General features: G+C 41.2%; 57 protein-coding genes, 1 tRNA gene, 1 rRNA gene, 1 pseudogene and 1 riboswitch (2 of these 61 only partly in view). Of the genes and pseudogenes, 33 read left to right on the top strand and 27 right to left on the bottom strand.

The genetic code is table 11. The features are described from left to right. From AC3ISB_RS25400 to AC3ISB_RS25380, 5 genes and pseudogenes are all read right to left on the bottom strand, one after another. On the bottom strand, window positions 1-515 hold the 5' end (the start) of the coding sequence (locus tag AC3ISB_RS25400) for an amino acid permease (protein WP_141992950.1). Its footprint begins 853 nt before the window's first position; only the first 515 of its 1,368 coding nucleotides appear in the window; its start codon is at window positions 513-515; its stop codon lies off the left edge, out of view. Window positions 516-831: 316 nt separating this feature from the next. After that, a pseudogene (locus AC3ISB_RS25395) lies at window positions 832-968 on the bottom strand (endonuclease); the annotation flags it as partial. 237 nt (window positions 969-1,205) lie between these two features. Then, entirely contained in the window at window positions 1,206-1,553 is a 348-nt protein-coding gene (locus AC3ISB_RS25390; protein ID WP_098371410.1) for a phage holin family protein, read from the bottom strand. A gap of 138 nt (window positions 1,554-1,691) precedes the next feature. Next, window positions 1,692-1,892, bottom strand: a complete 201-nt coding sequence (locus AC3ISB_RS25385) for a hypothetical protein (RefSeq protein ID WP_339201058.1) — start codon at window positions 1,890-1,892, stop codon at window positions 1,692-1,694. Between the two features lie 112 nt (window positions 1,893-2,004). Further along, window positions 2,005-2,895, bottom strand: a complete 891-nt coding sequence (locus AC3ISB_RS25380) for a TetR/AcrR family transcriptional regulator (protein WP_098372287.1) — start codon at window positions 2,893-2,895, stop codon at window positions 2,005-2,007. Between the two features lie 604 nt (window positions 2,896-3,499). Between AC3ISB_RS25380 and katA the strand changes: the two genes are divergently transcribed. Next, window positions 3,500-4,954 (top strand): catalase KatA, encoded by a 1,455-nt coding sequence (gene katA, locus AC3ISB_RS25375; protein ID WP_489274872.1) that lies wholly within the window; start codon window positions 3,500-3,502, stop codon window positions 4,952-4,954. Between the two features lie 416 nt (window positions 4,955-5,370). Continuing rightward, complete coding sequence (locus AC3ISB_RS25370) at window positions 5,371-6,564, top strand: M14 family metallopeptidase (RefSeq protein ID WP_098372289.1); 1,194 nt, start codon at window positions 5,371-5,373, stop codon at window positions 6,562-6,564. Window positions 6,565-7,002: 438 nt separating this feature from the next. Here the strand turns inward: AC3ISB_RS25370 and AC3ISB_RS25365 are convergent, their stop codons facing one another. Further along, window positions 7,003-7,329 carry a hypothetical protein gene (locus AC3ISB_RS25365; protein WP_260399879.1) on the bottom strand — a complete coding sequence of 109 codons (327 nt, stop codon included), beginning with the start codon at window positions 7,327-7,329 and terminating at the stop codon, window positions 7,003-7,005. Between the two features lie 269 nt (window positions 7,330-7,598). Here AC3ISB_RS25365 and purT point away from each other — a divergent pair, with 269 nt between their 5' ends. The 10 genes from purT (at window position 7,599) to rpsN (ending at window position 14,976) form a co-directional block, all read left to right on the top strand. Continuing rightward, on the top strand, window positions 7,599-8,753 hold the full coding sequence (purT, locus tag AC3ISB_RS25360) for a phosphoribosylglycinamide formyltransferase 2 (protein WP_377409638.1): 1,155 nt from the start codon (window positions 7,599-7,601) through the stop codon (window positions 8,751-8,753). A gap of 682 nt (window positions 8,754-9,435) precedes the next feature. Continuing rightward, window positions 9,436-10,803 carry an alkaline phosphatase gene (locus AC3ISB_RS25355; protein WP_480339379.1) on the top strand — a complete coding sequence of 456 codons (1,368 nt, stop codon included), beginning with the start codon at window positions 9,436-9,438 and terminating at the stop codon, window positions 10,801-10,803. Between the two features lie 22 nt (window positions 10,804-10,825). After that, entirely contained in the window at window positions 10,826-11,473 is a 648-nt protein-coding gene (locus AC3ISB_RS25350; protein ID WP_489274870.1) for a DUF4352 domain-containing protein, read from the top strand. Between the two features lie 103 nt (window positions 11,474-11,576). Further along, a complete protein-coding gene (locus AC3ISB_RS25345; protein WP_076368068.1) occupies window positions 11,577-11,729 on the top strand; it encodes a YpzG family protein in 153 nt (50 codons plus the stop codon). Window positions 11,730-11,926: 197 nt separating this feature from the next. Next, window positions 11,927-12,307 carry a nucleotide excision repair endonuclease gene (locus tag AC3ISB_RS25340; protein ID WP_170946990.1) on the top strand — a complete coding sequence of 127 codons (381 nt, stop codon included), beginning with the start codon at window positions 11,927-11,929 and terminating at the stop codon, window positions 12,305-12,307. A 165-nt stretch (window positions 12,308-12,472) separates the two neighbouring features. Next, window positions 12,473-12,643, top strand: a complete 171-nt coding sequence (locus AC3ISB_RS25335; RefSeq protein WP_181762212.1) for a hypothetical protein — start codon at window positions 12,473-12,475, stop codon at window positions 12,641-12,643. A 415-nt stretch (window positions 12,644-13,058) separates the two neighbouring features. Continuing rightward, window positions 13,059-14,252: a GTP-binding protein gene (locus tag AC3ISB_RS25330; protein ID WP_286178595.1), complete on the top strand. Its 1,194-nt coding sequence runs from the start codon at window positions 13,059-13,061 to the stop codon at window positions 14,250-14,252. 22 nt (window positions 14,253-14,274) lie between these two features. After that, window positions 14,275-14,424: a 50S ribosomal protein L33 gene (gene rpmG, locus AC3ISB_RS25325; protein ID WP_034310390.1), complete on the top strand. Its 150-nt coding sequence runs from the start codon at window positions 14,275-14,277 to the stop codon at window positions 14,422-14,424. A 103-nt stretch (window positions 14,425-14,527) separates the two neighbouring features. Next, window positions 14,528-14,662: a hypothetical protein gene (locus tag AC3ISB_RS25320; RefSeq protein WP_452452677.1), complete on the top strand. Its 135-nt coding sequence runs from the start codon at window positions 14,528-14,530 to the stop codon at window positions 14,660-14,662. Between the two features lie 44 nt (window positions 14,663-14,706). Continuing rightward, window positions 14,707-14,976 (top strand): 30S ribosomal protein S14, encoded by a 270-nt coding sequence (gene rpsN, locus AC3ISB_RS25315; protein ID WP_489274867.1) that lies wholly within the window; start codon window positions 14,707-14,709, stop codon window positions 14,974-14,976. A gap of 195 nt (window positions 14,977-15,171) precedes the next feature. Here rpsN and AC3ISB_RS25310 read toward each other — a convergent pair whose 3' ends face one another. Then, the gene (locus tag AC3ISB_RS25310; RefSeq protein ID WP_489274866.1) at window positions 15,172-15,576 is read right to left on the bottom strand and encodes a VOC family protein; all 405 of its coding nucleotides are present in this window, start codon (window positions 15,574-15,576) and stop codon (window positions 15,172-15,174) included. A gap of 305 nt (window positions 15,577-15,881) precedes the next feature. Between AC3ISB_RS25310 and AC3ISB_RS25305 the strand changes: the two genes are divergently transcribed. From AC3ISB_RS25305 to AC3ISB_RS25295, 3 genes are all read left to right on the top strand, one after another. Continuing rightward, complete coding sequence (locus AC3ISB_RS25305) at window positions 15,882-16,151, top strand: DUF1292 domain-containing protein (protein ID WP_034310405.1); 270 nt, start codon at window positions 15,882-15,884, stop codon at window positions 16,149-16,151. Window positions 16,152-16,373: 222 nt separating this feature from the next. Then, window positions 16,374-16,802, top strand: a complete 429-nt coding sequence (locus AC3ISB_RS25300) for a cell wall hydrolase (protein WP_141992945.1) — start codon at window positions 16,374-16,376, stop codon at window positions 16,800-16,802. 146 nt (window positions 16,803-16,948) lie between these two features. Continuing rightward, window positions 16,949-18,415 (top strand): PAS domain-containing sensor histidine kinase, encoded by a 1,467-nt coding sequence (locus tag AC3ISB_RS25295; protein WP_230303584.1) that lies wholly within the window; start codon window positions 16,949-16,951, stop codon window positions 18,413-18,415. A gap of 37 nt (window positions 18,416-18,452) precedes the next feature. On the opposite strand, the gene AC3ISB_RS25290 is transcribed toward AC3ISB_RS25295, so the two are convergent. Then, a complete protein-coding gene (locus AC3ISB_RS25290; protein ID WP_098372297.1) occupies window positions 18,453-19,445 on the bottom strand; it encodes an NADPH:quinone oxidoreductase family protein in 993 nt (330 codons plus the stop codon). Window positions 19,446-19,607: 162 nt separating this feature from the next. Between AC3ISB_RS25290 and AC3ISB_RS25285 the strand changes: the two genes are divergently transcribed. Continuing rightward, window positions 19,608-20,048, top strand: a complete 441-nt coding sequence (locus AC3ISB_RS25285) for a peptidylprolyl isomerase (protein WP_141992942.1) — start codon at window positions 19,608-19,610, stop codon at window positions 20,046-20,048. 78 nt (window positions 20,049-20,126) lie between these two features. On the opposite strand, the gene AC3ISB_RS25280 is transcribed toward AC3ISB_RS25285, so the two are convergent. Together AC3ISB_RS25280 and AC3ISB_RS25275 are read right to left on the bottom strand one after the other, a co-directional pair. Then, window positions 20,127-21,065 carry an oxidoreductase gene (locus AC3ISB_RS25280; protein WP_489274863.1) on the bottom strand — a complete coding sequence of 313 codons (939 nt, stop codon included), beginning with the start codon at window positions 21,063-21,065 and terminating at the stop codon, window positions 20,127-20,129. 107 nt (window positions 21,066-21,172) lie between these two features. Next, window positions 21,173-21,943 (bottom strand): sulfite exporter TauE/SafE family protein, encoded by a 771-nt coding sequence (locus AC3ISB_RS25275; protein WP_489274861.1) that lies wholly within the window; start codon window positions 21,941-21,943, stop codon window positions 21,173-21,175. 216 nt (window positions 21,944-22,159) lie between these two features. Here AC3ISB_RS25275 and AC3ISB_RS25270 point away from each other — a divergent pair, with 216 nt between their 5' ends. Then, window positions 22,160-22,942 carry a TrmB family transcriptional regulator gene (locus AC3ISB_RS25270; protein WP_144529748.1) on the top strand — a complete coding sequence of 261 codons (783 nt, stop codon included), beginning with the start codon at window positions 22,160-22,162 and terminating at the stop codon, window positions 22,940-22,942. Between the two features lie 61 nt (window positions 22,943-23,003). Here the strand turns inward: AC3ISB_RS25270 and AC3ISB_RS25265 are convergent, their stop codons facing one another. Next, complete coding sequence (locus AC3ISB_RS25265; protein ID WP_141992938.1) at window positions 23,004-23,357, bottom strand: hypothetical protein; 354 nt, start codon at window positions 23,355-23,357, stop codon at window positions 23,004-23,006. Between the two features lie 183 nt (window positions 23,358-23,540). On the opposite strand from AC3ISB_RS25265, the gene nagZ reads away from it, so the two are divergent. Both nagZ and AC3ISB_RS25255 read left to right on the top strand, forming a co-directional pair. Further along, the gene (gene nagZ / locus AC3ISB_RS25260) at window positions 23,541-24,776 is read left to right on the top strand and encodes a beta-N-acetylhexosaminidase (RefSeq protein ID WP_480339381.1); all 1,236 of its coding nucleotides are present in this window, start codon (window positions 23,541-23,543) and stop codon (window positions 24,774-24,776) included. 91 nt (window positions 24,777-24,867) lie between these two features. After that, window positions 24,868-25,056, top strand: a complete 189-nt coding sequence (locus tag AC3ISB_RS25255; RefSeq protein ID WP_034310424.1) for a hypothetical protein — start codon at window positions 24,868-24,870, stop codon at window positions 25,054-25,056. 435 nt (window positions 25,057-25,491) lie between these two features. Here AC3ISB_RS25255 and AC3ISB_RS25250 read toward each other — a convergent pair whose 3' ends face one another. Both AC3ISB_RS25250 and AC3ISB_RS25245 read right to left on the bottom strand, forming a co-directional pair. After that, window positions 25,492-25,893, bottom strand: coding sequence for an SET domain-containing protein (locus AC3ISB_RS25250; protein WP_034310428.1), 402 nt, complete (start codon window positions 25,891-25,893; stop codon window positions 25,492-25,494). 283 nt (window positions 25,894-26,176) lie between these two features. Next, window positions 26,177-27,802 (bottom strand): M4 family metallopeptidase, encoded by a 1,626-nt coding sequence (locus AC3ISB_RS25245; RefSeq protein ID WP_141992936.1) that lies wholly within the window; start codon window positions 27,800-27,802, stop codon window positions 26,177-26,179. Window positions 27,803-28,244: 442 nt separating this feature from the next. Between AC3ISB_RS25245 and AC3ISB_RS25240 the strand changes: the two genes are divergently transcribed. The 3 genes from AC3ISB_RS25240 to AC3ISB_RS25230 all read left to right on the top strand — a co-directional run bounded on the left by AC3ISB_RS25240 (window position 28,245) and on the right by AC3ISB_RS25230 (window position 31,855). Further along, entirely contained in the window at window positions 28,245-29,729 is a 1,485-nt protein-coding gene (locus tag AC3ISB_RS25240) for an amino acid permease (protein ID WP_480339383.1), read from the top strand. A 243-nt stretch (window positions 29,730-29,972) separates the two neighbouring features. After that, window positions 29,973-31,073, top strand: coding sequence for a CaiB/BaiF CoA transferase family protein (locus tag AC3ISB_RS25235; RefSeq protein ID WP_480339384.1), 1,101 nt, complete (start codon window positions 29,973-29,975; stop codon window positions 31,071-31,073). 257 nt (window positions 31,074-31,330) lie between these two features. Continuing rightward, the gene (locus AC3ISB_RS25230; protein ID WP_098372306.1) at window positions 31,331-31,855 is read left to right on the top strand and encodes a hypothetical protein; all 525 of its coding nucleotides are present in this window, start codon (window positions 31,331-31,333) and stop codon (window positions 31,853-31,855) included. Between the two features lie 101 nt (window positions 31,856-31,956). On the opposite strand, the gene AC3ISB_RS25225 is transcribed toward AC3ISB_RS25230, so the two are convergent. The 3 genes from AC3ISB_RS25225 to AC3ISB_RS25215 all read right to left on the bottom strand — a co-directional run bounded on the left by AC3ISB_RS25225 (window position 31,957) and on the right by AC3ISB_RS25215 (window position 34,905). Then, window positions 31,957-33,132, bottom strand: a complete 1,176-nt coding sequence (locus tag AC3ISB_RS25225; protein WP_480339385.1) for an MFS transporter — start codon at window positions 33,130-33,132, stop codon at window positions 31,957-31,959. A 156-nt stretch (window positions 33,133-33,288) separates the two neighbouring features. Next, window positions 33,289-33,591 carry an ArsR/SmtB family transcription factor gene (locus tag AC3ISB_RS25220; RefSeq protein ID WP_061466270.1) on the bottom strand — a complete coding sequence of 101 codons (303 nt, stop codon included), beginning with the start codon at window positions 33,589-33,591 and terminating at the stop codon, window positions 33,289-33,291. A gap of 210 nt (window positions 33,592-33,801) precedes the next feature. After that, window positions 33,802-34,905: a 5-methyltetrahydropteroyltriglutamate--homocysteine S-methyltransferase gene (locus AC3ISB_RS25215; RefSeq protein WP_098372307.1), complete on the bottom strand. Its 1,104-nt coding sequence runs from the start codon at window positions 34,903-34,905 to the stop codon at window positions 33,802-33,804. 82 nt (window positions 34,906-34,987) lie between these two features. Then, window positions 34,988-35,089, bottom strand: a riboswitch (SAM riboswitch). Between the two features lie 175 nt (window positions 35,090-35,264). Here AC3ISB_RS25215 and AC3ISB_RS25210 point away from each other — a divergent pair. The 5 genes from AC3ISB_RS25210 (at window position 35,265) to AC3ISB_RS25190 (ending at window position 40,898) form a co-directional block, all read left to right on the top strand. Then, a complete protein-coding gene (locus AC3ISB_RS25210; RefSeq protein ID WP_489274854.1) occupies window positions 35,265-35,693 on the top strand; it encodes a hypothetical protein in 429 nt (142 codons plus the stop codon). Window positions 35,694-35,858: 165 nt separating this feature from the next. After that, a complete protein-coding gene (locus AC3ISB_RS25205; RefSeq protein WP_286177135.1) occupies window positions 35,859-36,401 on the top strand; it encodes a glycerol-3-phosphate responsive antiterminator in 543 nt (180 codons plus the stop codon). A 227-nt stretch (window positions 36,402-36,628) separates the two neighbouring features. Next, on the top strand, window positions 36,629-37,453 hold the full coding sequence (locus AC3ISB_RS25200) for an MIP/aquaporin family protein (protein WP_076368047.1): 825 nt from the start codon (window positions 36,629-36,631) through the stop codon (window positions 37,451-37,453). Window positions 37,454-37,474: 21 nt separating this feature from the next. Next, a complete protein-coding gene (gene glpK / locus AC3ISB_RS25195; RefSeq protein WP_141992929.1) occupies window positions 37,475-38,965 on the top strand; it encodes a glycerol kinase GlpK in 1,491 nt (496 codons plus the stop codon). Window positions 38,966-39,245: 280 nt separating this feature from the next. Next, window positions 39,246-40,898 carry a glycerol-3-phosphate dehydrogenase/oxidase gene (locus AC3ISB_RS25190; protein WP_489274851.1) on the top strand — a complete coding sequence of 551 codons (1,653 nt, stop codon included), beginning with the start codon at window positions 39,246-39,248 and terminating at the stop codon, window positions 40,896-40,898. Between the two features lie 337 nt (window positions 40,899-41,235). On the opposite strand, the gene AC3ISB_RS25185 is transcribed toward AC3ISB_RS25190, so the two are convergent. The 4 genes from AC3ISB_RS25185 to AC3ISB_RS25170 all read right to left on the bottom strand — a co-directional run bounded on the left by AC3ISB_RS25185 (window position 41,236) and on the right by AC3ISB_RS25170 (window position 46,739). Next, a complete protein-coding gene (locus tag AC3ISB_RS25185; protein WP_098372311.1) occupies window positions 41,236-42,456 on the bottom strand; it encodes a PucR family transcriptional regulator in 1,221 nt (406 codons plus the stop codon). Between the two features lie 134 nt (window positions 42,457-42,590). After that, window positions 42,591-44,057, bottom strand: a complete 1,467-nt coding sequence (gene putP, locus AC3ISB_RS25180) for a sodium/proline symporter PutP (RefSeq protein ID WP_141992927.1) — start codon at window positions 44,055-44,057, stop codon at window positions 42,591-42,593. Between the two features lie 166 nt (window positions 44,058-44,223). After that, entirely contained in the window at window positions 44,224-45,765 is a 1,542-nt protein-coding gene (pruA, locus tag AC3ISB_RS25175) for an L-glutamate gamma-semialdehyde dehydrogenase (protein WP_098372313.1), read from the bottom strand. A 56-nt stretch (window positions 45,766-45,821) separates the two neighbouring features. After that, a complete protein-coding gene (locus tag AC3ISB_RS25170) occupies window positions 45,822-46,739 on the bottom strand; it encodes a proline dehydrogenase family protein (protein WP_095394596.1) in 918 nt (305 codons plus the stop codon). Window positions 46,740-47,142: 403 nt separating this feature from the next. Between AC3ISB_RS25170 and AC3ISB_RS25165 the strand changes: the two genes are divergently transcribed. Beyond that, the gene (locus AC3ISB_RS25165; RefSeq protein ID WP_179891108.1) at window positions 47,143-47,310 is read left to right on the top strand and encodes a hypothetical protein; all 168 of its coding nucleotides are present in this window, start codon (window positions 47,143-47,145) and stop codon (window positions 47,308-47,310) included. A 567-nt stretch (window positions 47,311-47,877) separates the two neighbouring features. Here AC3ISB_RS25165 and AC3ISB_RS25160 read toward each other — a convergent pair. After that, window positions 47,878-48,108: a helix-turn-helix transcriptional regulator gene (locus AC3ISB_RS25160; RefSeq protein WP_141992925.1), complete on the bottom strand. Its 231-nt coding sequence runs from the start codon at window positions 48,106-48,108 to the stop codon at window positions 47,878-47,880. A 280-nt stretch (window positions 48,109-48,388) separates the two neighbouring features. Between AC3ISB_RS25160 and AC3ISB_RS25155 the strand changes: the two genes are divergently transcribed. The 3 genes from AC3ISB_RS25155 (at window position 48,389) to AC3ISB_RS25145 (ending at window position 50,722) form a co-directional block, all read left to right on the top strand. Then, window positions 48,389-48,784, top strand: coding sequence for a VOC family protein (locus AC3ISB_RS25155; RefSeq protein ID WP_144549561.1), 396 nt, complete (start codon window positions 48,389-48,391; stop codon window positions 48,782-48,784). A 24-nt stretch (window positions 48,785-48,808) separates the two neighbouring features. Next, on the top strand, window positions 48,809-49,180 hold the full coding sequence (locus AC3ISB_RS25150; protein WP_098372318.1) for an MmcQ/YjbR family DNA-binding protein: 372 nt from the start codon (window positions 48,809-48,811) through the stop codon (window positions 49,178-49,180). Window positions 49,181-49,519: 339 nt separating this feature from the next. Beyond that, on the top strand, window positions 49,520-50,722 hold the full coding sequence (locus tag AC3ISB_RS25145; protein ID WP_489277025.1) for an aminotransferase-like domain-containing protein: 1,203 nt from the start codon (window positions 49,520-49,522) through the stop codon (window positions 50,720-50,722). Between the two features lie 417 nt (window positions 50,723-51,139). Here AC3ISB_RS25145 and AC3ISB_RS25140 read toward each other — a convergent pair whose 3' ends face one another. The 5 genes from AC3ISB_RS25140 to AC3ISB_RS25120 form a co-directional block, all read right to left on the bottom strand. Next, window positions 51,140-51,682, bottom strand: a complete 543-nt coding sequence (locus AC3ISB_RS25140; RefSeq protein WP_141992922.1) for a hypothetical protein — start codon at window positions 51,680-51,682, stop codon at window positions 51,140-51,142. A gap of 126 nt (window positions 51,683-51,808) precedes the next feature. Continuing rightward, window positions 51,809-52,048: a hypothetical protein gene (locus AC3ISB_RS25135; protein WP_141992921.1), complete on the bottom strand. Its 240-nt coding sequence runs from the start codon at window positions 52,046-52,048 to the stop codon at window positions 51,809-51,811. A gap of 184 nt (window positions 52,049-52,232) precedes the next feature. Then, window positions 52,233-52,305: transfer RNA gene (locus tag AC3ISB_RS25130), tRNA-Ala, on the bottom strand. 440 nt (window positions 52,306-52,745) lie between these two features. Continuing rightward, window positions 52,746-54,113 (bottom strand): beta-propeller fold lactonase family protein, encoded by a 1,368-nt coding sequence (locus AC3ISB_RS25125; RefSeq protein ID WP_489274845.1) that lies wholly within the window; start codon window positions 54,111-54,113, stop codon window positions 52,746-52,748. A gap of 523 nt (window positions 54,114-54,636) precedes the next feature. Further along, window positions 54,637-55,344: an MgtC/SapB family protein gene (locus AC3ISB_RS25120; RefSeq protein WP_141992919.1), complete on the bottom strand. Its 708-nt coding sequence runs from the start codon at window positions 55,342-55,344 to the stop codon at window positions 54,637-54,639. Between the two features lie 136 nt (window positions 55,345-55,480). On the opposite strand from AC3ISB_RS25120, the gene AC3ISB_RS25115 reads away from it, so the two are divergent. Further along, window positions 55,481-56,380: a DMT family transporter gene (locus AC3ISB_RS25115; protein WP_141992918.1), complete on the top strand. Its 900-nt coding sequence runs from the start codon at window positions 55,481-55,483 to the stop codon at window positions 56,378-56,380. Between the two features lie 32 nt (window positions 56,381-56,412). On the opposite strand, the gene AC3ISB_RS25110 is transcribed toward AC3ISB_RS25115, so the two are convergent. After that, window positions 56,413-56,598 carry a hypothetical protein gene (locus AC3ISB_RS25110; protein ID WP_489274843.1) on the bottom strand — a complete coding sequence of 62 codons (186 nt, stop codon included), beginning with the start codon at window positions 56,596-56,598 and terminating at the stop codon, window positions 56,413-56,415. Between the two features lie 426 nt (window positions 56,599-57,024). On the opposite strand from AC3ISB_RS25110, the gene AC3ISB_RS25105 reads away from it, so the two are divergent. After that, window positions 57,025-57,435, top strand: a 16S ribosomal RNA gene (locus AC3ISB_RS25105) (it continues 1,140 nt past the right edge of the window).

The raw sequence follows: 57,435 nt of genomic DNA, 5'->3' as shown, positions 1-57,435 counted from the left end.
ATTCCGAAGCCAAGGACGATCATAAGGATGATCGTAATGACTTTCACTAAGGCGAACCAAAACTCCAATTCACCATATGCTTTTACAGCAAGAAAGTTAATCGTCGTCATGATGGCAAGAGCGGCTAACGCCCAAGCCCATTGCGGGGTGTCAGGGAACCAAAATTGCATATAGATTCCGACTGCCGTAATTTCAGCCATACAGGTGGCAATCCAAACGAACCAGTAATTCCATCCGGTTATGTATCCGGCAAGAGGACCGACAAATTCGCTAGCATAGCGACTGAAAGAACCTGCGACAGGATTTTTAATCGCCATTTCCCCTAGTGCACGCATGATAAGATAGATCATAAGCCCGCCAATGGCGTAGGAAATGATGATGGCTGGGCCGGCTAATTTAATCGCAGAGGCCGAGCCGAGAAATAAACCGACTCCAATGGCTGCGCCAAGAGACATTAATGCGATATGTCTTTCTTCCAAACCTCTATGCAGTTGAGATTCTTTGGAGTTTTGCATAATTTTCCCCTTTTCTATGTTGGAGTTTAATTTTCTCTATCTAGCATTTTATCACTAGTAGAGGAGAATACATATAATTTATTGATTTTTCACATAATATTACAACTAAATAATATATTTTAATAGGAAGAATGTAAAGTAAAAAATGAAAACGCTTACTACAAAGTGGTTCAATCTGTTTTCCTCGTATATATAATCTTTCAAAAACTATTAGAATGCTATTCAAACAAAATATAATTATGTGATTTTTCTAAAAATTTAGACTTTTTATGATGGAAAAGCTGGCTCCAAAATAAGGAACAGCATGTTCGTTCCATCATTGCCAGATGGCGGAGGCCAATTCAGGATGATCTACGAAAGGGTTGCGATTATGCTGATACTGATTATAAATGACCTCATTTCGGTTAAGCTCGAAGGCATCTACAGGATTTTCTGTTCATACCACTCCAGTAAGAAGCCATTCCATGAATCGTTTGATACTGATTTCCAGAGAAGTCGATTTATATGTAAAGTGAAGCTTTGCGGAATTTAGGGGAATTGCCCGGGAAATAGCGAAGGCTGTTATGGAAATGAAAATGATACGAAAAACCGTCAGCATTCGACTTACTGTTTCAGTATGTAGATCCTAAAAAAAACTGTAGACAAACTCGATTTTCATCGAGTTTGTCTACAGTTTTAACTAACAGCATGCTACTGATGGTTTTTTTTACTCTGTTTTATAAGAAGACTTTGAATGAAACTCAATAACAATGATCCGATTAAAGCTCCCCAAAAAGAATTTATTACAAAGCCACTGACGGCATAGGAAGTGATTTGGAATGTGAAGGCATTGATAATGAAAGAAAACAACCCGAACGTCAGGATGGTGATCGGCAATGTGATAAGTAGGAGAATGGGTCTAACCAGCAAGTTCATGATCGATAATATAAAAACCGCCAGCAAGGCTGTTCCGTAAGATTTAATCGTGATGGAGTCGAGAAGCCAGTCAATAACGAGCAATACCAGCCCGTTGATAAGAAAACGCATTATTATGTTCATGAATAACTCCTCCTGAAGACACTTTACTACAAGTCATTATACTAAAATTTCATGAATTTCAGTTATATGTTTGCAGAATTGTCACAAAAAAAGAGGAATACGATATGTATTCCCCCAGAACCGAAAGGACCTTTTTACTTAAAAAAAGGTCCAGTTGATTTCAGAAATCCGCTCCCTTTCCGCCGACTGTCTGCCAAGCCTCCTCGGCACAAGCGCCTGTGGGGTCTCGGCTAGCCAGTTATTCGGCAGGAGTGTCGCAAATTTCTTCAATCCAATATAGGTTTCATCCAATATAAAAAGTAAACGATGAAGGATAAGCAAGTCTTGTTTTAAAAACACGGTTCGGCTACAGTCTATTCATTTAAAAAGGTCCAGTTGATTTCAGAAATCCGCTCCCTTTCCGCCGAAAGAACCCCCATTTGTCTGCAAAATGGGACCCATTAGGTTCTATTTAGTTGTTGGCAATGATTCTTTCGAATTCACTTAATTCCAATGTGTTTTTCAATTTTGGGTTGGTGTTTAAGGAAAGCAGAGCACTTTCGATGAGAAAGGTTCGCGGTTCAGTGTTTTGTAATAATTCCTCTTGGATAAAGTGAATCAATTTTAAGTTTTTGACCCTTTCCGCTTCATCATCTTGGCATAGCCTTAAGATCATCTTTTTTAGGCCATTTGCAGAGTGCAGGAGTGCTGTATGAAAATCCTGCTGTGTATGAAAGCACTCAGGCAGCCATTGCTTGATGAGATCGGGTTCCAATAGCTGTGCTTTTGACGTGCTGACATCTTCGAAAATCGATTTAATCCTATCAACACAATAACGGATAATTTCAGTAGGGTTGAAATCGGGCTCTTTAGCCAAGGCATTAAAATGAATCGTTTGATGCATCATCCCCGAGTAGAGAATGGCACAGTCCAAAATATAAGGTTTTTTATCAGCACCGAAAATGTCCAGAAACCGTTTTGATAGCCAATGGATATGCTGGAATTTAGCATGAGTTATGAAGTTCTTAAGTTCGGTATCATTTGAAATCATTACTTCTTCATATAAGAAAAAGATTTTATTGTTTTTGTTGGAGTGCATTTGTAATTCGGATTGTTTGATGAATATTTCAATATCTGCAAGGTTTTGCCCAATCAGCAATTCATTCCGCTCTTTTTCGAATTTTTCTTGCGAAGTCAGGAAAACTGCCTTAAGCAATTCGCTTTTAGAAGAAAAATAGTTATAAAATGTTCCTTTTGAAATGCCGCTATAATCTAAAATATCCTGAATGGAAGTGGCTTGATAACCCTTTTCAATAAATAATTGGTGTGCATATTTAACTACCAGTTGTTTGCGCTCATTCATATATATCACCCTTACTCTTATTGGACGGTCATTTTAACGTAATAGTATCTTATTTTCTATACGAACACAAACCAGTATGTTTACAATTTCTCCAGCAAAATAAGGGTGAAGGCCTTTTGTTTCAGTCCGTTTATGAATAGTTCTGCTGAAGATAAGGTTCACAAAAGTCAGTTTCTATGCCTCCTTCTATTCGTCATGTAAATAAAGCCTGATGTAGTGAACAAAGTCACAGGAGATCATTTCGGTTTGTTATAAGATAAATAGAAGGAAATAGGTAAAGTTAGCGCAAAGTATCTATGAATATTCGTTATCATTCTCGATTACTAACCCATTGGTAGGAGAAATGATAAAATCACTTGTCATGAAGGATTATTGGTTATGAGGGTCGTATACCATTATTAGGAATTCTATTATGCCTATAATTTGTTCCGTCAACGTTTATAGATTTTGAATTCTCCATATTACGGTTGGAGGTGAAGTCATATCATCAACGAAAAAATAATGAATTGATTATTATATTAAAATTATTATAAATAAGTATTGATTTTTTTCTAAGAAGCTTTATCATTATATACATAAATATTAATGAAAAGGTGGTTCAATTATGTCGAATAAGAAAAACCTTACTACAAGCTGGGGAGCGCCAGTAGGAGATAATCAAAACTCGATTACTGCCGGCGAACGCGGCCCGGTACTCATTCAGGATGTACACTTATTGGAGAAACTAGCCCACTTCAACCGTGAACGTGTGCCTGAACGTGTAGTTCATGCGAAGGGTGCCGGTGCATTCGGAACTTTCGAAGTAACGAACGACCTTTCTCAGTACACGAAAGCTAAACTTTTCAATGGTGTGGGCAAGAAGACAGATCTTTTTATCCGTTTCTCCACAGTTGCAGGAGAATTGGGTTCTGCTGATACAGTCCGAGACCCGCGTGGATTTGCTGTTAAATTCTACACGGAAGAAGGAAACTACGATATCGTCGGTAATAATACGCCTGTATTCTTTATTCGCGATGCGATTAAATTCCCCGACTTCATCCATACACAAAAAAGAGATCCTAGAACACATTTGAAAAACCCTACGGCTGTTTGGGATTTCTGGTCACATTCACCGGAATCTCTGCACCAAGTGACGATCCTGATGTCCGATCGGGGCATTCCTGCTACACTTCGTCATACACATGGTTTCGGAAGCCACACATTTAAATGGGTGAATGCTGAAGGAAAAGGCGTTTGGGTGAAATACCACTTCAAAACAGAACAGGGCATCAAAAACCTTGATGTGGATCTAGCTGCAAAATTAGCAGGTGAAAACCCTGATTATCATACGGAAGATCTTTTCAATGCCATTGAAAAAGGGGACTTCCCTGCATGGAAATTATATGTTCAGATCATGCCTCTGGAAGATGCGGATACATACCGTTTCGATCCATTCGATGTGACGAAGGTATGGTCTCAAAAAGATTATCCGCTGATTGAGCTTGGTCGCATGGTATTGAACAGAAATCCTGAAAACTACTTTGCTGAAGTAGAGCAAGCCACGTTCTCACCAGGAACATTCGTACCGGGAATTGAAGCTTCCCCAGACAAGATGCTTCAAGGACGCCTATTCGCGTATGGAGATGCACACCGTTACCGTGTGGGCTCGAATCATAACCAGCTTCCGGTGAACCGTCCGAAAGTGGAAGCGAGCAACTATCAGCGTGATGGCTTCATGCGTGCAGATGACAATGGCAAGGGATCTGTTTATTATGAGCCGAATAGTTTTGGAGGCCCTGGCGAAGCAACGGAAAATAAGGTCACTCCTTTCGAGGTGACTGGGCAAGCTGCACAAGTCGGTCATAATAGTGATGATCACTACACTCAAGCAGGTGACTTATACCGTCTATTGAGTGAAGAAGAGAAAAGTCGCCTTGTTGACACGATCGTGGGCGCAATGAAACCTGTGGAATTGGAAGAAATCAAGCTTCGTCAAATCGGTCATTTTTACAAAGCCGATCCAGAATACGGAAAGCGCATAGCTGAAGGTTTAGATTTGCCCGTACCGCAAGAAGCGTAAAATATGGGACTCCCAATCTATTAAATGAAAACAGGCATCCATTCATGAATGGGTGCCTGTTTTGTTTGTTTATGGAGGGCTCCGTTATATAAATGACACCCGACAAGTTCGGTAAGAATATATAGTTATAAATGTTTGTAAGGAAGTCATGCTGTCAGATTAATTGGGGGCCAGTTACTTAAATTATCGGTAAAGGGTGGAATTTATGACTAGTAAAAAGAATCGGGTGTTAGTAGGCAGTCCAATTTACAAGAAATACAGCTCTCACTTAAATGGTTGGATGGGGAGGGAATGGAGCTTGGCATTTTCTTAATTGATGACAAGCAAATTGCTCGAAGATTTCAGTCAGGAGCAGAACAATGTCAAAGCAATAATTAAATCGAATCAGCATACATTTGGTTAAGAGGAGGTGCAGTATGGACGTTTTTGTGCGGCAAAATGATTCCTTGTGGTATTATAGCCAATTATTCAAGGTGAATTACCAACTTATCATTGATTCCAATAGTGGGATTGATCCACTTGCACTTATGATTGGCCAACAAATCAAAATTCCTGGCTTTACGACGACCAGTTATAATATTAAACAAGGTGATTCGTTATGGGCAATTGCCAGGTCACGTAATCTTTCATTGGATGCCCTATTTTTGGTTAATCCCAATCTCAACCCGAATGCCCTGCAAGTTGGTCAGACAATTTCTGTGCCATTAAGGATTACGTGGAGGCTAATTCAAGGAAACCGGGAATATGATTATGAGACGATGATGACCGATGTAAGACGGTTGAAAACTATCTATCCATTTATTAAAACCTCCCCGATCGGAGACTCTGTGCTTGAAAGGGATATCCCTGAAGTGCTGATTGGAAATGGTAACAAACGAGTTCACTATAATGGTTCCTTTCATGCGAATGAGTGGATAACGACGCCTGTGATCATGACCTTTTTAAATGATTATTTACTCGCAATCACGAATCAGGCAGACATCCGCGGTCTATCTCTGTTTCCCTTTTATCAACAGACGATGCTGTCGATCGTCCCAATGGTGAATCCGGACGGAGTGGAGTTGGTTCTTAAAGGCCCTCCTGCAGATGAGTCATTGAGGCGACGGCTCGTGGAATGGAATAATGGAAGCGAAGACTTCTCTGGCTGGAAGGCAAATATTAACGGGGTGGATCTGAATGATCAATTTCCCGCCAAATGGGAACTGGAAAAAGAACGCAATAATGTAACGGAGCCAGGTCCGGCAAATTATTCCGGGGAAGGGCCGCTTACACAGCCAGAGGCCATTGCAATGTCAGAGTTGACAAGAAAACGTGATTTTGGCAAAGTCCTTGCGTTCCATACCCAAGGAGAAGTCATTTATTGGGGGTTTGAAGGTTTGGAACCGCCCGAGTCGGAAACGATAGTCAATGAGTTTGCAAGGGTCAGTGGATATGAGCCTGTCAAATCCGCCAATAGTTACGCAGGGTATAAGGATTGGTTCATTCAGGATTGGCGCAGGCCGGGGTTTACCGTGGAGCTGGGCAAAGGAACGAATCCCCTCCCTATATCACAGTTCGATGAGATTTATCAGAAGTCGCTTGGAATTTTCTTGGCGGGGTTATATATGTGAATTTTGACCAAATGAAAAAGCTCAACTCCGTTACCATGGGGAAGAGCTTTTTAGTCTTATAAACTATTAGACTTGAAACGATGAGGGCTGCTGCAAAAAATAAGTAAAGTCATGCTTTACTTATCGATTGCATGAATGACACGCTTTTTAGCCTGAAATTAACGGACATTCTCCATGTCCCAATAATATTGCAGCCCTTAACAAAAGGAATTCTAAAGTTTTACGGTAAGAAGTTTGACTTCCTTAACGCTAGTATTGGCCCCACCTACGCCAAATACTGTGACGGCCACGCATGCCATCCAACCTAATTTCATTATAATAGAAAGCGCTTACATTTTCAAAAATAATCGTAATGCAAATTTCGACATTCGCATAAGTGTCCCTTACCAGTAGGATGAGAATGGGCGTATTACTGATAAGGGCACTATAAGATTCAGGTTAATCTGCAATGAACTCCTGCAGCTTTTTTGTTAGTCCGCCACTGCCAAATTTAATGAACTTTGTCTTTCCGGCTGCTTGTGCCGGGGGAGCAGCAAATTCCAAAAAGGCTAATAGGTTGATCCTTCGGTAAAGTATATGGTCGATGCCATATTGATAGAACCAATTATCGATTGCATTGTAAACCCCTCTATTCAGGGCATATTGCTGCCGGCACCATTCGAAGAATAATCTGTCAGGCAGATTGATGTACTTCATATCCTCAAAGCGGCCATTTTTCTTCTCATTCAAAATAGGGAAAATGGGCCTTACCAATTCCTTTTGCATAGTGTATTTCCTCCCTTATTGATAAAAACGAAAAGGCTCCCTACTCATGTTGAATAGGGAGCCTCCAGTGAACTGGTCAGCGTATATATTTTCATCTAGCATAATGCTTATTATTCCTATTTGTCAAGTGTGTATTTAAAAAACTTAAATGAAATACGTTTGTTTAATGTTTTTGGTGCATTTTAAATGAAAATACGAATAAATATTTATGTTTATTCATTTATAGTTCGTATATAATGATTTTGAGGATATGGAGGAGGAGAGACTGAATGTATAAATCGAAAAAGATTTTATTATTGGGCTCGGGTGAATTGGGGAAAGAGGTCATAATTGAAGCACAGAGACTTGGTGTGGAGACCGTTGCTGTAGACCGCTATGAACATGCACCTGCCATGCAAGTGGCTCATCGCAGTTATGTGATCGATATGCTGGATGCGGAACAACTAAGGGGAATTGTGGAAAAAGAACAACCCGATTTGATTGTACCGGAAATCGAAGCCATCGCTACATCTGAATTAATCAAATTGGAAGAGGAAGGCTTTCATGTCATTCCGACGGCAAGAGCGGCTAAATTGACTATGGATCGTGAAGGAATCAGGAGGTTGGCTTCTGAAACCCTGGAGATTCCGACCGCAGCCTACAAATTCGCCGATACATATGAAGAATTTGTCCAAGCTGCCAAGGAAGTTGGATTTCCCAATGTCGTAAAACCGCTGATGAGTTCCTCAGGTAAAGGGCAAAGTGTGTGCCGCACGGAAGGTGACCTGGAGGATTGCTGGAGGATCGCGATGGAAGGCGGCCGGGTTCAAAATGGACGGGTGATCATTGAAGAATTTATCCGTTTTGATTCGGAAATCACGCTGCTTACTGTCCGGGCCATAAATGGTACCATGTTTTGTGCCCCAATCGGTCACATTCAGCAGGGCGGGGATTATATTGAATCTTGGCAGCCGCATAATATGACAGAAGCGCAAATCATGGAAGCGAAAAGAATTGCCCATGCTATTACGGATGAACTTGGAGGGTACGGATTATTCGGGGTTGAGCTTTTCCTTTCAGGGGATAAAGTCTATTTCAGTGAAGTTTCCCCACGTCCTCATGATACGGGACTAGTGACTTTAGTGACTCAGAATTTGTCCGAGTTTGCCCTGCATATTCGGGCGATTCTAGGATTTCCCATCCCGGAAATCAAGCTGATCAGCCCAGGTGCCAGCCGTCCATTAAAAGCGCAGGATGAGTTATCGGAATATTCTATAGTCGGTGTTGAACAGGCTTTGGCTTTACCTAATACACAAGTGCGTCTTTTCGGAAAACCTGTTACAAAGGCAGGTAGAAGGGTCGCAGTCGCCCTGTCGACTGCCGATTCAATCGAGTTGGCGAGAGTGAATGCGGCCCGTGCTTTGGAATGTTTAGTTGTAGAATGAAGTAATCGTGCAAAAAGCCCTTTGAATGGAGAGCTTCAGTTTTGTCGACAAAGGGGGGCGGAAAGGGATCGGATTTCTTTAATGTCAACTGAAACGTTGATTCCACTCCAGGCACTCGCTTTCCGCCCTAAAGAAAAATTGTAGGCTGGTCTCATCCCGAACTGTTTAAGACTAGTTTATTCCATGGTTTTTTACTCTTTTATAAAGCTCCTATTAAATTGAAGAAATTTGTGACACTTCTGGCGAATAGCTAGCTAGCCGAGACTCCAAACGCGCTTGCTTTGATGAGGTTTGGCAGACAGCCGGGGGAAAGGGAGCGGATTTCTGGAAAAACTGTAGGGATAGGCAGTCTGACTCTGAAGCACCCTGATAGGGTGCTTTATTTTCTTTTGTCCATTAATTTTTTAGCACTTTCAAATCACCCTGATTTGAAGAAGTTAAATGAAAGATCACTTACCCACGCTGGTGTTAACTCCGCTAAACCCTGTAACATGCCCCACTACTGGTGATTATTCTCCAACAACCAACATCCCTCATAAAAGTGGCATGCAATTCCGTGACATGTCTCCTTTACTTTGTCTTAACAATTATCCTGCTGCATTTTTACATTGCCTTGACATTGAGTTCATCTTCTTCACCTATAGTTTAATTAAATAGAAAACATTAAAGGGAGGCTATTCATTTGAATCGCACATGGAGTAAAAAGGTATTGCCCATCACACTGGCTTCTGCATTAGCATTTGGAGGTTTATCATGGTCCGCTGCGGATCGTGTTTCGGCAAAGGATAAGACAAAAAAAGAACCGGAAATCAAGAACGTGATTTTCCTGATCGGTGACGGCATGGGTGTTTCCTATACCTCCGCTTACCGGTATTTAAAAGATAACCCTGGTACGAAGGTGGCAGAACGGACAGAGTTTGATAAATACTTGGTTGGCCAGCAGATGACTTACCCAGAAGACTCTGCACAAAATATAACGGATTCAGCTTCAGCTGCAACGGCAATGTCTGCCGGAGTGAAGACTTATAACGCTGCGATTGCAGTGGATAACGATAAATCTGAAGTCAAAACCGTATTGGAAGCAGCAAAGGAAAAAGGAAAAGCGACGGGATTGGTTGCCACTTCAGAAATCACTCATGCTACACCTGCATCTTTTGGCGCCCATGATGAAAATCGGAAAAACATGAATTCAATCGCAGACGATTATTATAATGACTTAATCAAGGGAAAACATAAAATTGACGTCCTATTGGGCGGTGGGAAGTCCAATTTTGTCCGGCCTGATGTCAATTTGGCGAAAGCCTTCGAAAAAGACGGTTACAGTTATGTGACTGATAAAAATCAAATGCTTAAGGACAAAAATGAACAGGTCCTTGGTTTATTCGCTTCTGAAGGACTTCCGAAAATGATTGACCGCCCAAGTGAAACGCCTTCTTTGTCAGACATGACAAGTTCGGCGATCCAGCGCTTGAATAAAGACAAAGATGGATTCTTCCTTATGGTCGAGGGAAGCCAGGTCGATTGGGCCGGACATGATAATGATATCGTAGGTGCAATGAGTGAAATGGAAGACTTTGAAAAAGCATACAAAGAGGCCATTGAATTTGCGAAGAAAGACAAACATACCTTAGTGGTGGCTACTGCGGATCACTCTACAGGAGGATTCTCGATCGGGGCAAAAGGAATATATAACTGGTATGGTGAACCGATCAAGGCAGCCAAACGCACCCCTGACTTCATGGCGGATGCCATCGTCAAAGGGGCCGATGTTGAAAAGACGTTAAAGCAATATATTGATCAAAATGAAGTGAAGCTAACTGACGGTGAAATCAAAACGGTAACAGAAGCTGCCAAATCAAAGAATGTGACGAACGTCGATAATGCCATCGAAGCCATATTCGATAATCGGACCAATACTGCATGGACTACCGGGGGACATACAGGTGAAGATGTTCCGGTCTACGCATATGGACCATATAAAGAACGGTTTGCAGGACAGGTCGATAACACGGATCATGCCAAAATCATCTTTGATCTATTAAAGAAGTAAAAAAACTTCAGGGAGGGATTCAATGAACAGACTGATGATTGGTGCCCTGTTATTAACTGCATTTGGTGCTCTTAATACACAACCAGCTTACAAAGAAGAAACGACAGCTAAAGAAAAAACAGAGGAAGTTGCACGACCACTGGTAAAAAAGGATGTCTATGTTCCGAATCCACAGCTTCCTGATGATATAAAATTGAACCAGATCGGTCAGAACGTTTCCGATGCAAAAGGCGAATTAACTTTGAAGGCCTATAAAAAAGTGAATGAAACAGTGAATGTTGGCCCGATCGAGGTTAAGGTCAAAGAGATGAAAGTGATGCATGCCACTCCGGATTACAGCATGATTGATTTCTTCCACGGCTATACGCATGATGAAGATTTCGATATCGTAAAAATGAACGTGGAAATAAAAAACAATACGGATAAAAAAATTAATTTTTCCCCAGTTGCTTTCCTTGAAACGGACAGAGGAGAACATCTGACATGGGAAGATGATATCTACTTAGAAGAACTTGCTGGTGAAATAGAAGGAAACGGTTCAAAAAGCGGAAACATTGGTTTCATTCTAAATGATGGAAACATAAAGGGCATATCCGTCATGACAAGTGATGCGGTGGATGAAGAAGGGGAAGTCCTTGCAAAAGGCAAGTCAGCTGAATTCGCTTTTTAAAGAATATGTATAAATGCCTTGGAAAAATAAAATACTAGAACAAGTGATGGAGATTACTATCACTGAACGGAATATCCAAATCCTAATGATGAGGTGACACAGAATGAGCTATAAAGATCAATTAGATCCACATTCTCAAAAGTTTCACCATAATTGGACAAGACCTAAGCGTTCAAATTCTCAAGTTAATGGCCACACGCAAGAATCACAAACAAACATTATACTAAGAAGCAATGCAAAGGCTCACAGGTGGTAACGGATATTTCAGACAAAGAAGGAGGCTCCCAGCGAGTCTTCTTCTTTATATTTAATCCAAAACCGATCAAGGCATACATGGCTTTTCACTCATAATTATGATACCATTTACCTTTAAGATTGAAGTGATAAGCTTGGCGTGAAACCGGAGTTTCGATTCCGATTGAAAGTTTCACTTTATACAAATAGAGGACGTGAATTGTAATGATTAAAATTGAAATCCCTGCAGCGGATATAAGCATCAAACAAAGAAAGCAAGTTATAGAAGGAGACGAAGCTGTCATTCCTGAAATTTACGGGTTTATCGATTTTCATTTGATTCCCCGTGATAAAGGCGGCATCATCTTGTTTTACAATGAGAATGATGAACTGATTTTTGTCGGTAAGGCCCGTAAATTAAGACCAAGGGTCAAGAAGCATTTCGAGGATAATGTTTCTCCGATTAAAGAGCATCGTAATGAAGTCAAGAAAATTGACATTCTTTTAGTCGAAGACGCTATGGAACGTGAAATCTATGAAACGTACATGATCAATAAGCTTCATGCTAAATACAACGTCGACAAAGTGTTTTATAAATAAGATGTACCTATGAAAAGCTGACTGCTTATGCACTCAGCTTTTTTGTGTGCAAACTTAAGTTTACATATGTCAAAAATAATTTCGTACATTTACAGCTGCTCCATGCTAGGTTAACAATGTTGGTTTATATTTAGAGTATTCCAATACATTCTCAGGAGGAAGCTATTGAAGAAAATACTTTGTAAAAAGGTGTTAGTTATCTCGATCGGGACAGTGATTGCTTTTGGGAATTTAACGTGGTCCGTGTCACAAGCTTCTAAACTGGCGAAACAGAGAGAAATTGAAACTTTTGAACAAAAGACAGTAAAATCTTCAGGGTGGGAAATGGCGGAATAAACATAGTGACTAATAATTTTTTTCTCGATTTGCAACAAAGAAAAAGAAAAATGTATTGGAAAATGAAACGTTGTTGATGATCAGCAGCTTGTCAAACGTACATTAAATGATAAAACTCAATGGAGGTTCATTACACATGATGTTATGTGTGATTGGGCTTCCATTTAATTTTTGTTTTAATTTCATGAAGAATGTCAGCACCTTTCATTTATCCGTGATTCCCTGTAGCAGTATTGAAGCAATCGTGATTAAATTTGTCAGGAAAAGTATTCGGGGGTAATTTCGAAAAAAACTTGCAAATAGTAATGATTACGTTTTATTATTAAAGGGTGTTTTTACATGAGTGATAGCTTTGGTATATAAATCGTAATGATTATGATTTATGCGAAGGTATCAGGTAAAGGAGTGGGAAGCGATGGAGATGAAGAAAATTCCGGTTACGGTATTGAGTGGATACCTTGGTGCGGGAAAGACGACGCTTTTGAATCATATTCTTGAAAATCGGAATGATCTGAAGGTTGCCGTCATCGTTAATGATATGAGTGAAATCAATATTGATGCTTCTCTGGTCAAACAGGGAGGGTTTACCCGGACGGATGAAAAACTGGTGGAAATGCAGAATGGCTGCATTTGCTGTACGCTTCGTGAGGATTTAATGATTGAAGTGGAGAAATTGGCGAAGCAAGGGGACATTGATTACATCGTGATTGAATCGACTGGGATAAGCGAACCGGTACCTGTAGCCCAAACCTTCTCCTATGTTGATGAAAGCATGGGAATTGATTTAGCGGAATATTGCCGGCTTGATACGATGGTCACCGTTGTTGATGGGTATAACTTTTGGCAAGACTTCACTTCCGGAGAAACACTTATTGACAGGATGCAGGCAACTGATGCTGCGGATGGCAGGGAAGTGGTCGATCTATTAATAGATCAGATAGAGTTCGCCAATGTCATCCTGTTGAATAAAATCGATCTAATTGATGCTGAAGCCGTTGAGGAATTGAAAGCGGTTCTTCAAAAAATGAATGCGGATGCGAGGATCATCGAAACAAATCATTCCAAGGTGCTGCTAAAGGATGTATTGAATACCCATTTATTTGATTTTGAAGAGGCGAGCCAAGGAGCCGGCTGGATAAAGGAATTGAATGAAGAGCATATTCCGGAGACCCTGGAGTACGGGATTTCTTCCTTCGTTTATAGAAGGAAAATACCTTTTCATCCCGAGAGGCTAATGGAGTGGTTAGAAAACTGGCCCGTACAAGTGGTGAGGGCAAAGGGCTTCCTTTGGCTGGCATCGAGAAATGATACGGCAGGCTTGCTGTCGCAGGCAGGACCGTCATTAACTTTACAAGCAGCCGGTAAATGGATTGCAGCATACCCTGAGGAAGAACAGCGCCGAATTTTAAAGGAAGCACCTGAATTATTGGAACGGTGGAATGCAGTATACGGTGACAGGATGACGGAGCTGGTGATGATTGGCATTCAAATGAATCAACAGGAAATCGAAACTGAATTAGATCAATGCTTATTAACGGAAATCGAGTTGCAGCAGGATTGGTCTCTGTATGAAGATCGATTGCCTGCATTTACGGAAATCGTTCATTAAAAAACGTTAGGAGGAAACAAAAATGAGAGTAAACATTACTTTAGCATGCACAGAATCAGGGGATCGAAATTATATCACGACGAAAAACAAGCGGAATAACCCGGACAGGATCGAATTGAAAAAGTACTGTCCGCGATTAAAGAAACACACGCTACACCGTGAAACAAAGTAATTTTGAGGTTTAAATCGTAATGATTATGTTTTATTGAAGAGATGGATGTAAAAGGCGGGAAGTTCATGTTGGAATGGAGCATTATTGGCGGAGGCATTCAAGTATGACGATGGCTGCATTGTACGGAATTCTTTTCAATGCCATATTTACGTTCTCCATCCATACAATTGGTGAACATGCTCCCGATATCGAAGAATATATCGGGAGCAAGACAGACAGCGGAACGAATTGTGAATAGTTTATAGAATCTATAAAAAAAGATCTTTAAAAAGGAGAATATAAATGGCGAAAAAATCCAAGGTGATAAAAGCGGAAAAACAGCTGGCAATGGTCAAAAAGTATGCACAACTTAGAAAGGAATTGAAGGAGAAAGGGGATTATGCCGCATTGGCCAAATTCCCGCGTGATTCCTCGCCGACAAGGGTCCACAATCGTTGTGGAGTAACGGGGAGGCCCCGTGGATATATGCGCAAATTCAACATGTCACGTATCGTTTTTAGGGAGCTTGCTCATAAAGGGCAACTGCCGGGTGTCAAGAAGTCAAGCTGGTGAAGCGGGGAGGTGAAAGGTGATTTAATAGTCTTTCTTTCATTCACTTTTTATGGAAATCATTCATAAGAAAAGGAGCCTATGTTGAACAAGGGCTACTGGTAAAAGAAGGTTTTTAACTGTAAACTTTGTTGAACATTGACGAAGCGGCTTGTAGAGTGAACGTTAAAAAAGCAGAAGTCTCTAAGACTCTGCTTTTTACCTTTGGAAAAATTCAATCCACTCTTTTTCCGGGCCATATACGTAGAAATAGCGATAGCCATTTGGAAGGGTGACTATCTCTTCATCAATCAGCTCAGTGTTATCCAAGCTTTTGATCCGGGCATATTCTTCCTCGATATCATCCACGGTAATGGCAAAATGGTGGATCGTTGCTTCGGATGGCAGTGTGTCGCTATATCCCTGAATCAATTCTATTTCTGTTTCGTCCGACTCTTCGTAACCCAGGAATGCCAGTTCGATTACCCCATTAGTATGAGTCATGCGTGCTTTTAATTTTAAATCCAGCACATCTTGATAAAAGGCGATGGATTTTTGAAGATCTTTTACAACGACGCCAATGTGATCGACCCTTTTCACAGCCAAGAAATCTTCCTCCTTCATTATATCCAGATGCAAAATGCTAATATTAGTATATGTAAGATTATTCGGAATTAAATTACATTTTTATAGGCGTTTTTAGATAATTTTTTAAATGATGTTAATATAGGGAAAGTATTGGTGAATACTGAAAAATGATAAATGGCTTATGTTATAATATTTTTCTTCCATAATTTTTCTTGATAGATTCTATTCCTGGAAAGAATGAAATTAAGCATTTTCCAGGGCCAAAATTTGTTTCTAAATGGAATAGTCGATATACTTATTGAAACAACTCCATTATAAATGGATATGAAAGGAGAGGTAGTATGGGAAAAATTCGTGAAGGTGAAGTTTTCACCCTTACTGATGACAGCGATGAGGGCCATGAAGTTGAGGTTTTAGGATCATTGGATGTAGAAGGAACGGAATATGTAGCAGTAGGTTTGCTTGAAGATATTGAAGAGGATACAGATGAAGATATCGATATTTTCTTTTTCAGGGTCGAAGGCGAAGGTGAACTGCTCGATATCGAATCGGATGAAGAGTTCGAAAAGGTATCATTGGCGTTTGAAGCGGCATTTGAAGCGAAAGAATGACAAGATAAAAGACGGCACATTGTGTGTCGCCTTTTTTTTATGTATAAAGAAAGTATCGGCCCCGCCTTCGCCAAATACCATGATAGCCACGCGTGCTATCCAGCCTTACTTAAGTATAGGGTTGTATTATTGATAGGACGTGTACTATCTATGAAGATTTTGTTAATAAACGGAGTATTTTTCCATCTCCAAGACATAGGATAAAAAAGTGGAGGTGATGGAATGGCCGTTGTTAAGCACACGGATGCCGATATTGCCTTATTGGCAAGATTGCTTAGGGCGGAAGGTGAGGGTGAAGGTGATCAAGGCATGTTGATGATCGGTAATGTAGGGGTCAATCGGATTAGGTCGAATTGTTCCGATTTCATAGGGTTGAGGACGATTCCAGATATGGTTTATCAGGAGCATGCCTTTGAAGCTGTACAGAAGGGGTATTTTTATCAGCGGGCAAGGGATAGGGAAAAAAGGCTTGCGCGCCGGAACGTAAATGGTGAAAGGCTATGGCCCTCGAAATTTAGCCTATGGTACTTCAGGCCACCGGGAGATTGTCCGGCAACCTGGTATAATCAGCCCCTGGTTGGGCGTTTCAAGCTTCATTGCTTTTATGAACCAACAGGTACAGAATGTCCGAACATTTATAATACATTTTAAGGAGGAGGCTGAACCTTATGGAGGTTTGGCCTCTTTGTGCATCAGTCTTTAACTAGGAAAAATCATATGATAAAACTGGCAAATGATTTACTGATACTGTAAAATTGAGACTGTAAATTTCCGGATAAGAAAGGAATAAAAAATTGATGAGTAAAAGGCTTATTAATTATGGACAAGGGCAAATGGGAGTACAGCCGGAGGATAATACCGAGAAATTTAAGTCTTTCATGGAGAACAACCCGGACGCCATTTCCATTGTTGATCTGGAAGGAAAGACCCTTCAAGTGAATGCAGCTTTTGAAGAGTTTTTCGGTTGGACGAATGATGAGCTCATTGGCATGCCGTTTCCTATTATTCCTGATTTCTTGAAGGAATCAGTCAATGAATTGCATGACCAGATTAAGGCAGGGGTACAAAAGAAAGGCTTTGAAACGGTCAGGCTAAGGAAGGATGGCCAGTTAATCGATGTAAGCATCTCCCTGTTCAATATTCGGGATGATGAAAATGAGCCGTGCGCTCTGGTTTTCGTTTATCGGGATATCACAAATCAAAAACTTGCTGAAGCTGCCTTGAAGGAAAGTGAGCAAAGGTATCGCAGTTTAGTGGAGGTGTCACCTGAAGCGATTTTTGTACATCGCAATGGGATCATCGAGTATATGAATCCCATGGGGGCAAAAATGCTTGGGATGGATAGTGTGGAAGATATTATCGGTAAATCGGTTTTTCAGTTCGTTCACCTGGAGTCCCGGGAAAGTGTACAAAGAAGAATCGATATCATGAGAGATGATCATCAGGCGGTTGGTTTACTGGAACAAAAGTTCATTCGACTTGACGGACAAGTATTTTATGGAGAAACACTCGGTCTTCCGATTATTTATAAAGGTCAACCGGCCATACAGGTATTCTGCAGGGATATTACGGAGCGTAAAAAGACCGATGAGTTGCTCTGTAAATCCAATATGTTATCAGCGGTAGGACAGATGGCTGCGGGTATCGCGCACGAATTAAGAAATCCATTAACTACGGTCAAAGGATTTTTACAATTATTAAGGGAAAATCCTGAGCAAAAGGACTATCTTGAAATGACGGTCAGTGAAGTGGAAAAAATTGAAACCCTGGCCAATGAATTTTTAAGTTTAGCAGAGCCTGAAGCGAAGGTTTGTGAATACATCCAGCTTAACGATATATTGGATAGTGTGATTACGTTAGCCGAGTTACAAGCGATTTTGAATGATGTTGAAATCATCAAGGAATATAATACGGATTCGGCATCTGTCTTTGGCGAACCGAATCAGTTAAAACAAGTATTCACGAATGTCGTCAATAATGCGATAGAAGCCATGCCGAATGGCGGCAAACTTCATATACAGTTACACCATGGAGGAGACTCTGCGATGATCCGATTCATTGATTCAGGCTGCGGAATCTCAAATGAGCGCATGGAGCATCTAGGGCAGCCTTTTTATAGCACCTCTGAAAAAGGAACGGGGTTTGGGCTCATGGTCAGTACTAAAATCATCCATGAGCATAATGGGGAAATTCATTTCAGCAGCGAAGTGGGAGAAGGGACGATTGTAGATATCAGTCTTCCCATCAATGAAAGTTCACAATGAAAGTGACGAGAAGCTATGCTCTCGTCACTTTTTTGGTTTATAGCTTAACGATCGTCCTGCCTCTTGCTTCCCCTTTTAATAGGGTAGGAAGGACGTCAGGCAATTCTTCAAGTGTAATTTCCTGTTGAATGAGCTGTTCTAATTTTTCGAGTTTAAAGTCGGTGGCAAGGCGATGCCAAACTTTCAATCTTGTATCCATCGGGCAATTGACTGAATCGATCCCAAGTAGATTAACCCCTCTTAGGATGAATGGAAAGACGGTGGCTGGCAGGCTTGTACCAGCTGTCAATCCACTGACCGCCACAGCTCCGCCATACTTGATTTGGCTAAGGACTGAAGCTAACGGTTCACCGCCGACGGGATCTACCGCCCCGCTCCACTTCTGTTTGCCCAGTGCCCGCAGCTTGCCATTAAATACATCTTCACGCGATACAATGGTCGCCGCGCCGATTTCCTTCAAATATCCATGTTCCGAATCTTTTCCTGTACTCGCCTCAACGGAATAGCCAAGTTTGGAAAGGATCGAGACTGCGAAACTGCCGACCCCGCCAGTTGCACCAGTGACGAGAACGCTCCCTTGCTCAGGGGTGAGGTTATTTTCTTCCAGTCGCAGAACCGATAAGGCTGCAGTGAAACCGGCCGTTCCGATGATCATCGCCTCTTTCATTGTAAGGCCATCAGGAAGCGGGACGATCCACTCTGCAGGAACGCGGGCAAATTGACTATAGCCCCCTGATTGGGAAACGCCAATTCCGTAGGAGGTCGCAATGACTTCGTCTCCTTCTTTAAAGCGGGAATCCTCAGATGAAACGACAACACCAGCCATGTCAATTCCCGGAACGATCGGATAGCTGCTAACAATGTTTCCATTTGGAATTGCTGCAAGGCTATCTTTATAGTTCACACCGGAATAATGAACACGGATGAGCACTTCCCCTTGAGGTAGATCATCAAGTGATAGTTGCTGAATGTTAACGGTGAATTGATCATCTTGCTTGTTCACGACTAATGCATCAAATTGCTGTATCATGGTTCGTTCCCCCTTATAATAATGAATCTACCCCATTATAAAAGAAAAAATATAGGAATGTATAATGATACAATTCGAAATAAGTAGCGCTTGCTTTTCTTTCTGCTTCTAAAAATGGTACTATTAGATTTGATTCAGTTCATATTAAAGGAGATGTTTTACATGGCTAAAAAAGGATACATACTTATGGCAAATGGAGAAAAGATCGAATTCGACCTTTTCCCGAACGAAGCACCGAACACAGTGGCTAACTTCGAAAACTTAGCAAACACAGGTTTTTATAATGGTGTAGTCTTTCACCGTGTCATCCCTGGTTTCGTAAGCCAAGGCGGAGATCCAACAGGTACAGGTGCAGGCGGAAGCGGCAAGCAAATCAAATGTGAAACAGAAGGAAACCCTCACAAACATGAGGCTGGAAGCCTATCGATGGCACATGCCGGAAAAGACACAGGCTCAAGCCAATTCTTTATCGTGCATGAACCACAACCGCATCTTAACGGTGTTCACACAGTATTCGGTAAAGTGACATCTGGACTTGAAACAGCCAAAGCTATGAAAAATGGCGACAAAATGGAAAAAGTCGAAATTTTTGACGCTGAATGATGAAAGCGAAAAGAGGGGGCATTATGCTCCCTCTTTCTTTTTGCACTGATCATGAGTGAAAACAGGGGAATGATAGAGTCATTTTGGCGTCATGCTTTCAGTGAAACGATATTTGACCTCTGTCAAGGTTTCTGAAATATCCCATAATCTTTTCGAGGTTTCTTCATTATATAAGGAATCGATGATATCATCTTTTCTCGGAAAGCCTTTTCTGCTCTTCTTTCCATCGGGTCCGATATACTCCCCGCCTGTTAATGTTGGTTCCGTTGCGGCATAAAGGGTAGGCAATGCTCCCATACTCGCCGGCTGGGTGATGGTTTTCGAAAGAAAATGCACGAATCTATTTATGGGTTTGCCAGATCCGCGAGACATGAGATTAGTATGGGAAAGGCCCGGGTGACAGGCAATGCTTATTGGGTTTGCATCATGCTGGTTGAATTTATTCTGTAATTCGCGGGCGAAGAGCAGATTGGCCAGCTTGCTTTGCCCATAGTATTTCATCGCTTTATAACCGTTTTCACCATTTAGGTTTTCGAAATCTATAAATCCATTGATGGCGGCCAAGCTGCTCAATGTGACCACACGCGATTTTGGCGTAGAAAGGATACGCGGAAGAAGGAGTCCTGTCAAAGCAAAATGACCAAGATGATTGCTGCCGAATTGCAGTTCGAAACCATCTTTCGTCTTACTGTATGGCGGAATCATCACACCTGCGTTATTGATGAGGACGGAAAGAGAGTCATAGTTTTCCTGAAAGGAATCAGCAAAATGCCGAATGCTGCTTAAATCACTTAAATCCAGCTGCATCACGTGTACAGTTGCTTTAGGATGGACCGATAAGATTCTATCGACTGCCTTTTCACCCTTCGAAGCATTCCGGACTGCAAGGATGATCTCTGCCCCCTTACCGGCCAGTGCAAAAGCCGTTTCGAAGCCAATTCCACTATTTGCACCAGTAATCACAATGGTTTGCCCCGATACATCTGCCATTTCTTCGCCATTCCACTTTTCAATCATCCAATCACACCTTCCCACACAGTCTATACCTATCATATACCCAAATAATTCCTATATGTCACATTCTGTGGCGGGAACATGTGCTGTATTCTATTTTTTTAAAAAAATTAGCCGCCCATTAAATAATCCATTATATTTTTCAAGATCAGAATGACGGTTACTATGATAAATAATACCCTTACATATGCCACTCCCTTTTTAATGGCGAATTTAGATCCGGCCAATGCACCTGCTATCATGGAGATCCCCATCGGTATTCCATAGGAAAAGTTGACGGTATCAAGGAATATGAACATGATCAGTGCTGCCAGATTGCTTCCGAAGTTCAAAAATTTTGCATTTCCTGCAGAGTGCAAAAAATCAAAGCCAATCATTAAAAAGGCAAACAGAATGAAAGATCCCGTTCCAGCGCCCAAAAACCCATCATAAAAACCAATGGCAAATATAGCTAACGCAAATAGTGCAGCCTTTTGCCATGTGAGTTTATGGTAAGTCGAGTTCTGTCCCCAGTCCTTTTTAAAAAAGGTATAAATGGCAATAGCTATTAATAGGACCAAGATCATTGGCTTTAATAATTCAGGCGAGACGAAATTAACAACCCAAGCGCCTAGCAGGGAACCTATGAAAATCAGTGGAAAAAGTTTGGAAACCAATCGAAAATCAACCTTACCTGAGCGAATGAAGGCAATGGTACTTGTTAAAGACCCCATGGAACTTGCTAGCTTATTCGTTGCGATCGCTTGAGAAGGGGGAAGTCCTGAAAATAATAAAGCGGGTATGGAAATCAGGCCCCCGCCGCCTACCACAGAATCAATGAATGCTGCCAAAAATCCGAAAAACATCAGCAGCAAGAGTGTTGAAATATGTATATCCTCCATCCAAGAAGCCTCCGTATAAATGGCGTTATGGCTGAAATGCTTGTTATGCTGAAGCCATAACCCAAGTTTTTCGTTTAGTCACTATTTAAATAGTAACTAATAAAAGCCGTTCTGTAAATAAGAACATTATGAGTCATACCATTTGAAATCGAATAGATTTCGATAAGAGATTTGGTATGATAGGCATATAACTTACTAAAAGCACTAGGAGGTACTATGCAAGATATCATTCAAAAACTACAGTCTCTCGGGTTTAGTCAATATGAAGCAAAGGCTTATGTTTCTTTGGTTCGCCAAGGTCCAACCAGTGCCTATCAAGTAAGCAAGGAATCAGGAATTCCCAGGGCCCGCATCTATGAAATATTAAATGGACTGCAAGAAGAAGGAATCGTCTTAAAAGAGGAAATCAATGACTCGATACAATATTCACCGCTACCAGTCGATGTGTTTCTGGAATCTGTCCAATCAAAATGGAACGATACCTATCAATCCATCAGCCATACACTGAAACAATTCGAGAAAATCGAACCGATGTCCGACAATCGTGTAATGACGCTTAAGGGTGAAGGGCACATCCTTTCCTTTTGCCGTACTTTGATTCAAAAAGCCGAGAAAAGGGTGGTGGTTTCCTTATGGGACGAGATGTATGGAAAACTTGAACAAGAGCTAAAAGGGATTGCTGCGCATTGCACTCTCAAGGGGATTGCATTTCAGGTTGAAAACCCATTATCAGGTATAGATATACATCGCAAAACAAGCTATGTGGAAAATATCGGAGAAAACAAATGGTTCATCTTATCCATCGATGGCAAGGAGACGATTTACGGCCCTTCTCCGGAAACGAGAGAAACGGCGTTCTACACAGATGATCCCATTCATATCAATTTTCTCGAAAATTACATTTGGCATGATATCCTCGTTAACCGCTTGGTTAAAAAGGATGAAGAAGATACCGAGAATTGGATTTCAAGTGAAAGAGAACGTTTTTTCTCCCTATAAGAAAAAAAGCTGATATCCCCATTGCAGGGAATATCAGCTTTTTTATATTTGTACCAAAGTGTCATTCGGATAAAAGGGTTTTAGGAAATCTAATGGCCGTGGGCAAGCTGGATTTATCTCGATAAGACCTGTAAGACACAATCGGATGATTATGCGCTTGAACATCCAACTGAAGAACCTGTGAGCTTTTCATTTCCAAATAGTACGTAACGTCTTCTTTTTGTAAATGATAAAAAGAAAAAGGTATCCCTAAAAGGTTTTTCCTGATTAGTTTTGTTTCAGGCTGATTGATGATGTGCTCACTCAATTCCGCTATCGTAACAGGGGTTGTTCCTGTAAAGGCTGTTATTTTTTCTTTTGCATAATCGACTGCATGACTGAAGGTGACGGCAAGATTCTTCAACATTCCGTTCATGGGGGGGCATCTCCTTTTAATTAGGCTATGATTGTAGTATGGTGCGTGGCTAATGCTTTATGCAAAAAAAATACGCATTGATGATATAGAATTGACACTTTATGAACATGATTAAGAAGTGTGCATTGAAATCAAAAAGGGCAATCAAGGAAGGACAGAGAAAATGTCAATGAAGGTCAAATCATGAAGAATAAAAAAATTTATATAGGCCTGCTTTTCATCGCAATCCTCGCTTTTTCAATATTGTTCATTCAGTTGAATATCAATGTGAATTCCAGAGCGGAAAAAGGGAAAGACGCCGAAGCGGATAGTCATGAGAAAATAGAACAATTGCTGAAAAAAATGACGCTTGAAGAAAAAATCGGGCAGCTTATGATGGTCGGTTTCAAGGGAACTGAAAAGGGCAATGAAATTACGGAACTTATCGAACAAAAACATATAGGAGGCGTCATTTATTTTGACCGCAATATGAAATCACCTAAACAAGTGGCCAGGTTATCCAATTCGCTTCAGCAAACGGCCAATCAAAGTACACATTCGCTTCCGTTGATGGTGGCCATCGATCAGGAAGGCGGGGACATCATCAGGATGAAGGAAAGGGTATCGCCACTCCCTGCGCAACAGGATCTTGGAAAAAATGCATCTATTGAAGAAGTGTACAAAGTTGCCAAATTGAATGGAACAGAACTTGGATCCATGGGGATTAACATTAATTTCGCCCCTGTACTAGATCTATCGCAAACGGATAAACGTTCATTTGGGAAAGATCCCGAAAAGGTCTATCAATACGGAAAGAAAGCCATTCAAGGCTTGAACGATGTATCGATAACTGGTGCATTGAAGCACTTTCCTGGAAACGGACGCAGCGAAATCGATCCGCATGTCGAAACATCCTCCGTGGAGGCAAACCAACTGGATCTGGAAAATTCGGATATTTATCCTTTCAAGAAAATCATAAGTGAAATGGATAACCAAAAGTTTTTCGTGATGGTGACCCACATTAAATATCCAGCCTATGATAAAGAAAAACCAGCAAGCCTTTCTAAAATCATCATAGAAGAACTGCTTCGTGGGAAACTCAAATATGAAGGTCTTGTCGTTACCGACGATTTGGAAATGGGTGCTGTGAACAAGTATTACTCCTATGAAGAGATGGGGAAGCAGGCAATCCTTGCAGGAGCTGATTTATTACTTGTCTGTCATGAATATTCCCATGAGCTTGAAGTATATAACGGATTACTCCAAGCAGTGAAAGCAGGGGAAGTTCCAATCGATAGAATTAACGAGTCAGTGAAAAGAGTGCTGACATATAAACTTTACAATATGAAGCAAAAGAAAGCTGACCCGGATCAAGCTGAAAAAGTGGTGAAAAATCCCGAAAGCATAAAGTATATTGAAAGCCTGGGCGATGATGAATAAAAGCGAAACTACTCTCTCAAAAGGATGCTTTTGTTTAAATCAGCTGATAGAGGGAATACTATATATGACTAACTTGAAGGAGGAAACTAACATGCCATCAAACAAAATGCTTGGAACCGTCCTGATAGGAGCAGCCGCATTTTTAATGCGCAATAAGAAAACCCGTGAAAAAACCATGAGTCAAATAAGGTCCTTAGCGACACCGGAAACCATTGATAAGGTTAAGAGCCAATTCCAATCAATAACCAAAACAAAATCAAGTAACCCATCCGTACGTTAAGGTGAAATAACCCCATTAAAAGTTTTAATGGGACCTGACTGTAAATTAGTGAAGAACTAGTTTACAGTCATTTTTTTCTTGAAAAAAAGTGCCAGTTGATTTCCGAAATCCGCTCCCTTTCCGCCGACTGTCTGCCAAGTCTCATCAAAGCAAGCGTCTGTGTCGCACATTTCTTCAACCTTGAGAGGGTTCATTCGTATAATAAAATCATGGTTCGAGGTGAGAGCATCTCGAACTTTCTTTTGTCGTCAAGCTGTCCCCATTAAGTAGTTCTTAATGGGGCTTTTTAATTGCTTAACATCCTTTTGGTGAACGATTAAAACCCAGCAGTGAATTCATCAAGCCGGTAAAAGGAAAAAGGAAAAGCACCCGTTTCTTTCGAAAACCTTGGAAAGGTTTTTCAAAAGTACAAGTGCTTTCATGAATGGTCAATGATCATTCAGCTTCATCTTCACCGTCATTTTCTTTATTGAACCAAAGCGGATCCTCATTATCGACTTCACCATTATAATTAATCAGGATTTCTTCTCCTGCTTTTATGTCGGTGTAAGCAAAGAAATCAAACGTATGATTCTTGAAGTTTATGTCATACGTAGCGTTGGGTGTATAAGAATGATTAAACAGCATGCCATAACCTAAAAGCATGGCAGTATGATTAATTCCATATTCAAACGCATAATCAGCCAGCAATGTCTTCTCTATGAAAACATGCTCCTCGTTCGGATAAGCAATGACAGGTGCCTCATGCAAAAGCTCACCTTTTTTAATGTCTCGTGTTGCGAATACGCCTCTATTGAACTCACCATCACTGAGTGTGGAAGTTTTAACTTCAATCATGTTCGTCACCTACTTGTTCTATTCAATATAGTCCAGATCATCTAAGCTTGACAGTTAATAAGAAGAAAAGCAACTATTTTACGGAATTAATCAATTTTAGCAAACGGCACGATTGTTTTTTATTGAGGCTCTACCGGTACCGTAGGACGGAATTCGTCACATGAAGGACGAAAAAAGGTAGCGAACGGCTGAAATAATCGGGAGACCCGTTTATCCATTACAATAAAAAAACACCTCCGCTAGAAGTGAAGCTAGGGAGGTGTCGGTCATATAGGTAAATCCCTTAATTCACACCGACAGCTGTAAAGGCATTTTTGACAGCTGTGACTTCTGCACTGCTAGAACCGTATAAATCAGAGGCCGCTTGTACGACTGCCGCCCTGGCTTGTGAAAATGTCGACGAGGAAGTTAAATAAATCGTGTTTGCCCGGTAAAAGATGGTTCCCAGTTTATCGATGCCAATCCCGGATACGCTCACACCATGGTGAGTTCCGCCGGCAGAAATCAAATAGGCCGCCTTATTGATGATTCCGCTGTTCGTGTGGACTCCGCCGTTATCACCCGTTCCCGTATAGCGGTTCGAATAATGGTCAGGGTCACCATTCAATGTAGGATTAGCCATTGAACGGAGTGCATCACCGGAAATGTTAGGTGTGTAAATATCTTCTCCGACCAAATAATCGGCTTTGGCACTTTGGTTCTTGAATTCGACGACGGTGCCAAATATATCAGAAATCGCTTCATTCAAAGCACCGGATTCATTCTGATAGGTAAGGTTCGATTCCGAGGAAGTCACGGCATGCGTCAGTTCATGTGCAACGACATCCAGACCGCCGGACAATGGGATGAACGTCGTGCCATCTCCATCACCGTAAACCATTTGGGTGCCATCCCAGAATGCATTATTGTATCTTGAGCCATAATGAACGGTTGATTTCAGGATGGTTCCATTTCCATCATAAGAGTTCCGTCCAAATGTCGATTTATAATAATCATAGGTTTTACCTGCATAATAATGGGCATCAACCGCAGCTTTATCGGTAGAAGTAGTGAAAGCGTTTGTCGTGTTGGAAAAGAGTGTACCAGGCAATTTTGAACGGTTATTGGCATTATAAGTGTAGATGCCTTTACCGCGTGTATTGTCCTGTAAATAGTATCGGCCGCTGGATAAGGTAGTGTTCAATGACACGGTATTGTTTAAGACGCCGGTGCCCGTTCCGACGGAATTGGTCCCCGTCACTTCATCTAGTGTATTAAATTTATTCAGGATTTTACCTGTTTTGACTGATATGAAATAATTATGATTTCCTGGTTCAGGACTTAAGAATTTCAAATTGACTTTATATACATAATCGGCCTTGCCTTCATTTGCGTATACATATAGGTCAGATTCAGGTGATTGTTCGTAGGCAGGAGTGAACCCAAGATCCGCTTCAGCTATTTTGATAGCTTCGGATTTACTGATGCCTTTTTTAGCCTTTTTCCCTAATTTCGTGTTTAGATTGGCTTCAACCGTACCGGACACGACCGTCAATACACCTTTAGTATCAATCAATACCGCTTGTGTGGAATTCCATACAGGTACGCCTTTATAGGTTTGTTGCAATTTAAGGACGGTATTGCCTAGTTCATCCTTGCTTTCTTTCTGGATCGTGAAGGAGTCTTTCGCCTTTTGCTTTTCTAGCTTGTAAGACTTTTTGTTTTCATCAAAAAAGGTAAGAATGATATCTTCTGCAGTTTGCTTCGATGGGTCCGTAAGTTTCCCAGACTTGAATTCTAGCGAATCCTTATGCTTATTGTACTTTTCAACACTCAACACATTTTTTGCCGCTAAAGCTTCTTGATGGGGAATGGCAGAAAATAATAGACCGAGAGATAGTGCAGTTCCTAAAAATACCTTACCTTTCATAACACTCAACTCCTTCATGAGAATAACCTCATTTTTGCATCGTTTCATATTATTTACAAATGGAGAAAACTCGCAAAAAATATGACATTTAAAGGAATAAAATGGAGAAAAATGGATTTTGATAGAAATATTCTCTGAATATATTCTTTTAGTAATATTTGGAATGTATTTAAATTGAACCAAATGAATAAAAGTGCAAAAAAACATGGCATAATGTGCAAAAAAATGTGGCGTAAAGTGCAAAATATTTTGTCTATTGAGGGCGTTTTTTTTGATAATTTGTTGAAATATTGCGTTTTATAAATTTGGCATGAAAATTGCATATATTCAGAAAAGGAATTCGAATTGTAAATTAGATCTATTTGAAGTCTATGAAATAGGAAAATTTATTAAATGGATTTCCCATATATGAAAGCGCTTATATAGAAAGGGATGAAAAATTATGATACCAAAACAAGAACATGACATCGTTCAACATCCTCCGCAGCAAGAAGGACAAGAACTAAAGCGCGGTTTAAAATCCCGCCATTTAACGATGATTTCCATTGGCGGGGCTATTGGCACCGGGCTGTTTCTTAGCAGCGGGGCAGCCATTCATACAGCTGGGCCAGGCGGCGCATTACTTGCATATGCCTTAGTTGGGGCAATGGTTTACTTTGTGATGACGAGCTTAGGGGAACTGGCAGCCTTTATGCCGACAAGCGGCTCATTCAGTACCTATGGAACGAAATTTGTCGATCCGGCATTTGGTTTTGCCTTGGGATGGACGTATTGGTTCAATTGGTCGATGACGATAGCGGCAGAGTTGGCAGCCTCGACAATGATCATGAAATTCTGGTTTCCGAATAGTCCATCATTGTTATGGAGTTCATCATTCTTGGTGCTCATTTTCCTATTGAACTATTTATCCGTTAAAGGATATGGGGAAGGGGAATACTGGTTTTCCTTCATAAAAGTAACAGCCATCGTTATTTTTATAATCGTCGGGCTGCTAATGATCTTCGGCATTATGGGCGGCGAAGCAGTAGGTTTTAAAAACTTCACCGTCGATGACGCTCCTTTCCCGGGTGGGTTCATGGGTGTCTTCATCGTATTCATAGCAGCTGGCTTTTCTTTTCAAGGTACCGAAATTGTCGGTGTGGCTGCCGGGGAAAGTGAAGATCCTGCACGGAATATACCGAAGGCCATTAAAAGTGTCTTCTGGAGAATCTTGCTCTTTTACGTATTGGCGATCTTTGTAATAGGGCTGCTTATCCCTTATACGAACTCAAGTTTACAAGGTGATGACGTCATGGTAAGCCCATTCACGCTCATTTTTGAAAAAGCTGGAGTGGCCTTTGCCGCTTCGCTTATGAATGCCGTCATTTTAACAGCGGTATTATCTGCAGGTAACTCAAGTCTATATGCATCAACGCGTATGTTATACTCAATGGCAAAAGATGGACAAGCACCGCGTATTTTTGCAAAACTTAATAAACGCGGAGTACCGGTTGCAGGCATGATTTTGACATGTTCCATCGGCATGCTGGCCTTTTTAGCCTCCGTATTCGGTGATGGTAAAGTGTATATTTGGTTAATGAATGCCATTGGAATTACAGGATTTATCTTTTGGCTCGGCATTTCCATCAGTCATTACCGTTTCCGGAAAGCATTCATCGCTCAAGGCCATTCATTGGAGAAGCTGCCATATAAGGCATTATGGTTCCCGATTGGACCGATCTTTGCCATTTTAATTGGCATGATCGTCATCCTGTCCCAAAATATCCAAGCATTTTTCTCAGACCAGATCGATTGGGGCAGTGTTATAGCTGCATACCTGGGAATCCCGCTTTTCCTTGGTCTATGGTTTGGCTATAAGCTGGTAAGAAAAACTAAATTCGTTAAACTTGATGAAGTGAAATTTGACTTTGACAAAAAATATGAATGAACAAGCGTAAAGTAAAATCAGCCGGACAATGTAGTTTAAAATTGTCCGGCTTTTACTTGTTTTCTATGTGCTCATTAACAAAAGCCAGGAAGCTGATTCCTGGCTTTTTATTTTTATTAAATGGAAATTTATACAAAAATTCCAGGCGGTGTTATATGATAATCGTAAACTTTGCTAAATTGCATGTACAGAACGACGGGAAAGCTTTTACTATTTTCAATGGAAAGGGAAGGTGCACGGCTGATGACCTTATTGACTCATTTAAAAGTATTGGACTTTTCAACGTTACTGCCAGGCCCATTTGCCACTTTGATGCTAGCGGATTTAGGAGCGGACGTTTTGAAGGTAGAGAGGCCGGGAGCAACGGATTCATGGGGTGTGAACCAGTATCTTAACAGATCGAAGAAGTCGATCACACTTGATTTAAAACAATCTGAGTCCATCGAATCCGTAAAAAATCTAGTGAAGGAATACGATATCGTCATTGAACAGTTCCGTCCAGGCGTCATGGAACGCCTAGGGCTGGGCTATGAGGCATTAAAATGGATCAATCCGAAGCTGATTTACTGTTCCATCACGGGCTTCGGCCAGACAGGTCCCTATAAAGACCGACCGGGACATGATATCAATTATATTTCGATTGCAGGCTTATCAGGCTATTCCGGTACGAAAAAGGATGGCCCGGCAAAAAACGGAACCCAAATAGCAGATCTTGCCGGAGGATCACTGCATGCTGTTATCGGTATATTATCTGCAGTCATTCACAGGGAAAGAACGGGATTCGGCCAAGCCATCGACATCAGCATGACCGACTGCAGTTTTGCCTTGAATGCCATATCCGCACCCCTGAATTTACAAGGGGGCCTCGATCTTGAACCAGAAAAATTGATGTTGAACGGAGGATCCTTTTATGACTTTTACGAAACGAAAGATGGACGATATTTTTCGGTAGGAAGCCTTGAGCCCCCTTTTCGAAAAGCCTTATGTGAAGCAATCGGTGCACCCGAATTGTATGAACTGAGCATGAAAAGCGATGAAGAAAGCGGAATCAGGTTTAAAACGGCCGTCCGACTGGCTTTCCTTGAAAGGGATTTTCATGAATGGCAAGAAATATTCGCTGATTTCGAGGCCTGCGCAGAACCAGTGCTGACCTTCACTGAAGCGGCCGAACACCCCCAATTGAAGGACAGGGGAATGATCGTCGAGGTACCGGACGGAAAAGGAAATGCCCAGAAGCAAATCGCCTGCCCGATCAAAACATCGGTTTTCACCCCTGAATATAAACATGCAGGCTTGAGGCCAGGACAAAACAACTCAGAAATTCTTCACACCCCCAATCGCTAAATAAAGATGTAAAGGCTATCACTTTTCCGAGTTTTTTTGGAAGGGGATAGCCTTCTTTTTGAAGGTCGAATTAAGTTGGAGATAGGTCGAAATAAGCGGAGGAAGGCCATATTAAGCTGGAAACAACCCAAATTAAGCAGAAGGAGAACAATAGCACTTGTGGAAAGCAACATATGACTACTGTGAAAAATTTACCAGTTATAACTAATGTGGGCAGGGTATCAGAGTAGCATCCTGGTAAGGAGGGTTGCTTAAACATGTTTGGTCTCTCTGATATCATTAAATTTCTATTTTCCTTTTTTTTGATCATGCCGATCGTTACGCTGATACATTTGAGCGGGCATATTTTCTTTGTTACGATCTTTGGGGGATCAGAAAAGAAGATCTTGATCGGTTGTGGTAATAAACTTTTCGCCTTTCGGAACATAGAGGTGAGGAAATATTATTTTTGGAATGGGACTTGCGAGTTCAAGGGATTGAAACATGATAATCGATTGACGAATACGCTGATATATTTAGGGGGGGCTATCTTTAATTTAGTCAGCATGCTGACCATCTATAGTTTAGTGTATCAGAATATCCTGGACAGCTCGGTGATCTGGTATCAATTCATCTATTTTTCTTTCTATGTTATGTTTTTCTCCTTGTTTCCGATGTATTTCTCGGACGGGTCGCCTAGTGATGGGAAGGCTGCGGAATTGGCCTTGAGGAACAAGCTGGAAGATAGGGTGACGGATGATATATTTGTGAAGAAAATGGATGATGATGATAACTGCAAGTAAAAAGGGGACGTGCTGGTGACCGTTCTTTTTTTTTTGCTTTCAGCTTTAGGATTCATCATAAGGCTAAAATCTAGCCTTATGATGAATGTTTATATAACGGTCTAGGGTTTTATGGATTGTGCTATTTTACTGCTTGACGATGAACTTGAAAGGACCAGAACAATGACCATGGCAATGGCAACCCCTGTTGCAGCGATCCAGGTTATGGAAGCAAGGGATACTTGTTCTACAGCAACACCGCCAATTCCAGCACCTGCCGCCATGGCCAATTGCATCATCGACTGATTCAGACCGAGCATGACTCCTGATGATTCAGGTTCAAGGGTCGCTAAATGATATTGCTGTGTCGGCCCTGATGACCATGCTGCGAACGACCATAAGGTAAGGATTATCAAAACGCCCATCAATGAATTCGTAACGATGGATAACATGATGATCATCATAATATGCAGAGCCATACCGCCAATTAGTGTAAATGATACACCCCATCGATCCGTACTATAACCGCCAAACTTTGATCCAATCAAGCTTGCGATACCGAATATAAGCAAGGCCGTGCTAAGTAGAGAGTCACTTATCCCTGATACGGATAGCAGGTAAGGGGATAGATAGGTATAAGCTATCGAATATCCGCCAAGCCAGAAGAAGGTTATCGATAATCCAAGGGCAACTTTCCTTTTTTTAAGAAGGGCCAGCTGCTGGAGAAGTGGTACTGGTTTATCCCCTTTGGTAGGAGGAATGGTAAAGAATAAAACGATCATGGCAATCAGGCCGAATAGGGCGATTCCGCCAAAGACGGATTTCCACCCGAATGCATCTGTCATGATTCTTCCGAGAGGTACGCCAATGATAAGGGAAGCTGTAAACCCCATGACAACTGTCGCAATAGAACTTGCTTGTTTATCTGGCGGAGCAAGCTTAGCGGCAATATTCAGAGCGGTGACTACAACCAATCCTGCACCAAGTGCCATGATTATGCGTGCAAATAGAAACGGTCCAAAGCCTGGTAATAGAAAGGCAAGCAGATTGGCCACTACGAATAGTCCAAGGGAATACAACATTAATCTTCGTCTGTCTAAACTTGCTGTTAAAGCCATGAGAATGGGTGTACCGATTGCGTAGACAAGGGAGAAAATTGTAATGAGCTGTCCTGCGGCAGCAAGGGTCACTCCAAGAGAATCCGCAATCTTATCCAAAATTCCGGATATTATGAATTCGGATGTTCCTACTAAAAAACTGATAATCGCTAACATGTAAATTTTCCATGTATTAAGCAAAATAGATTCACTCCTCATTAATGATTATTAATTTTATATAAAGACATATCGCAATATGTTGATATGTATGAATAAAAAAATAAACATATCGCGAAATATCGAAATGTTAGAGAGAAAAATGAACCCAACCCTCTAAGGTACGGATCAGGTTCATTTTCATACTTCTTCTTTCAAGAAATCAGTAATTTTTGAGATTGCCTCTTCATCTCGTTTGTAATACGTAAACTTTCCTATCCGCTCCGTTTTAATCAATCCTGCTCTAAGAAGCATCGAGAGGTATTGAGAGGCCGTGGACTGGGTCATGTTTAATTTTTCCGTAATCTGACTTACGCAAACGCCGGTTTCCTTCATGTCTATTCCCTCATGAGGGGTGAAGTGGAGTTCAGGCGCCTTGAGCCATTGTAAGATTTGCAACCTGGATTCATTGGATAATGCTTTAAATATCTCGATTGTTTTCATACATTTCATTATATCGAGAATTATCGATATGTCAAATAGTTTTATCATTCATCGTTAGTTTCATAAATAGCAAAACTTGATACCGTTATCTAAAGAGTCATTAAAGGAATGGAAATGTATTATTGCAAGAACCTAATCGGCTCCCTTATAAGTGCGGCCGATTAGGTTGTTCAAATCCTGTAAATCAGAATTAAAGTCTCCGCTAAAAAATCATTTCCATACTTCTTTTGCTACATCAACGACGAATTTCAGCTTTTCCCATTGCTGTTCTTCGGTCAGCTTGTTGCCGTGATGGGTGGAGGCGAAGCCGCATTGCGGACTTAAGCATAATTGTTCGAGAGGAACGAAGTGCGAGGCTTCTTCAATGCGTGCCTTAACAGCTTCCTTGTCTTCGATTTCTCCATTTTTTGAAGTGACGACACCCAGTACGACCCGTGCTCCGCCATTTGGAATGTATTCCAATGGTTTGAAATCTCCTGAGCGTTGATCATCATATTCCAAGAAAAATCCATCCACTGTTTCTTTTGCCAATAAAGTTGGGGCGATACGGGCATAGCTTCCTTCAAACGCCCAAGTCGACTGGTAGTTCCCACGACATAGGTGTGTAGTGACGACAAGGTCTTCTGGTTTGCCTTCCAATGCGCCATTAATTACGCGAAGTGCAAGATCGATTAACTGTTCCCTCGTATATTTTCCATCTTTGAACTGGAAATCTGGAGCTGAAAGTCTGGCAATATATACATCATCCAATTGAAGATAACGTACACCTGCTTCATAAAAAGCCTTCAAAGCATGCTGATACGCTTTGATGATATCATTAGCATAGTCTTCAATATCAGGATAGATGTCTTCATTATGAATGCCTACAGCAAATAATTGATTTGGGCTGGGAATGGTTTGCTTGGCAACGGCGCGTCCGTTCACGATTTTGTTCAATTCAATGAAATCGCGAATGAAGGGATGTTCAGGATTGAATGAAACCTTCCCGGTATTGCGAACGTTATATCTCTCTGTTTCCACACCATCGAATGTGAGACCTTTTTCAGTCACATATCCCTCGATGCCATTTAAATGTTCGAGGAAGTCAAAGTGCCACCATGTTCGTCTGAACTCACCATCCGTCACGGCCTCTAATCCAACTTCAATTTGTTTTTCGACAATCCGATTGATTTCTTCGGTTTCAACTTCACGAAGCCGCTCTGCTGAAATGGTACCTTCCTTAAATTGCTTTCTGGCAATATGTAAACGTTCTGGTCTTAATAAACTTCCGACGTGATCGGCCCTGAATGGTGCTTTCGTTAATGTGATTGACATGTTGCATTCCTTCTTTCCTTTTAAAAATAAAAAACCTCTTCTTAAAAATAAGAAGAGGTGTTGGCAGCAAAGCTATATACTCTTCTTATCTTCAAGTTTTTACACTTCTGGAATTAGCACAGTACATGATCAGTCTGTTGCTGAGGCATCAAAGGGCCAGTCCCTCCACCTCTCTGGATAAGAGTTGTCTATTAAATTAATTATGACTATACAGATAGTTTTTATAAAGGTCAAGTATTGAAGGTGGAAGATTTCGAATATACCGATTATTAATATGGGTTGAAAAGTTAACTACATCAAGGAACCTGGCATATGCTATAACCGACGTTCTGTATGAGCGGCAGGAGGGGAATGCAAGGATGAGTACATTCAGTCCATTCAAAAATGGCATACCGATAACGGTAACTGAAGCCATGATAGAGAATATCTTAAGAATGAAATCATATGGTCAGGATATTAAAGTCGAGATTACGCCAAAGCATATAGTGCTTTCCGGAACGATGGAAGTGAAAAAAATGATGTTTAAGAAAAACGTAGCTTTTCGGATTACATTAAAACCGGTTCATGTGGAAAAAAGAACGATTGTATTTGAATTAGTGGAAATGGAACCAATTGACAGGAATTTCATCAACCAAAGGATATTTAACAGACCTCCATTTTTTGAATTTGAAAAAAGAACGATCAAAATGAATGTTAATGCTTGGAGCATCGTGAGAAAAATTCCCGTTGGCACAATTAAATCGTATGAACTCGTCGAAGGTGCATTGAAAATGAAAATTACTTTATGATGGAGTTTACATACATTCTTAGCCGAAAACTATAAAGGGAGTGACAGGTATGATAGTGTTATGGTGACATTGGTCATGAAAAAAATGTGTTTGATAAATCAAGCTCTTTAAAATATACTAAATGACTTGAAGTTTTGAGTTTTTCTGGGAATGAGGAGGATAATGATGGATCAGAAGATTTTGCCTGCTTCAGCAAGCATGAAGGATTTCGAAAGATTTTTAGAAAGTTCCTATGAAATAGGTGTGTTTCTTGATTTGCATATATCACAATTGAAAAACGTAAGTATGATGGCAAAGCAGCATAATAAGAAAATGATTTATCATGTCGATTTGATCCATGGCATAAGAAGTGATGAGTACGCGACAGAATTCATTTGTCAGGAATATAATCCATATGGGCTGATTTCAACTAAATCAAACGTTATATTGAAGGCGAAGCAAAAGGGAGTCATTGCCATCCAGCGAATCTTTTTAATAGATTCACATGCGCTTGAGAAAAGTTATAAGCTGGTGCAGAAAACCAAGCCGGATTATATCGAAGTATTGCCGGGCGCTATGCCATGGATGATAAAAGAAGTGAAGGAACGATTGCAGACACCGATTTTTGCAGGCGGCCTCATACGTACTTCGGATGAAGTCATGAACGCCCTTGATGCTGGAGCGTCGTCAATCACCACTTCCAAAACTGAATTATGGGATATCGTTTAATAGGGGAAATTAAAAAAAATCACAGAAAAATAGATTAATTTTTTACAAAATATTGACAGCGTTTTCATTACCTAGTATATTTTATTATACAAGTTAATATATGTGACGGAGACTAGGAGATTCACAACAGATCTATTCATAATTTATTTTATGAAGATAGTTCTGCTGTGGATCTCCTTTTATTTGTTGGCATGGTTTAAAAATTTATCAGGGGAGGGGTTTTATTCATGACTCCATTTTGGGGAGAAGTGTTAGGTACGATGATATTAGTTTTATTCGGAGCAGGCATTGGGGCTGGTTCATCCTTAAAGGGTTCCTATGCAAAAGATGCCGGCTGGATCGTTATCACGATTGCATGGGGATTGGCTGTTACGATGGGTGTTTTTGCAGTGGGGTCCATAAGCGGGGCGCATTTAAACCCGGCAGTCACAGTAGGGTTTGCGATTATTGGGGAATTTCCTTGGAGTGATGTGCCCGGTTACATCGTTGCCCAAATGATTGGCGCAATCCTTGGAGCAACTCTAGTATTCCTGCATTATTTGCCACACTGGAAAGCTACTGATGATCCAGGAGCGAAGCTTGGTGTGTTCGCGACTTCACCTGCGATCCCGCATACATTTTCAAATCTATTAAGTGAGATGATTGGAACTTTCATCCTTATTCTTGGTTTATTATTTATAGGTGCCAATAATTTTACAGAGGGACTAAATCCATTCGCAGTCGGGTTATTGATTGTCGTGATCGGGATGTCTCTTGGGGGAACGACAGGATACGCGATTAACCCGGCACGCGATCTGGGGCCGCGCATCGCTCACTTTTTGCTGCCGATCCCGGGTAAAGGCAATTCCAATTGGGGCTATTCATGGATTCCGGTCGTTGGACCGATTATTGGGGGTTCACTTGGTGCCGTTTGTTATAAAGCATTCTTTATGGGAGAAATAACAGCAGGATTTTGGTCTGTTTTGGGTGCAAGCCTGGTACTATTGATATTAGCCTATGCATTTGGTAAAAAGCAGTCACATGAATTGGAAAGCAGAAATATTGCCAGTTAATTAAAAGGAGGGGCATACACAATGGAAAAATACATTTTATCATTAGATCAAGGAACAACGAGTTCGCGGGCGATTTTATTTAACGAAAAGGGGGAAATCGTCCATTCCTCCCAAAAGGAATTCACGCAGCATTTCCCTAAACCAGGCTGGGTCGAGCATAACGCCAATGAGATTTGGGGATCGATCCTGGCGGTGATTGCCGGTGTACTATCTGAATCCGGTGTAAAGCCAGAGCAAATTGCCGGGATCGGGATCACCAATCAGCGTGAAACGGCAGTCGTTTGGGATAAGGAAACAGGTACCCCTGTCTATAATGCGATTGTATGGCAGTCCAGGCAAACAAGTGAAATCTGTGATGATTTGAAGGAAAAGGGACTTAATGATCTATTCCGGGATAAAACGGGATTGTTGATAGATGCTTATTTTTCCGGAACGAAAGTGAAATGGATCCTCGATAATGTGGAAGGGGCCCGGCAAAAGGCGGATGAAGGCAAGCTGTTATTCGGTACCATCGATACTTGGCTGATCTGGAAGCTATCAGGAGGCAAGGCCCATGTAACGGACTATTCCAATGCATCCCGGACATTGATGTACAATATCCACGAACTGAAATGGGATGAAGAACTGCTCGATATATTGACTGTACCAAAATCAATGCTGCCGGAAGTGAGGCCTTCCTCTGAGGAGTATGCACGTACGATCGAATATCATTTCTTCGGCCAATCGATTCCGATCGCCGGGGCAGCCGGTGATCAGCAGGCAGCATTATTCGGCCAAGCCTGCTTTAATGAAGGAATGGCTAAAAACACGTATGGAACAGGCTGTTTCATGCTCATGAATACAGGAGCCAAGGCTGTCAGTTCCGAACACGGGCTATTGACGACCCTTGCCTGGGGACTGAATGGGAAGGTCGAATATGCACTGGAAGGCAGTATATTCGTAGCGGGCTCCGCAATCCAATGGCTGCGCGATGGCCTGCGGATGCTTCATGATGCAAAGGACAGCGAAGCCTATGCAAAACGGGTGGAAAGTACCGATGGAGTATATGTGGTACCGGCTTTTGTAGGACTTGGAACTCCATATTGGGACAGCGAAGTGCGGGGAGCCGTTTTTGGTTTGACGCGTGGCACATCCAAAGAACATTTCATTCGTGCCACACTTGAATCACTGGCATATCAAACGAAGGATGTCCTTGATGCAATGGAGGCGGATTCAGGAATCGAGCTCCAGACATTAAGAGTGGATGGCGGAGCAGTCAAGAATGACTTCCTGATGCAATTCCAAAGCGACTTATTACGGGTGCCCGTCGAGAGGCCGACCATAAACGAAACTACAGCATTAGGAGCTGCATACTTAGCTGGCCTTGCTGTCGGGTATTGGAAGGATCAAGAAGAAATCTCCCGGCAATGGGCGGTAGACAAAACCTTTAAACACTCCATGGAAGAGCAAAATAGTGAAAAATTATATGAAGGCTGGAAAAAAGCTGTACATGCCGCTATGGCATTTAAATAAAAAACAAGATGTATTCTTTCTCAAACGAGCTGGAGTATGCTATAATGAAATCAAGTTAATAACTCGGCCGGAGAACAGGAGAGACCATGAATGCGTTATCGTTAATTCGATAATGTCATTTATGGTCTCTTTTTTTGTTTTTAATGGCAGATTAGGGATATTAATATCTATATAAACTATGCGAACAAATGAACCAATTGAATATATTGACCAAACTCACGAGTAAATGTGCAAAATTCAAGAAAAAAATAGAATGCAATACTTAAAGGAGGAGTCAGGCATGAGGTTTTCAAATATATATCGCGAAGAAACGATCGAACTTCTGAAAAAAGAGAAATATGATGTGGTTGTCATTGGCGGGGGAATTACCGGTGCAGGGATCGCCCTGGATGCAACGACCCGTGGAATGAAAGTGGCTTTGGTTGAAATGCAGGACTTTGCAGCAGGTACTTCAAGCCGCTCGACAAAACTTGTTCATGGCGGATTGCGGTATTTGAAGCAATTTGAAATAAAAATGGTTGCCGAGGTTGGTAAAGAGCGGGAAATCGTTTATGAAAATGGACCGCATGTTACCACGCCGGAATGGATGCTGTTACCGATGCACAAAGGTGGCACCTTCGGGAAATTCAGTACCTCCATTGGCCTTCGAGTATATGATTTCCTTGCGGGGGTTAAAAAAGCTGAACGCAGGAAAATGCTTTCGGCGGAGGAAACACTAAAACGGGAGCCGCTCGTTAAGAAAGAGGGACTGAAGGGCGGAGGCTACTATGTTGAATACCGGACAGATGATGCACGTCTGACGATTGAAGTGATGAAGGCGGCTGTCGATAAAGGTGCAACACCGATAAATTATACAAAAGTGGAAAAATTGTTATATGACAATGGCAAGGTGAACGGCGTCCAAGTTGCCGATTTACTTTCAGGTGATTCTTATGAAATATACGCAGACAAAGTTATTAATGCAGCAGGTCCATGGGTCGATTCCATTCGTGAGAAGGACCAATCGAAAAAAGGGAAAACGCTGAAGTTATCCAAGGGTGTTCATGTGGTCATCGACCAATCGAAATTCCCGTTGAAGCAGGCGCTTTATTTTGATACGCCTGATGGCCGGATGATTTTTGCCATCCCGAGAGCCGGTAAAGCTTATGTAGGGACTACGGACACTTTTTATGATGGTGATCCTGCAGTGCCGACCGTTACTTCCGAAGACCGTGCCTATTTATTAAAGTCGATACATTATATGTTTCCAGAATTGAACATTACGGGTGATGATATTGAATCAAGCTGGGCTGGAGTGAGGCCGTTGATTCTTGAAGAAGGGAAAGATCCTTCCGAAATATCAAGGAAAGATGAAATTTGGGAGTCCGATTCGGACCTTATCACGATTGCGGGAGGGAAATTGACCGGTTATCGCAAAATGGCAAAAACGACGGTCGACCTTTTGGCAGGGAAGCTTGCCCAGCAATCCAATAAAACTTACCCAGCCAGCAGTACTAAAGGAATGCCGATTTCCGGTGGGGATGTCGGGGGATCAAGCAACTTCTCCGATTATATCAAGCAACATATTCAAATGGGAGTTGACTCAGGGCTTGCAGTTAAGGACTCCGAAGAAATATTGGCCATGTACGGGTCCAACGCACCTGTGATATTCGATATCGCAAAAAGCGAAGGAGACGGAGGAGCAAGCAGTGGCCTTCCAAAGAAATTGTTCGTACAGCTAAAATACGCACTAGATCATGAAATGGCCGCAACTCCAGTGGATTTCTTCTTCCGCAGGACGGGGACGCTATTATTCGATATCGATTTAGTCCAAACGCATAAACATGGAGTGATCGATTATATGGCTGGATATTTTGGATGGACGGAATCAACAAAAATGGAGAGGACCAATCAATTGGAACAGGAAATATCGGGTGCGATTAGAGTATCTTGACCTATATGCAAAAACATGACGCCGGCGGAATCGCTGGTGTTTTTTTCATGGCCCTTTTCTTCTTTCGCTCATCATCCTGGCGGCACTCCGCAAAGTGGAAGGACTATTGAAACTCTTGGTCTTAGCAAACTATCGAAAGAGGAAATCATGGATTTCGTTCTTACTGGGACGCATAAAGTGAGTCCAGTAAAATCGTAACAAAGGAAAGAAACTGTTACCCTATAAAAAAAATAATAGAAGAAACATGTATAAGGAGAGAGGAAAACGGCAGACCTAGCCGCGTTTCTTCTCTCCTTAGCTTGTTGAATCTCCCGAACTCAAAAACCGGGGACGCTCTTTAAGATCTCTGCTTTATAAGCTGTAAATCGATGTATAGTTGCATTCTTGAATGAAAGTCATCAAAATCGATTGAGGTGAGATCGGTTATTTGATTCAATCTATATTTCAATGTGTTGGTATGAATGTATAGCTGTTCAGCTGTCGGTTTAATCCTGCAATTGTTAAACAGATATATTTCCAGTGTTTGAAGGAGTTTGGTTTGGCTTTCCTGGTCCTTCTTTTGAAGAATCTCTAAATCCGTATTGATATAATTCGTTTTAGTATGATGGTTGGAGATCATTTCGAGGTAACGGAAAATCCCAAGCTTGCTATATTGGAAGGGAAGCTGTTCAGGTTCACCGATGAACTTGGCTGCGTTGATCACTTCCAGGGCTTCGAGATAGGATTTTCTTAATTGAAGAATGGAAGAGTACTCATTTCCGATTCCCGGGAATACCTTTTTGTCATTGAATTGGGAAAGAACGGTGTTCGTTAAATCATTGGCGCTATCGGTAAGCAGGTCTTTCCCTTTTCCGTTACTGCCAATCAAGACGATGATCTTCAATTGGTTTGTGAATACATGTGTAAAATGATTCAATGCATTGGCGAATAGACTGACTGTATCCGATAATTCATCGAAATGTTCCGCATCGGATTGAGCGATGGTAAAGACATTGACAAGGAAAGTTTCCGGAATGAGAAGACTCATATTGGCGGCTTCCCATTTTATTTGATTTTCCGTTTGATAGACTTCGTCAATGACCTTTTGATAAAACTCATTTTTTTCTTCATCTTTTTTCATGTTTATCTGTTTTTTCTGATAAAGGAGCTTGCCGATATGATGGGAAACTTCATGTAAAAATTCCAAATCGGAATCAGTCATCATTTCCGTTTCTTGGACCCAAATGAATCCGAAGACCTGTCCTTTGTGAACGGCGCTCACAACGACTCTTTGATTTAATCCGATTTCCTCGATTTGTTTCACCCTGAATGGATGTTCCACGGTTTTAAGCTGTTCGACAATGCCCTCATCCATGAATTTTTCCAGAATTGGAATCGGCCAATGCTTTGTGAAGATGGTTTGCCGATTGGCTTGGTCGAAGTGTTCGATATAATATGAACTATATGCCAGCAATAAAAATTGATCATTTTCGATGACGACTGGTTTTTTTAAATAAGTGCTGACCATATCCGTTATATCGTTGATGTTTGTGAGAGTCAGGATTTTTTCTAATGACATATATGGCCCCCTGTAGATTTTTGAAGTGTATGACAACTTAGTATAATAATACTTTTAAAGTTATGATGTGTATAGGGGCAAGAACAAAGAAGGAACGGTATATGTAAAAATACCGTTCCTTTTAAGGGGATTTATTATTGTTTTAATGTTCTTTCGAATTCTTCGAATTGATCTTCTACTTCTTTTGATGGTTTCGCTGTTAGAAGACTGACCAGGACGATGGCAATCAAGCTTGCGCCAAAACCAGGAATCATTTCATAAAGTGTATCGGATAATCCGGCCATGGACCAGAAGATTACAGTAGCGGCACCAACGACCATCCCTGCTAATGCTCCCCATCTTGTCATCCGTTTCCAGCAGAGGCTTAGTAAGACCAATGGACCGAATGAAGAACCGAATCCAGCCCAAGCATACCCGACAAGTCCAAGTATCGTGTCATTTTTCTCCCAAGAGAGAATGAGAGCGATGATTGAAATGATCAGTACAGAAAGCCTGCCGAGGAAAACAAGTTCTTTATCTGAAGCGGAACGACGGAAGAAGGTTTTGTATATATCCTCCGTTAAAGAGCTGGCTGTAACCAAAAGCTGCGAAGAAATCGTGCTCATGACGGCTGCCAGTATTGCTGAAATCAAGAAACCAGTAATGAATGGGTGGAATAGTATTTCCCCTAACTCTATGAAAATCGTTTCAGGATCAGCTAACTTCAGGTTGTTCTGGGAATAATACGTGATTCCGATGAATCCTGTCAACATCGCACCGACACTGGAGAAAATCATCCAGCCCATCCCGATATTACGGGCTTTCTTGATTTCCTTAACAGAACTGATCGCCATAAAGCGGACAATGATATGAGGCTGTCCGAAGTAACCCAGTCCCCATGCAAACAATGAGATGATGCCTAAAAAGCTCGTTCCTGTGAAAATGTTCAATAGAGCTGGATCAATGGAACGTGGCGTGTCGATCGAAGGACCGAAACCGCCAACATGGAAAAGGGTGACAATCGGTACAAGAACCAAGGCGACGACCATGATGATTCCTTGAACAAAGTCTGTCCAGCTTACTGCCAGGAATCCGCCGAATAAAGTATAGGCGACGACGACACCTGTCAAGATCCATAGACCTGAGTGGTAATCAAGGCCAAATGTACTTTGGAATAAGACTCCGCCGGATACCATTCCGGAAGAAACGTAAAAGGTGAAGAATATCAGGATAACCAATGCCGAAATGAGCCTTAAGATCCGTGAGCCCTCGCCAAAGCGATTTTCCAGGAAAGCGGGGATCGTAATGGAGTTATTGGCGACTTCCGTATAAGTTCTCAATCTTGGTGCAACATACAGCCAGTTCGCATAGGCTCCTAACGTGAGACCGATTACAATCCAGATGGAACTTAGTCCTGTTGCGAACATGGCACCAGGCATACCCATTAAAAGCCAGCCGCTCATATCCGCGGCACCGGCGCTTAATGCAGTGACAGCAGGTCCAAGACCCCGGTCGCCCAGCATATAATCATTTAAATTGGAAGTCCTTTTGTAAGCGAAGTAACCGATTAAAAGCATGCCAGCCATGTAAATGCTGATCGAAATTATTAATGCGTAATCCATAAAAGACTCCCTTCAGGTTGAAATAAGTAATTTTTTGTTTTAAAAGAGGAAGCAACCTAGTTGTCACTTCCTCCATTTAACCTCATTTTGGTTTCCGTATCCATGATGGGAGATACATAACCATAGTGTGTTTCAAATCATCTTCAAATTGCTTAATCGAACATTATCAGAATGTTTCGGATGTTGTTTTGGCTTGCATATGAAGCTGCAAGTAGTCCGGTCCGCCTGCCTTGGAATCAGTTCCAGACATGTTGAACCCGCCGAATGGCTGATAACCTACGATTGCGCCAGTACAGCCGCGGTTGAAATACAAGTTCCCTACATGGAATTCTTCGCGTGCTTTTTCCATGTTAAGGCGATTTGTCGTAATGACAGCCCCAGTCAAACCATATTCAGTGTTATTGGCAATCTCAAGAGCTTCGTTAAAGTCCTTCGCTTTTGTGAAGGCAACAACTGGTCCGAAGATTTCTTCTTGCATCAAGCGGGCTTGCGGATCGACATCAGCAACGATTGTCGGCTGAACGAAGTAGCCTTTAGAGCTATCTCCTTCTCCTCCAGTCAGAATGCGTCCTTCTTGGTTCCCGATTTCAATATAGCTCATGATTTTGTCAAAAGCAGCTTGATCGATAACTGGTCCCATGAAATGATTTTCTACAGGATTACCAACTGTTAGTTGTTTTGTTAATTCAACAGCGCGATCTAATACTTGATCGTATACGTCTTCCACGATGACAGCACGGGAGCAAGCAGAACATTTTTGTCCCGAGAAGCCAAATGCAGATTTCACGATCGATTGAGCGGCCAATTCAAGATCTGCCTCTTTGTCGACGACGATCGTATCTTTTCCGCCCATTTCGGCAATGACACGCTTCAGCCAAATTTGGCCTTCGTTCACTTCAGAAGCACGTTTGTAAATGCGCAGACCTACATCACGTGAACCTGTGAAGGAAATGAAACGTGTTTTAGGATGATCAACCAGGTAGTCGCCCACCTCGGCTCCGCTTCCTGGAACGAAATTCAATACACCTGCTGGAAGGCCGGCTTCAAGCATCACTTCAACGAATTTCGCAGCAACGATAGGAGTAGTCGAAGCTGGTTTCAACAGGATTGTGTTACCAGTAACGATAGCGGCAACAGCTGTACCTGCCATGATCGCAAATGGGAAGTTCCAAGGAGAAATGATGATGCCTACCCCTAATGGAATGTAATCATAGCGGTTAAATTCACCCGGACGGCTTTGAACAGGCACACCATCTTTAAGCGTCAGCATTTGACGGGCATAGAATTCAAGGAAATCGATCGCTTCCGCTGTATCCGCATCAGCCTCATTCCAAGGTTTTCCCGCTTCTTTCGTCAATAACGCAGAGAACTCATGCTTGCGTCTGCGAATGATGGCAGCCGCTTTGAACAAAACGTCAGCACGGATTTCCGGCTTCACTTTTTTCCAGCTTTCAAAAGCGGTTACAGCTTCCTGCATGGCTTTTTCAGCAAGATCTCTGTTCGCTTTCGATACTCGGCCGATGACCTCTTGCTTATCTGCAGGATTATATGAAACGATTTTCTCATCAGTCGTCACTTTCTCTGCCCCGATATAAAGAGGGTAGTCTTGCCCTAAGTAGCCTTCAACAGTTTGAAGTGCTTCCTGATATGCTTTTTTATTTTCCTCGTTTGTAAAATCAACAAATGGTTCGTGTTTATATGAAATCATTGAAAATCACACCTTTTAATAGAATTTTTGTAGCATTAGTAATGTTGAATGTATATTTAGCTTCTGACCATCCCTTTGAAGGCAAAGGCAATATTGGATGGCCTTTCTGCAAGCCTTCTCATGAAGTATCCATACCAATCCAGACCATATGGTACATAGACGCGCATTTTGTAACCTTGCTTGACCAATTCGTATTGAGTTTTGTTTCTCATGCCATAAAGCATTTGAAATTCGAATTGTGTATTCGGGATGTCGAACTTCTTAGCCAGCTCTTTTGTATATTCGATGATTTTGTCATCATGTGAGGCAATGGCCGTATAATTTCCGTTAAGAAGACTTTGCTTAATCAACTTTTTATAGTTTTCGTCTACATCATTCTTTTCGGGAAAAGCCACCTCGGCAGATTCCTTGTAGGCACCCTTTACGAGACGCAGGAATGGCTTATATTGGCCAAGGTCCTCCAAATCTTTCTCTGTGCGGAATAAATATGCTTGTAGAACAGTACTTATGCAGCTGTATTTTTCTTTGAACTGTCTAAAGATATCGATAGTTGCCTGACAGCGAACTTCATCTTCCATATCGATCGTGACCATGACTTTATGTTTTTCGGCTGTATCAAGAATTTTCGTCATATTCTCAATCACGAGTTTATGATCGATATCAAGTCCCAGAGAAGTCATCTTCAGAGAAACCTGTGAATCAAGTTTTTCCCTGCTGATCATTTCGATGGTTTCGATGCATTCTGCCGTCCGTTCCTGAGTCACTTCCTTAGAATCAACGAATTCCCCAAGATGGTCTACTGTAACAGACAAGCCGCTATTGTTAAGTTGTTTAATGAATTTAATGGAACTTTGGAAATCAGTTCCCCCAATGATCTTTCCAGCAGCGAAATTTCCTCCGCTTTTTTTAGCAATATTATTAAGCAGATTATTTTTAGATAAAAATAAGAAAAAGTCCCTTGTAATGGCTTCCATATAAAGCGCACCCCCTAAGAAGATGTATTTCAATAAATTAAGCTTACGGTTTTTCGACAAAATTCTCAATGTTCTAAAAAAACAATAATTCTGTCATTTGTTTGTCGGTTTTGGACAAATGAAAAGGTTTACATTGTTTCTTGTTTGTTCGGATGAAACGAAGGTTTATATTTTAACTTAAAGAGAAACGCTAGAGGTAGAGCCTTTATTAGTAAGCAATGATGTGAATGACATCAATAAATACGTTTAAAAGTGGAACCTCGACCATAATCATCCAATGCGTTATAATGAACCTTATTTAACAGAATGGGACAAAGGCCAAGAAAAAACGATAAATGTCAGAAATAAAATGAATGTAAAACCGTAAAATTAAGTCGCATCGGCAAGCCGGGGAGGATAAGGAATGATGGATGCTGTACTTGAAGAACTTAGAGAAACATCAGGATTGATAATAGGATTAATCTTGGCCCTGGTAATAATGGGTCTGATCGGTTATGCCCTTACGAATGTACATGAATCGATCGTGTCACCTGTGGTTCAGTTCATAAAGAAAATGGTTAGTCGAAAATAGCTTAAGCGGAATACATAACCTTTTGTCCCTAATCGATAACAAGCCGTTGTTTAAAGAAATCGCTGCAGGGCTTGTTTAAAAGGGACAAAAGAACCGCAAGATATACATATCATCTAAAAACCCCCGCTCCTAATGGAAGTGGGGGTTTTCAGACTGTAGACAAATTCGGAAGAAAAAAAATAAAAAATATAACCGAAGAAATCATGGTAATAATTCCTCGGTAAAAGCGTGCAAAGGATTCGGGACCATTCCGAACCCTATTTATTGAAAAACTGAAAACCCCTGCTCCTAATGGAAATGGGGAATTTTAATTTTCAAATTCGGGGGATGTTGTTGAATCTCATTTAAATCTTTTTTACCTAATAATTTCTTCCACGGAAACTCTACGGACATAAGTGAACTTTGAAAAGTTGGGGGAAGATGGACACGCAGTATCAGGCAATGATTTCTTTTTAGGTGACTTCAAAGTGGGGGGCGCTTGGATTATGGGTGCATGGATAAGGAGGGCATGAACAAGAATTGAACAAATACATTTAGCCCCGGCCATTACGCTAGGGCCCTTTTTGTTTACAAATCAAAGTAGTCATCTGCCTTTGCGCCAGCATCTATGCTTCGAACCGCCTTCATGATTTTCTTTAAAACCCCGGCTGACGGTACATACTTAGGATCGCTGCAAACTCTGCTAATCGTATTACGTGAGATTCCTGATGCACTTACAAACTCCTCTTGAGTATATCCGTGCTTATCGATTAATTTACCGACCTTGCTCCGCAGCTTTCTCTTCCCGAATCTAAACATTTTGATTACCTCCTAGAATTATTTACTAGCAGTCTAGTCAAACTATCACAAAAATATACGCATAGTTTCGCAAATATTTGGTAATACAAACGGTTGGTCGGAACAAACGATATTTGAAAAGCGGTTCTTGTGGAAAAGTTATGACAGATTGTATGATGAAGCTCTAAGTTCTTTGAATTTATTTCCATTTACATTATAATAATAAAAGGGTATTTGTAAGCGAACACAGACTGGATAAGGTAAGTAAATGGTTAATTCATATGTTACTTAGGAGGGAATCATGGGAAGATTAGTTCATTTCGAAATTCATGTGAATGACATGGAACGGGCAAAGAAGTTTTATGGTGAGGTATTTGGATGGTCATTTCAAGATTGGAGTGAGTATGCAGGTATGCCTTACTTTGGAGCGGTAACTGGCGATGAGAATGAACCTGGGATCAATGGTGCTTTGATGCAGCGTCAAAGTGCTCCGCCGGAAACAAACCAAGCTTTAAATGCATTTGCTTGTACAATGGGTGTGGAAAATTACGATTTAACGGAAGCTAAAATTATTGAGAATGGCGGCAATGTCGCAATGCCTAAATATGCCCTGCCTGGTATGGCGTGGCAAGGATACTATATTGATACCGAAGGCAATTTATTCGGAATTCATCAACCCGATGTGAATGCAAAATAGATTTGATAATAGGTGAATTAAAACATGAAATTACAAGACACGGCAGGCATGCTTGAAAGTCTACGCAATATCTGTCTTGCATTGCCCGAAGCTGCTGAATATATTGATGGTTTCGGTCACAATACTTTTAAAATCAATGGAAAATCCTTCGTGATTTCAGGTGAAAGCGAGAAAGGATTCAGCTTGTCGTTCAAGTCAGATCGAGAAACTCAAGAATTATTGCTACAGAAAGAGAATTTTTTCAAAACCCCATATATAGGTCATCACGGTTGGGTTTCTATTCAAAATCCGGATAGGGAAGACTGGGATGAATTGACCTATCTAATTAAAGAAGCCTATTTACGTGCGGCACCGAAGCGTTTGGTTAAGAAATGGAATGAGTTGCATAAAAAGTGAAGAAAGGCGGACGATCTGCCTTTCTTTATTTTTTAGGTTCTTTTATCAGCTTTACAGGTACTGATAGACAAAAAATGTCCTCATCTATACACATAAAGTTTAAAGAAAAAAGCTCCTATTCTATTGGACCGGCCAAGAGAGTCTGTGTAAAAGAGACTCCGGCATTTCAAAAATATAAAGAGGCATTGTTGTCTCTCATCAGAAGAAAGTTTAAAATTAATTTCAGTTTTTTTACAAAAGATTGATGGCTATCTTCGTGTATCATGAAATAAGCAGCTATCTTCAAAAATCGCGAGTATCAATCAGGTTTGATTGACGGAAAGGTGGTGTATGGTTGAAGTGAATGTTGAATCTTTTTTTTCTGAAAACATTAAATCGGCACTTAAGAATGATCCGCCCGGTGCATGGATGCCAGATTTGCCAGATGGTTGCATTCGCTTGAGTTCAGGCTATCCTGATCCTGCTCTTGTTCCTGCTGAGGAGCTCAAGGCAGCTGTAGCCAGACTTCTTGATGAGGAGCAGGATTTGCCGCTCCATTATATCGGAAGTCCGAGAATTGCAAGACTAAAGCATCAAATCCAGAATAGATTGGGAGAGCGTGGAATTTGCATTTTGGAAGATCAGCTTTTGATTACATCAGGAGCTTGCCAGGGGATTGATCTTATTGCCCGCGTCTTTCTTGATGATAAAGCGGTCGTAGCGGTAGAGTCTCCCACCTATATGGAGGCTTTAGAGATTTTTCAAAACTATACGAAGCAGATTATTAGTATACCTATAGATGAACAAGGACTCCAAACGTACCGATTAAAAGAAATGCTGGATGAAAGGAAACGTACAGGTCTAACCCTCCCGCGTTTTCTATATACAATCCCAACCTTTCAAAATCCAACTGGGACGACTATGACAATTGAGCGCCGGAAGCATTTATTGGAGCTTTCCATCGAGTTTGATTTCCTCATAATAGAGGATGATGCATACGGAGAATTATCCTTCGATAAAAATCCGGTGCCAATAAAATCTTTGGATAAATGCGGACGAGTCCTCCAAGTTGGGTCATTATCCAAGGTTGTTGCTCCAGGAATGCGGATTGGATGGATAGCAGGAGAAAGTGAATTCATTAAGGCTTTAGAGTGGTTTAAAAAAGATTTAGACCATCCATTTGCTCAAAGTACAATGGCTGTATACTTAGAAAATACCGATTTTGAAAAACGGCTCGACCTTCTAAAAGATGTGTATCGTTCAAAATGTACTGCGTTAATCCGTGCGATGGAACAATTTCTTCCAGAATCTGTTTCCTGGTATGTACCAGATGGTGGTTACTTTGTATGGTTGAGAGTTCCAGGTGTTGATACTTCGCATCTATTATCACAGGCACTAGCTGAGGGTGTTTCATATGTTCCAGGGAAATACTTTTTCTTGGATCAAAACGATGGAACCGAGTTTCTCCGGCTCTCGTTCAGTTATGCCAATGAGAAAGAAATAAATGAGGGAATTCGAAGACTAGGACAGCTTATCGCATCTTTTTTTCATAGATTGTCCTGAAAGATTGTTAGTTAGTTAATCATTGCAATGGTTAACACTCCACGCTATTTCGAAGCTTTTTTTATTGAATTTGAATGCGCCTGCTTCCGTAAAGGAGGTAGGTGCATTTTGTTAATAAAAGGATTCATTAACTCCGTCGCGATGTATTTCCAAACATGCAAGAAGAAGTGGCTTTATCCGCTCGTTTATTTTCTTGTAAGCCAAAGAAAAAAACCCTTGCTACGCAAGGGTTTTCGGATATGGAGCATAGCGGGATCGAACCGCTGACCTCTACGCTGCCAGTTATCATCTATTACGAAATTAAGCGTCAAGTCTTTCGAAAGTCACACGTCTATTTATATCGTTAGGAACTGTTAGCCGCAATAGTATGGTGCTTCTATCTCCGATTTATTTGCAACGAAATGACCAATGACCCAATTATTCGCCCTCGAAATCAGTTACACCCCAAGTTTGGTCATAATCATATCCGTTGAAGTAGATATCCAAATCGTGAAACAATCGGTGAAGTTGAACCATTGCGTCACGATTATCTTCTTTGAATACGACGTTCGCATATTCTTCGATTTTCTTGAAGTCCGCCGTTATTTCTTTGTTCTTCACTTTTGCACCCTTCAACGCTTGAAGCACGTCTTCGGCATTCGCTCGTTGTGACCTATATTCCGCCGAATTAACGCCACCATAACCAAGCGTATCGTTCAAGAATGAATGAGTATCCGCAATGAACGTGTGACCGTCCCCGCCGTCCGCCAATGTTACAACGTCCATTGCAATCGGTGTGTTCACGACTTCTTGGTCAACGTCTTGGGGGATGTCCCCTTCGTCCGCTGCCGCTGTTTCATGTTTCTTTTCGATCGCTTTATAATCATTGACGTTTTCTAATACTGCGAAAGTTCCCCAAGTACCCAATCCGACAACAATTGCAATCCCTATTATCCAACCGAGAATTTTTTTCCCTTTCATGCAAATCGCCCCTATGTAATTTCCTTTTTTAACCGTAATATAAATAGATTCATATTTTAAGGAATATTCAAAAAATAAAAAACGGGCCAAACCGTCATGAATTGATTCTTTCATCCTTATATGCGACTAACTTTTCGATAATGGTTTCGACGTTGAATCCAGATACTTCGTTGCTTGGCTTTTCGGATCAAGCGATTCTTCCAGCGGGAAATCTAATTTCGACAATACCATTAAGGCATTGTATTGATCAATTCGGTCAATCGGCGTACCCGTGTCGAAACCAAACGGTTCAAGGTTGGCGGCTTCCCCTTCATTCATTAGTCGGATATGTGCTTCGATTCCTTGAACAGGTAGTCGGTCGTACAAATACTCCGTGATTATCCGATTCTCCTTTCGATTGATTAGTTTCTTCTATACGATTATTTATCGTAAAGAAAAGACGTGTTATCGGTTTGTTGGTATAGCTGTAATTCATTCAAGTCAACGAAACAAGTCAACGAAAACGAAAAACGCCACGAACGTTGTCGTGACGTTGATTTCGTATAAAGTATGGAGCATAGCGGGATCGAACCGCTGACCTCTACGCTGCCAGCGTAGCGCTCTCCCAGCTGAGCTAATGCCCCGAATTGAGGTACAATAATTATTTTATCGGATTTTGGTGAAAAGTCAATATTAAATATGAGATTTTTGTAAAAATGATAAAAAAACCGTTTGAGGGCAGTCAAACGGATCAGACTATAGACTTGATGAATCGAGTTAACCTACAGTTTTTTTGTTTATACGATAGAGACCTGCCGCAAAATGTATTCATTACACCAATGAAATCGAAAGTAGGAGGGTGGTTCTTTTCATTGGCTTTTTCAACATTAGAGATGCAGCCAGCTATCATTAAAGGCAAAAAATCATTACCACTAAATAATAATTGAATTTGATCTTGTTAATCCATCTCTGAGTTTATTTTTTCATCAGATCAAAAATATCAAGGGCGTTTATGTGTTCTATTTTCTAATTTATACAATTTTTTGGGCCACTTTTCTGCGTTCCTGATTCCTTGTTCTTGCGCTTATTCCTCAAAAATCTTTTTTTTCAATACATACCAGACATTATTGACGCCTTGCCCATTTATATCACCTGCCTGTTTATCTTTCACATAGTAATAAAGTGGATGCCCTTTATATGTTGTTTGTTTTTGTCCGTCATCTCTTATGATTGTTTTAAAGTCTTTTTTGTCGAATCCTTTATTCGAGATGATGTTATCTGCATGGAATGGCGGCCAAATTTCAAGACATTGGCCCTTGCAATTACTGACATTAGAATCATCTTTTGTGAAGTGATAAAGTGTCATTCCGTTTTGATCTGCCCCATACTTTCCTACTTCGTCAGATTCTAGTGTTTTAAGCTTATATTTTTTTTGCTTATCCTGAATTATATCCGTGATGGCATATGTTTTAGCGTCAACACGTGCAATGGAGAGATCCCGATTCAATACATAAGCCTGATCCCCGTCATGGCTAAAGACAATTGCTTGCCTTGGTTCATTGAAACCCCCAATTGTTTTAACTACGCGGTGATCAGCGACATTGATCACGTCAATCGTATTATCAGCTTTGTTGCTTGCGAAGAGGAGTTTATCATCAGGCGATAGAGCCGCGCCATATGGCTCACGTCCCACTTTGATTTCACCCTTTATATTACCGTCTAGTGTATCAACTGCGGAAACGCTGTTGCGTCCGCTGTTCGCGGCATATAATGTTCCTCCATCAGCGGTAATCGAGATTCCGCGAATACTGGAGAACCCTGATATTTCACGAATGATTTTTTTTGTGGTGGCATCAACGATGGACACTTTATCTCCTTGAAAGTTCGTGACAAAGATATATTTTCCGTCTGAAGAGACTTTAATGCCTTGCCTTGGTTGGGCGAAACCTGTAATGACGTCAATGGGTTTTCGTTTTTCCAAATCGACGACCGTGACGGAATTGTGTGCTTGATTGTTCACATACATTGTCTTTCCATCCGGACTCACAGCAGTCCCGAATGCACCTGGACCAACGACAACTTCATCTTTCAAGGTGAAATTTTTAATGCTGTAAAACCGAAGTGTACCGAGCGTACTGTCTGAGACGACAAACTCTGAACCACCATCAATAAAAACGATGTTTCTCGGTGAACCGAAGCCGTCAATCTTTTTGCGCAACTTGCCTTTGGCGAGATCATAGACCAGGATGGAGTGTTCACGGCTGTCTGAGACAATCGCTAGTTGCTCATCAGGACTTACGGCAAGGGAATTGTTGGTGATGTGGGTGTCAAAGCCTGTCCCTAACACCGGGCTTTCACCTTTAGCAGAAGAAGCACCAATTACATTTGGTATAAAAACCACAAATAGTAAGGTGATAATCCATATACTTATTAACTTCATTTTTTTAAACATTACTCACCTCGAAAAAATTATTTTCTTGATAATTGTTTAAATCCCTGTCAATATCTTGCTGGTTGTCCTGCCCACCTTCCTTTGAAATGTTTAATCAAGCCGGAGTTCGTCCTTTCACTATATATAAACGTATAGAAAAGGATATCGGTTTGAATATTTTGCGAATTTAAAATATATGTATGTAGTGGACCCCTAAAATAAATAATGGATCAGGCCACAGTGAAGTAACTAACACTAGACTTTCTCACTGACCTGTCCATATATGCATGGTGTTGGATTTGGATGTTAGAGATAAAACCTGAGGATTGCGGAAGTTTCGATTGGTTTATGCAGGCAAGACTTAGCCATTAATTTAAGAGGATGCCCAATTGGAATTTGCCAAGGGTCAAAAGTGGTCTAACATAGTGGACTCGTTGAGGCACGATCTCTTAATATTGTGGGAAATTAAAAGGGGTTCGGAATGTTTAATTCCGAACCCCTTTTATCTAGTGAACTGTTTGAGGGTAGTCAAATGGTTTTTTTATCATGTATTTTCGATCTCTACCCTTTTAATCTCCTTGAGATTGGAGACGGTGTAATACACTTCCGATGTTCTGACTTTATGATCGACCAGAACTTTAAGTGTCAAAAGGTGGTTGTCATTTGCCACATCTTTGATTCTAAGGTTTTTGATGAATATTTTTTCGTCTTTGATTTTTTTCAGTACAATGGCAATGTCATCTTTATTTTGTACGACCAGCTGCAGAAAGATTTCTTTTTGCCGTAACCTCTTCGGTCCGAGCCAGGTGACGATTGCGGGCACCAATTCGACACTAATGATCAATAGGATGACGCCGGCTATTGCTTCGAGAAAAAATCCTGCTCCAACGGCGATTCCGATTCCCGCCGCTCCCCAGATGATGGCGGCTGTCGTTAATCCGGATATGCTGTTGTTGTCCCTCCGGAGAATGACGCCTGCACCGATAAAGCCGACACCGGAAACGATCTGAGCCGCTAGACGCAAGGGGTCCATTGTGATATTTACGTCGTTGCTCCCCGGGAACTTATAAGCGGATTCCATGGAAACGATCGTTAATAAACAGCTGACGATTGAAATGACCAGGCTTGTTTTTAATCCAACGGGTTTTCGTTTCATTTCTCGCTCTAGTCCGATAATTAGTCCAAGGAGAGCTGATATCCCCAATTTGATAAGGATTTGCAGTTCCGATTGAGGGTCGAATGTCCATTCCATTTTGTTTCACCACTTCCGAATTATTATCGAATAATAAGATCGTCTGTTTTCTAAAAAAGACTACCCTAATAATTTTAACATAGTAGAATAGAGTTCAATGAAACGTAATTCCGTTGAAAGGAGGAATTTAAGTCAAATGCCAAAATTGAATCCTTATGTAGCGTTAGCGATCGGTGTGGCATCCGTATCGTTTTCGGCCATCCTTGTTAAATTGGCTACCGCTCCATCGGGTGTTATCGCCTTTTACCGTTTATTATTTACTGTTCTTCTTATGTTGCCGGTTTTCTTGGTGAAATACCGTCATGAACTTAAATTCATTAAAAAAAAGGATTGGCTGTATTCGATTGCGGCAGGAGTGTTTTTGGCTTTCCATTTTATTTTATGGTTTGAATCGCTTAATTACACATCGGTCGCGAGTTCAACTGTGCTTGTCACCCTCCAGCCTTTATTCGCTTTTGCCGGAGCCTACTTGTTTTTTAAAGAAAGGTTTTCAATGAAGGCGATATTGAGCGGCGTCATTGCGATAGCAGGCAGCCTTGTCATTAGCTGGGGTGATTTGAGAATCAGCGGTATGGCGCTTTGGGGAGATATTCTTTCGCTTATCGCATGTGCGCTGGTAACCGGTTATTTACTGTTTGGTCAAAATGTTCGCAAACGCATCTCTTCTATAACATATACTTTTGTCGTGTATGCAATCAGCGCTGTCGCATTGTTTTTATATGTGATCTTCAAAGGAGAGGCATTGGCGCCTTATCCTGCTTCCGATTGGATCAATTTCGTTTTGCTTGCCATTTTCCCGACTTTATTAGGGCATTCTTTATTCAATTGGTCACTAAAGTGGTTAAGCACTTCGACGCTTTCGATGGGAATTTTACTTGAACCGGTGGGAGCGACAATTCTGGCTTACTTCATATTAGATGAACCGATACTCTGGACGCAGGTCCTTGGAGGTACCATCATATTGGGTGGTTTGATGTTGTTCTTAAAGGATGAAAAGAAAAGCAAGGTAAATAAAGAAGCGCAAGTTCCCGTATAAAAGCAGTAAGTCTCCCGACTTACTGCTTTTATTTAATAGGGGAGAAACAAATAGGTGATCCGTGTAAAAATCAAAGCAAAAGTAAAGCTGAATAAAAACGTCGTACCATTCACCTTGCCTTTTTCTCTGCTGAACTTGATGGCTTCATAAAAAGCGGTACTGAATAAGTAAAGGGCCATACAGTAAGAAATGAGTAATCCGATTAATGTGAGATTCATTGCTTCACCTCATGGAAAAAAGATATCTATATATGTCTATTTGTGTTTCTTTGGAAATATGCTTCGTTTATTCATAATACATGAGCTTGGCTTGGAAACGGTGTGATGGTGATGTAAAGAATATATAGAAGGGAATAGGTGAAAATGTTTTTTTTGAAAAAGTTTTAAAAAACGTATTGCAAACATTTTTAGTACATGGTATATTATTTCTTGTCGCTAAGACAACAACTTAAACAACTAACAAGTTGGAAAAAACATTTTAAAAAAGTTGTTGACGAAACGTGACAGAATGTGTTACATTATAGAGGTCGCTTCTGAGAGAAACGACAACAAATTGCTCTTTGAAAACTGAACAAAACAAAGCGCCAACGTTAAATTTTAAGTGAGCACACACTATCAAAAAAGCAAATGAGCAAGTCAAACATTTCTTCGGAGAGTTTGATCCTGGCTCAGGACGAACGCTGGCGGCGTGCCTAATACATGCAAGTCGAGCGAATCGATGGGAGCTTGCTCCCTGAGATTAGCGGCGGACGGGTGAGTAACACGTGGGCAACCTGCCTATAAGACTGGGATAACTTCGGGAAACCGGAGCTAATACCGGATACGTTCTTTTCTCGCATGAGAGAAGATGGAAAGACGGTTTACGCTGTCACTTATAGATGGGCCCGCGGCGCATTAGCTAGTTGGTGAGGTAATGGCTCACCAAGGCGACGATGCGTAGCCGACCTGAGAGGGTGATCGGCCACACTGGGACTGAGACACGGCCCAGACTCCTACGGGAGGCAGCAGTAGGGAATCTTCCGCAATGGACGAAAGTCTGACGGAGCAACGCCGCGT

The organism is Peribacillus sp. GL_122 (assembly GCF_057835005.1).
The sequence above is the reverse complement of the archived record's forward strand: the minus strand, read 5'-3'. Positions and strand labels throughout refer to the sequence as shown.

What these genes read in the sequence shown, in the direction of transcription:
- AC3ISB_RS25390 (WP_098371410.1), bottom strand. Translation starts at nt 1,553, where the DNA reads ATGAACATAATAATGCGTTTTCTTATCAACGGGCTGGTATTGCTCGTT.
- AC3ISB_RS25380 (WP_098372287.1), bottom strand. Translation starts at nt 2,895, where the DNA reads ATGAATGAGCGCAAACAACTGGTAGTTAAATATGCACACCAATTATTT.
- katA (WP_489274872.1), top strand. Translation starts at nt 3,500, where the DNA reads ATGTCGAATAAGAAAAACCTTACTACAAGCTGGGGAGCGCCAGTAGGA.
- AC3ISB_RS25370 (WP_098372289.1), top strand. Translation starts at nt 5,371, where the DNA reads ATGGACGTTTTTGTGCGGCAAAATGATTCCTTGTGGTATTATAGCCAA.
- AC3ISB_RS25365 (WP_260399879.1), bottom strand. Translation starts at nt 7,329, where the DNA reads ATGCAAAAGGAATTGGTAAGGCCCATTTTCCCTATTTTGAATGAGAAG.
- purT (WP_377409638.1), top strand. Translation starts at nt 7,599, where the DNA reads ATGTATAAATCGAAAAAGATTTTATTATTGGGCTCGGGTGAATTGGGG.
- AC3ISB_RS25350 (WP_489274870.1), top strand. Translation starts at nt 10,826, where the DNA reads ATGAACAGACTGATGATTGGTGCCCTGTTATTAACTGCATTTGGTGCT.
- AC3ISB_RS25345 (WP_076368068.1), top strand. Translation starts at nt 11,577, where the DNA reads ATGAGCTATAAAGATCAATTAGATCCACATTCTCAAAAGTTTCACCAT.
- AC3ISB_RS25330 (WP_286178595.1), top strand. Translation starts at nt 13,059, where the DNA reads ATGGAGATGAAGAAAATTCCGGTTACGGTATTGAGTGGATACCTTGGT.
- rpmG (WP_034310390.1), top strand. Translation starts at nt 14,275, where the DNA reads ATGAGAGTAAACATTACTTTAGCATGCACAGAATCAGGGGATCGAAAT.
- AC3ISB_RS25320 (WP_452452677.1), top strand. Translation starts at nt 14,528, where the DNA reads ATGACGATGGCTGCATTGTACGGAATTCTTTTCAATGCCATATTTACG.
- rpsN (WP_489274867.1), top strand. Translation starts at nt 14,707, where the DNA reads ATGGCGAAAAAATCCAAGGTGATAAAAGCGGAAAAACAGCTGGCAATG.
- AC3ISB_RS25310 (WP_489274866.1), bottom strand. Translation starts at nt 15,576, where the DNA reads ATGAAGGAGGAAGATTTCTTGGCTGTGAAAAGGGTCGATCACATTGGC.
- AC3ISB_RS25305 (WP_034310405.1), top strand. Translation starts at nt 15,882, where the DNA reads ATGGGAAAAATTCGTGAAGGTGAAGTTTTCACCCTTACTGATGACAGC.
- AC3ISB_RS25300 (WP_141992945.1), top strand. Translation starts at nt 16,374, where the DNA reads ATGGCCGTTGTTAAGCACACGGATGCCGATATTGCCTTATTGGCAAGA.
- AC3ISB_RS25295 (WP_230303584.1), top strand. Translation starts at nt 16,949, where the DNA reads ATGAGTAAAAGGCTTATTAATTATGGACAAGGGCAAATGGGAGTACAG.
- AC3ISB_RS25290 (WP_098372297.1), bottom strand. Translation starts at nt 19,445, where the DNA reads ATGATACAGCAATTTGATGCATTAGTCGTGAACAAGCAAGATGATCAA.
- AC3ISB_RS25285 (WP_141992942.1), top strand. Translation starts at nt 19,608, where the DNA reads ATGGCTAAAAAAGGATACATACTTATGGCAAATGGAGAAAAGATCGAA.
- AC3ISB_RS25280 (WP_489274863.1), bottom strand. Translation starts at nt 21,065, where the DNA reads ATGATTGAAAAGTGGAATGGCGAAGAAATGGCAGATGTATCGGGGCAA.
- AC3ISB_RS25275 (WP_489274861.1), bottom strand. Translation starts at nt 21,943, where the DNA reads ATGGAGGATATACATATTTCAACACTCTTGCTGCTGATGTTTTTCGGA.
- AC3ISB_RS25270 (WP_144529748.1), top strand. Translation starts at nt 22,160, where the DNA reads ATGCAAGATATCATTCAAAAACTACAGTCTCTCGGGTTTAGTCAATAT.
- AC3ISB_RS25265 (WP_141992938.1), bottom strand. Translation starts at nt 23,357, where the DNA reads ATGAACGGAATGTTGAAGAATCTTGCCGTCACCTTCAGTCATGCAGTC.
- nagZ (WP_480339381.1), top strand. Translation starts at nt 23,541, where the DNA reads ATGAAGAATAAAAAAATTTATATAGGCCTGCTTTTCATCGCAATCCTC.
- AC3ISB_RS25255 (WP_034310424.1), top strand. Translation starts at nt 24,868, where the DNA reads ATGCCATCAAACAAAATGCTTGGAACCGTCCTGATAGGAGCAGCCGCA.
- AC3ISB_RS25250 (WP_034310428.1), bottom strand. Translation starts at nt 25,893, where the DNA reads ATGATTGAAGTTAAAACTTCCACACTCAGTGATGGTGAGTTCAATAGA.
- AC3ISB_RS25245 (WP_141992936.1), bottom strand. Translation starts at nt 27,802, where the DNA reads ATGAAAGGTAAGGTATTTTTAGGAACTGCACTATCTCTCGGTCTATTA.
- AC3ISB_RS25240 (WP_480339383.1), top strand. Translation starts at nt 28,245, where the DNA reads ATGATACCAAAACAAGAACATGACATCGTTCAACATCCTCCGCAGCAA.
- AC3ISB_RS25235 (WP_480339384.1), top strand. Translation starts at nt 29,973, where the DNA reads ATGACCTTATTGACTCATTTAAAAGTATTGGACTTTTCAACGTTACTG.
- AC3ISB_RS25230 (WP_098372306.1), top strand. Translation starts at nt 31,331, where the DNA reads ATGTTTGGTCTCTCTGATATCATTAAATTTCTATTTTCCTTTTTTTTG.
- AC3ISB_RS25220 (WP_061466270.1), bottom strand. Translation starts at nt 33,591, where the DNA reads ATGAAAACAATCGAGATATTTAAAGCATTATCCAATGAATCCAGGTTG.
- AC3ISB_RS25215 (WP_098372307.1), bottom strand. Translation starts at nt 34,905, where the DNA reads ATGTCAATCACATTAACGAAAGCACCATTCAGGGCCGATCACGTCGGA.
- AC3ISB_RS25210 (WP_489274854.1), top strand. Translation starts at nt 35,265, where the DNA reads ATGAGTACATTCAGTCCATTCAAAAATGGCATACCGATAACGGTAACT.
- AC3ISB_RS25205 (WP_286177135.1), top strand. Translation starts at nt 35,859, where the DNA reads ATGGATCAGAAGATTTTGCCTGCTTCAGCAAGCATGAAGGATTTCGAA.
- AC3ISB_RS25200 (WP_076368047.1), top strand. Translation starts at nt 36,629, where the DNA reads ATGACTCCATTTTGGGGAGAAGTGTTAGGTACGATGATATTAGTTTTA.
- glpK (WP_141992929.1), top strand. Translation starts at nt 37,475, where the DNA reads ATGGAAAAATACATTTTATCATTAGATCAAGGAACAACGAGTTCGCGG.
- AC3ISB_RS25190 (WP_489274851.1), top strand. Translation starts at nt 39,246, where the DNA reads ATGAGGTTTTCAAATATATATCGCGAAGAAACGATCGAACTTCTGAAA.
- AC3ISB_RS25185 (WP_098372311.1), bottom strand. Translation starts at nt 42,456, where the DNA reads ATGTCATTAGAAAAAATCCTGACTCTCACAAACATCAACGATATAACG.
- putP (WP_141992927.1), bottom strand. Translation starts at nt 44,057, where the DNA reads ATGGATTACGCATTAATAATTTCGATCAGCATTTACATGGCTGGCATG.
- pruA (WP_098372313.1), bottom strand. Translation starts at nt 45,765, where the DNA reads ATGATTTCATATAAACACGAACCATTTGTTGATTTTACAAACGAGGAA.
- AC3ISB_RS25170 (WP_095394596.1), bottom strand. Translation starts at nt 46,739, where the DNA reads ATGGAAGCCATTACAAGGGACTTTTTCTTATTTTTATCTAAAAATAAT.
- AC3ISB_RS25165 (WP_179891108.1), top strand. Translation starts at nt 47,143, where the DNA reads ATGATGGATGCTGTACTTGAAGAACTTAGAGAAACATCAGGATTGATA.
- AC3ISB_RS25160 (WP_141992925.1), bottom strand. Translation starts at nt 48,108, where the DNA reads ATGTTTAGATTCGGGAAGAGAAAGCTGCGGAGCAAGGTCGGTAAATTA.
- AC3ISB_RS25155 (WP_144549561.1), top strand. Translation starts at nt 48,389, where the DNA reads ATGGGAAGATTAGTTCATTTCGAAATTCATGTGAATGACATGGAACGG.
- AC3ISB_RS25150 (WP_098372318.1), top strand. Translation starts at nt 48,809, where the DNA reads ATGAAATTACAAGACACGGCAGGCATGCTTGAAAGTCTACGCAATATC.
- AC3ISB_RS25140 (WP_141992922.1), bottom strand. Translation starts at nt 51,682, where the DNA reads ATGAAAGGGAAAAAAATTCTCGGTTGGATAATAGGGATTGCAATTGTT.
- AC3ISB_RS25125 (WP_489274845.1), bottom strand. Translation starts at nt 54,113, where the DNA reads ATGTTTAAAAAAATGAAGTTAATAAGTATATGGATTATCACCTTACTA.
- AC3ISB_RS25120 (WP_141992919.1), bottom strand. Translation starts at nt 55,344, where the DNA reads ATGGAATGGACATTCGACCCTCAATCGGAACTGCAAATCCTTATCAAA.
- AC3ISB_RS25115 (WP_141992918.1), top strand. Translation starts at nt 55,481, where the DNA reads ATGCCAAAATTGAATCCTTATGTAGCGTTAGCGATCGGTGTGGCATCC.
- AC3ISB_RS25110 (WP_489274843.1), bottom strand. Translation starts at nt 56,598, where the DNA reads ATGAATCTCACATTAATCGGATTACTCATTTCTTACTGTATGGCCCTT.